Below are 57,671 nucleotides of genomic sequence, written 5' to 3' on the forward strand. Positions count from 1 at the left end.
CATACGGAGCGATTATTGGACCAGTTCCGACCTTTAGCGCGGGAGAAGCAAATCCGATTAACCTTTCAGGCGCAGGAGCTTGCCGGTCAGTGGTGGTACGATGCCGAAAAGTGGCAGAAAATTCTCTTTAATCTTTTATCCAATGCCCTGAAATTTACCCCCGCCGGTGGGGCCGTAAGCGTGGAGTTAGAACGGATTAGTAGTCAGGAACACACGCAGCAGGTGCAGCTGACCGTCCGCGACACCGGGGTTGGCATTAGCACGCAGCATCAGCCGCATATCTTTGACCGGTTCTACCAGGCTGACAACTCCTGGACCCGTCATCATGAAGGTTCCGGCATTGGATTGGCGCTGGTGAAGGAATTAACCGAGCTGATGAACGGGCAGATTGAGGTGAGTAGTCAACCGAGGGACACGACCTTTCGGCTGATCATTCCCCTGCAAGCGGTTGAAACGCCCGTTGATACCCTGCCAGTTAGCGCCGGAAACGGGCCGGAAAAAGCTCACCTCTCAGCATCTGTCGCAGATGCTGCCAACCAGGAATTAACGATTCAGGATGAGACCGTACCGCTGGTGTTAGTCGTTGAGGATAATGCTGAATTAAGGGATTTTTTAGCGACCGATCTATCGGCTACCTACCGGGTATTGACGGCTACCAATGGGCAGGAGGGATGGGAGACGGCTTGCCGGGAATTGCCGGACCTGGTGCTCTCTGACGTGATGATGCCCTTAATGGATGGCTACACCCTGACGGATCGTCTAAAAAGTGACCCTTCCACTGACCACATTGCCGTCGTACTCCTGACGGCCCGGTCGGCTTATCAGCATGTCGTGGAAGGATTGCAACGGGGGGCGGACGAATACCTGCCCAAGCCTTTTCATCTGGAAGAGCTTCGCTTACGGCTCCATAATTTGCTGACTCGTCAGAACCGGTTGAAAGAGCATTACCAGCAGCAGTTTGCCTCCTTACCAGAGCAAAAGACGGGTCAATCAGCCAATGGGGCCGAGGAGCCGGTTCCGCATCCCTTCCTGGAAAAGATAGATCGTGTGCTGGAGGAGCACCTGGACAATCCGCAACTGAGCGTTGACTGGCTGGCCGACCACCTGGCCATGAGCCGCAAAACGCTTTACCGCAAAGTGGTCAGCCTGACGCCCTGGACGCCCAATGAATTGATTCGGCGGTACCGGCTGCGACGGGGGGCCGACCTGCTGGTACAGGGACATTCGGTTGCCGAGGCCGCTTATCAGGTCGGGTTTGAAATTCCGGCTTATTTCGGACAGTGTTTCAAGGAAGTGTATAGGGCAACGCCCAGTGACTATGTAAAAATGATTCAGGCTGCCAGTTCCGGCAGTACTCAGTTGCCATCCTGAGCGGACGTGGCTCCGCTCAGGTAATCACTTGCCAACAGTTTATGCTCTTAAACCTTATCCTTTTACCCAGGCTATGACACCCGAACATCTGGATCAATTAGGACTTTACCTGCTCATTGGCTTACTGGCTCTTTGTTTCCTTCTGGAAACGTTTTTTCCCTTATTCCGGGAGCGAAAACGCCGAGGGTGGCATATTCTGAACAATCTGGGTATGCTGGTTGTGGCCATGTTCTCCAACTTTTTGCTGGCTTCCGGCGTCGTTTGGGCGATCACCTGGGCCGACCAGCATCAGTTTGGTTTGCTGCGCTGGCTGCCTTTTCCGGCTTCGATGAAACAACTCCCTCCGGTTTTGGACGCTTTTTTAGGCGTAGCCCTCTTCGACTTTCTGGAGTACTGGGCCCATCGTTTCCGCCACCGAAACGGCTTCTTCTGGCGTTTTCACCGCGTTCATCATGCCGATACTGATCTGGATGCCAGTTCGGCGCAACGGGTGCATCCGGGTGAGCTTCTGCTGACGGTTCCTTACCAGGTGGCAGCCGCCTTTCTTTTGGGGTATTCGCTGCTGGCTTTATCCGCTTATTTACTGGTATTTACAGGCTTCACCATTATCCAACACGCCAACATCAGGTTGCCTTACCGCCTGGATAAAGCGTTGAGTTATGTTTTCAGCACGCCCAATGTGCATAAGGTACACCACTCAGCCTATCAGCCCCAGACCGACTCGAATTACGCTGATATCTTTTCGGTTTGGGACCGGCTGTTTGGTACATTTCACTACCCGGACGACATTGAATCGATTCAGTATGGCCTGCACGAATATCCCCGCGAAGTCTCCACCTCACTTTGGCACCAGCTAACCATGCCGTTCCGAAACCATAAATAAGGTTTCAGTGAAAACTAGCGAAGACTGTTTTGCCAGCCATCAGACAGACAATAGTCTTGACCACCATCGAAGCGGTCAAGACTATTGATTCATCAATCCTCGTAGATTCACGGCCCGGATCGCGCCATCATAGTTTTAGCACCTTTACCGTTTTTCGCTGATTGAGCGTGCTAACCCGGAGTACATAAATTCCGGCCGATGAGCCTAACCGAACCCAGGTCTGTATGGCATCGCCAGGCCGATTCGGCGATGGTTCGATGGTTTGGCCGCTCAGGGTTGCTCCTGCCGCCGACGCTACCTGTACCGTAACCGGTTGTTGTCCTACACCCCGGATGGATACTTTTACCCGATCGGTGCTCACCGGATTATCCAATACCGTTACTTCCAGGCCCGCAAATTCATCAATCGCCAGCCGGGCGGCTCCTGTACAGTACTGTTTCATGTTAAAACTAAACGAACCGCTCATGACCCCGTTTTGGGAAACACGTAGGGTAAAGTTTCCTTTGTCCGAGCCGGGATTGGTCACATCGGCCAATAGACCCTGACTATCCAGGAACCGCAGGCAACTAGTCGGATTCTGATTGTTCAGGCCAATGATATTACTATAGTCGATTGGCCAGCCGTTTCCTCCTTCAGTTAGAATACGGAAGGAGCCGGTTGAACAGTTCACATCCGTCACGCCAATGATTCGCAAAGGTTGCCCAAGGGTATGGGCAGGGCTGCCGCAATGGGTCGTATCGGTGACGGGCTGCGTAGGGACGGTATCGGAGGTACAGGAAGCTGCAAAATTAAACGTGGTATGAATGGTGTATCCCCCTTGCGTAGCGGTTATCGTCAGCGGTTTGGGATCGGCTCGCAACTCGGCTTCCACCATGCCCGTAGGATTGCTGAGGGATGACCGCTGAACACCGGGCGCTACGAATGTAATTTCTCCGCCATTGCCGCCCGTGGTATTGAAGGTAATCTCACCGGTTGCGCAGTTATAGACCGGAGGCAGGAACGTCAGCGGAGTGCCGGTTGACCCCGTATTGACCGACAGGTTAAATGCCGTACTGGTCAGGCTCCCGCATGAACTGACTACGGTTACCCAATACCGGCCGGCATCACCGGGTTGGATGTTTCTCAGCAGCAGGGTGGGTTCGGTCTGACCGGCAACAATCTGCCCATCTTTATACCATTGATAACCATTAGCCGGGCCCGTAACACGGACGGTAATCGGCACCGCACTGCCCGGATTAACGGAATAGCCACCTGAAGGCTGCGTGGCAAACTTAATCCCCGTATTTAATAAAAGGGTAAGATTGTCACTGCCCGAGTTGGACACAATGATATCCGCTCTGCCGTCCTTGTTTACGTCCTGAATGACCACTGCTGTCGGAGACTCTCCGGTTGCAAAATCGACGGGGGGCGCAAAGGTACCGGCTCCCGTGTTCTGCAGTACTGAAACCGCATTGCCGAACTGGTTGGTTACGGCCAGATCCATCAGACCATCGCCGTTGAGATCGCCAGCGGCAAGGGCAAACGGGCGGCTGTTTACGTCGATATTGCGGGCGGGCGCAAAACTACCGTTTCCGGTATTGAGAAGAATCGAAACCGTACCCAATAGGTTCACAACAGCCAGATCGGGTTTGCCATCCCCATTCAGGTCGCTGCTGATTAAAGCGACAGAGGCAGGGCCGGTTTCGTACGAAACCGGTTTGGCAAATGTACCATTGCCTGTAGAAAGGATTACCGATACCTGGCCGCTGAAGCTAAAGCTGTTGGCATTGGCCACGGCTATATCCAGTAGCCCATCGCCGTTGAAATCGCCCAGATCGACTGACTGAGGCTGTTGTCCCACCGTTAGTGTCAGCGAAGTGCCAAACGTTCCGCTGCCCGTACCGGGATAAATTGTAAGCAGACTGTCGCTGAAACTGGTTACGGCTACATCCGCTTTTCCATCGCCCGTGATGTCGCCAATGGCCAGTGAGGACGGGATTACGCCAACGGCAAGCGTGGTGGCCGAAGGAAACGTACCCTGGCCGGAATTGAGGAGTATTGAAACGGCATTGGTCGTCTCACTGGTCAGGACCAGATCCGGTTTGCCGTCGCCATTCAGGTCGCCAGCAGCCACCGTGTTGGGTACACTGGCAACAGGGTAGGTCGTAGCCGGGCCAAAGTTGCCGTTATCGGTGCCGAACTGTACCGACACACTATTGGCTGTTATATTAGCCGTCGCCAGATCGGGTTTACCATCCCCGTTCAGGTCGGCACTAGCCAGCCAGAAAGGAGTATTTCCAGCCGGAGGGGATGAAAAAAGGCCATTCCCGGAATTAAGCAGGATCACTACCTTATTGCCATTATAATCCCCGGATGCCAGATCGGGTTTCCCATCATTATTAAAATCACCTGCCGTAATTCCGATCGGCGTTCTCCCTGCGGGGTAACTAACGGGGGCATTAAAACCACCCGCCCCATTGTTTAAGAGGACGGCAAGATCACCTTCGAACGGACTGGTGGATGTGGATGCCACCAGGTCAGGCCGGCCATCGGCGTTGAGGTCGGCAATAGTGGATCGCCAGGGCAGATTGCCGATCGTGAAAATCGCTGAGGTGCCCATGTTGCCGCTTCCGGTATTGAGAAACACCTCGACCTGCCCTTTCGGATTTTCACCTATTTGCCTATCCGTAACCGCAAGGTCTGGTTTACCGTCGCCATTAAAATCGGCTATTTCGATCGAGGCAGGCAGGCCGTTTAGGGCGTAACTGGCTGAGGGCGTAAAAGTTCCTGTGCCAGTACCCATCAGAACGACCACTTTCTGAGCCGCTTCAGTATAGGTAACCACCGCCAGATCCGACTTCCCGTCTCCATTCAGGTCGGCTACTTTGGGTATGATAGGACCATCACCCACTGATAGGGTTGAGGTAGTAAACGTGCCATTGCCCGTATTCTCCAGGACGGCGAGGCTTCCGGTACTGGTCTCATTGACGCCCACTGCCACCAGCAGTTCGGGTTTTCCGTCGCCGTTGAGGTCACCGGCAGCCATTCCTGCTAATCCGTACGCAGGGGCGTTGATTGGATAAGGCTGGGGAGTGCTTAAACTACCGTCACCCTGGTTAAGAAAGACCACAATTTTGGGGTTTACAGCATCTTTTGCCGCAATGTCGGGTTTGCCATCGGCGTTAAAATCACCAACTATCATCTCCATAACGCCTTCCCCTACCTTATAGAAAGTGGCGGGACTGAAACCACCGTTGCCTGTTCCCATACGAATCAGAATGGTACCACTGCCCGCACCGACTATAGCCAGATCGGTTAGGCCATCGCCGTTGAAATCGGCAGTGCCCAAATCATTGGGAAAGCCCCCTGCCGAAGGTGAGAAAGAAGGAGAAGGGGCATTGGAAACCCCGAAGCACTGACCATAGACAGGCACAGAATCACTAGTAATCAAGCCAATAAGCAGCAGACAGGCCATCAGCCAACGAAAACGGAATTGCACCGAACGGTTGTCCGGCTTCCTGCAAGAGCGCGATTTCTCCCAAATACGCGTAGAAGTAAATAAAGTCATCATAATAGAGTATATGGTAAGTGTAATTAATAATAGATGTAGCTGTAAAGCGCTCTTACTGAGCGACTCAGCAAGAGTAAATCTCGATAATCTCCTTTAGTTAGCCTTTCAGTTTTGGGGCAACCTTCTTTAATTTTGGGACATTTTGGCAATTAAACAGAGGCATACATTGAGCTGGAAACCCTGATTCAATGTTGATGAGCATTGTGCTAATCCTATAGGAAGCTTATGCGGGACCTGCTGCCTTTGACGGGAGATTATTTTTGAGTAGGTTGGAAGGCAAATCTGAATTTAGTTATGAAAAAAAGCCGGTGTTCGACGAAGCATTTAAGAAAATGGCCCGGCTCCAGCGCCCTGGCGACTCTATGTATAATGGGGTAGCCGTTGAGCGGACTGCTTTCAATGGTATACTCTTCTAAGTACCCACTGCTCAACCAAAGTCGTGCTACTGCAATGATAAAATTCTCATTTTGTAGGATTACCGTTTCCAGCCAGGTACTTCCCAGGTTAATAGGGGTTGTGGCGCTGCTTCTGAGTTGTGAACGCGACAACGTTACCCGAAAAGGGGCTTTTATCGGTGCTAAAGTGGAGGGTAAAGTCGCTAGTTATGATGCCAGCGCTACGGCGCACTCTTCTGGTGTTAATATAGTGAACCGGTATTTTGTTGCCTATAAAGTACTGCGATTATATGCCTTCGGAAACGGGAATGCTCAATGGATTATTTACATTCCGGCCGCTATTGATCATCTTCGCCTTCCCTATACCTTTGACTTTGCCCGCGATTCGATCGATTACAATGTGTCCTGGAAGGATGTCAAGATCCGGCCGATACCGGATTCTAGCTGCCCTAACATAAACCTCTGCTCGTTTATGGCACAGGCTCGGGATGCTTTTAGCTTAACCATCACCAAACTGACGCCCACCTCTATTGAAGGAAGCTTTTCGGGCCAAATGCAGCTGGTTAGCCATGGTTCTGGCCCTTTAAAGGAGCATACCGTTCGCGTTCGCAATGGCAAGTTTTCGGTAAACTATGACCGTGAAAACTAAACTACTTCTCTAGGGCAGCTCAGCGGCTGTCAAGTCTGTTAGGTTATTGAAAGGTTTTTGTAGTTATATCAACTTCCGACTGTCATTTGCATCCCCTCATTATTAATAAAAAGCCTACCGTATGGCCTAAAACGTTTTGAGTAACGGCAGCCAAAGTTGTACTTAAAACTGCTCATCGTAAAGTACTACTTGTCGGAATAGCCGATAGTCGATACGTATTGGTTAATGTCAAGCAAAGGAATCTTGGCCTGGTAGTGATCATTAATGGCTCGGCATACCTCATTGGCAATGATGGCTTGTCCCAGAACGGAGGGATAAATACCGTCGGAGGAAAAGAAATTGCCTTCCAGTCCACCGTGGATGACCATCCCCTGCGAGGTCTTATAGCCGCCCTGCTGAATCTGGTGATACAAGGCATTCAGATCTACTACGGCCAGATCGTAACTAGCTGCCCACTCTCGAACCCTTTTATTGGTGTAAGAGACAGCAGCGTCATAAACCCCGATCTCATCCGCACTGAGCGTTGGGTGAGGCCAACTGCCTATTCCCAAATCCTTATAGTAAGGTATGGTAAAGATTATCCCCTTTTGGCCCTTAGAAGCAAGCTTTTCAAGCGCACTTCGTGTATTGTCGGCTCCGCTTTGCAGGTCGCCGATCAAATCACTCATGCCGATCTTTCGACTGCCTTGACGCCGAATGGCGTTCAGGAAGACTTCGTTCCGATCCTCCAGGATGAAGAAGTTGTAGGCGTGATTGGTTTGGATGTAGTCGTATAACGTACCATTTTTAAACTCGTTCTCTGGAACGAAACGTCTCACATAAGGCAATGCCATCGGCCAGGAAACGCCGTTGCCATTATCAATTTTACCAATGAAAGAGGGGTCCCAGTTTAATCCAGTGTTGTCCGGGCTTAGCCACGGGAAGGCAAAGTTGTCTACCTTGCCCGTATAAGGTTGAAAGACTGGAGGTTGCCCGTCTTTTTCTTCCTGTATTGTCCCCAATGCATTATTTACCCGAAGCAAGGAAAGGACATCACCTTTTCCGCGCAGGTCAAAGCCTGTCCCGTTTTCGTGCTTTTGGTCAAAGGCCGGGGTTGTGAAGTCGGCCATGCCCAACTGGCGTGCCACTAGGTTGGGGTAAGCCGTTAGCTGCCCATCCCGGTAAAGACCTCCGTTCTGCGCCCCGGCGGTTATGCCACCGCCCATAGCAATCATCTTGATGGAGGTTCCCTTAGGCAATAGACGACCGTATTCGGGCGTTTGAACCGGCTGTGTCAGCCAATCTTCCGGGGTAAATTCAGAGATGTAGGTGGTCGAACCATTCAGGAAACGGTTGAAATAGGGCGTGACGCGCAGGAGCCGAACGTCGATCTCGGATTTTTGCACGGGTTCAAAAACGGAAGGCGGCTCAGGGGCAGGCGTCACAGGATCGACGATGGGGGTCTTCTTTCCACAGCTTAGGGTAAGGCCCACCAAGGCCGCTACTGACAGTGTTTTTAAGGGGGCAAAATGCATGGTTTATAGCCGTTTTATTGATCGAACAACTCACCTGAGAAGCATCCGGACGAAACAACATCGCCATGCCCCGCCTATTGGTAGAAACAAGGAGCCCTTTCGAGGACGTCCGAAAAGAAAGAATAAGTTCGGTATTTTGCCATTTCCGGGTTCAATCACCGGGCTTAATTTATTGTTTGGTAACAGTGTAGCTAACTGTTCTAGAAATCAGGGCTTGATTGGACAAACTGACGCAGGGAAAACGTTGTGATAAGCACACCATAATCAGAAATCATGGGTATGCCGTACTTTCTAGTCTATTCTCTTTATCTTACTGCCCAAATAAATAGTAAGGTATTCATTTTTCAAAGTAAATAAGAATGGCATCGGGTTTTTTCGCACTCTTGGATGATATAGCTGCGTTAATGGATGATATGGCCCTGGCCACGAAAGTAGCCACCCGCAAAACCGCCGGGATATTAGGGGATGATCTGGCGGTCAACGCCGAAAAGGCTACGGGATTTCTGGCTGAACGGGAATTGCCAATCCTGTGGGCAATCACCAAAGGGTCATTAATCAACAAACTGATCATTGTGCCCATTGCCCTGCTGCTGAATGGATTCTTTCCGGCCGCGATCACCTTCATTCTGCTACTGGGCGGGTGCTACCTGGCCTACGAAGGGGCCGAAAAAATCATCGAATACTTCCTGCATAAAGCCCACAAGAACAACCAACAGGTCAGCGTAGAAAGTAGAGAGCAGAAACCCGCTGTCGATGCTGAAAAGGCCAAGGTTAAATCCGCCATCACCACTGACTTTATCCTTTCGATAGAAATTGTCATCATTGCCCTGGGAACGGTGGCCGCCGAAGATACCCTAATCCAGATCGCAACGGTGTCGGCGGTGGCTTTTCTGGCCACAGTGGGCGTGTATGGTCTGGTGGCGCTGATTGTGAGAATGGATGATGCGGGCTATAAGCTGATCAAACGCTCGAATTCGAACGGGTGGCTGGCCAGCTTGGGCCGTGGGCTGGTGGGCGCCCTGCCGGTGGTTATCCGAATCTTAAACGTGGTAGGGACCTTAGCCCTGTTGCTGGTGGCAGGCGGCATCTTTGTGCATAACATCGAGTACCTGCACCACTTGTTTCCTGCCCTTCCGGATTGGGTCAAAGAACTGGGGGTTGGTTTAGTGGTGGGGTTGGTTCTTGCCGGCATGATGGCCCTCTTCAAAGCGTTTCGTGGTGGTGCCAAAACGTCGGTATCTTAATCCAGTACTGCTGGAGACAAGGCGCAACGCCAGGAAATCAACTGGTAACAATTCCTGTTTGGCAGTATTGGCCATAACCAACCAGACGCTAAAAGTCGAGACGGTATAAAATAGCTTTCTAAGACGGTTTTTCTAAAGCGTTTTGCACCAGCCACTGTAGTTATACCACTAGGCTGAGAAGAGTACAATTTAATCACGGGTTGATAAATGGTATCCTTCGTCAATTGTTTACCTGGGCCTTACTTATAAGAGCTTGTAACTTTCAGGAAAGTAAAGATATAGAGACCGTTTTTCGAGGATTGGCTACGTTTTCTGTTTCGATAGGAACCTAGGAAATCGGGATTGTAAAGGGTTTGGGTCAGCACACCAATCTGCTGGTTTTACGCTCTGCACGCGGTTAACGACAATGTTAGATAACTTGATTATGTACCAAGTTTCGACTACGAATGTATATCTTTACAGGCTTTTCCAGAGGTGAATAATCACTTCCGATCTGGTCGTACTTACCGTATCATTTGCTTAAACGCAGCTGGGTGTACACCTGATTTTTTTCTTAAACGGGTTTTCTCAGGGGAACCACGGATTACTTTCTAACAATGAAGCCTAAGTTCATTGCCATCAGCGACAGCATCATCGAAAAAATTAAAGCCGGCGAATTGTTGCCAGGGGACCAGATTCCTTCGGAGAATGAACTTATCAAGTCGTATTCGATCAGCAATACAACCGCCCGAAAAGCACTACTTGAAATTGAATCAAAAGGCTGGGCGCGTCGAATAAAGGGAAAGGGAACGTATGTTCTGAATCGGACGGATGACCACCATCTGCTGCGAACGTTAGGATCGATTTATGCCACCCGGCGGGGCTTCCACGACAGCCTGATTGCGGAAGGATTTACGCCTAAAAATATCGTGCTGGAAAAGATGATTCTGGATGACGGCATTTCGTCGGAAATAAACGGGCGGCATTTCATCATCGACGGCCCGGTCATGAAGCTGCACCAGCTCCGGTATGCCGATGATCTGCTGATTAAGGATGAAGTCAAATACATTTCATTGACCCTGTGCCCAAAAATCAACAAAATCCCGACCGAAGTTTCGTATTTTAAGGTGTACGAAGACATATATCATCTGAAAATCGAAGAGGTACAGCAAACGCTGAGTGTCACCATCATGGAGCCCAACACGAACAACTTCGAGATTGCGAAACCAACTCCGGCTTTCGTGCTGGATAGCGCCGTTGTTTGCACGGGCGAGAAAGTGGTCGAAATTGAGCGCTCGTATTACCACGGCGACAAATATAAATTTGCCGTCATTGCCAATCCTGCTCACGAATACCGTTCGACGAAGCCGATTACTTCCTGAACCATTTCAGCAGCTCACCCGCAATAAGCTGGTGCCCCGCCAGATTCGGGTGATTCACGTGCGACATATACTTGACCAGATCCCCTTTTGCAGTTACGGTTTTAAACTGCGCGTACGAATCCATCAGCCCGAGCTGGTGCGTTTCGGCCAGTTTGACAATCTGGCTGGTGTGCTGTTCCAGCGGATTGCCGGGGGCCAGAATATCCACCCGCTGGTCGGGCGACGGGGTTAGCAGAATGATTTTGATGTTTCTGGCAAGCGCCGACTGAATCATTTTCTCCCAGGCTTCTTTTGCTTTTTCCAGCCCGGCCCCCCGGTCGTTGAGGGCGTAGTCGATAAACAGCACATCCGGTTTGTGGACGAGCACATCGCGCTCAAACCGTTCCTGCCCTTTGATCGAGTTTTCTCCACCAATGGCCGTCACAATCACGTTGATAACCGCATACGGATACTGCTTTTTGAGTTCGGCCAGCACCAGGTTCGGGTACGATTCCAGCGTGTGGACCTCGTGGTTATGCCAATAGCCAGCGGGTACCGAATGCCCGTGGAAAACCAGATTGATCGTGCGGTTTTTGGGCCATTGAACATCCAGCTCTTTTTTCAGGTCGGACAGGTACGTATCCGGATTGGCAATGGCTGGTGGCTGGGCGTTGGCGGTTGCTGCAACGCCCAGCAGGAAAACAAAAAGACAGTTGAAAAACAGGCGCATTTTACTTCGTTTGTTTAATCGTTTGAATGGTTACGGGGCCGAGTAATCCCGACTCAATCAGCGACACCTGCTTCCAGGGTGTGCCTTTGTAACCGATAGCGATATTGGTCGAGGTGAACTGTTCGCCGGTAAGGGCATCGCCCGTCAGCCGGTTCGACCAGGTGTTGGCAATTTCCACTTTTAGCTTGTTTTCGCCGGTTTTGACAAAATCGGTAATGTCAATCCGGTACGGTTCAGCCCAGAGGATGCCCAGGTGCTGACCGTTCAGCCAGACATCGGCTACCTCCGACAATTTTCCTAAATCTAAGAAAATACGGTTAGTACGACGAGAATCAGAAGCCGCCGAAAACCGGAATGTTTTTTCGTACGTGCCAATGCCCGAAAAATACTTGATGCCGGGCTGGTCGGATTCGGTCCAGGAAATCAATTTGGGCAGCGTAACCGAAGCCGGTGCGCCCGCGTTTTTCGGGAAAGACAGTTGCCACGGCCCCGTCAGCTCCTGCGTTGTGACGTCGGTTTTCAGTTGTTCCGAAACGTTTTTTTTGGGGACCGACATACTAAAGGTTCCGGCCTGCAAAAACCGGATGCCTGCGGGCGTATACTCAAAGTTGGGTAATGATTGGTTCCGGGCAAAACCGCTGTAGCGGGGCGTTGCTTTGGCTTTGTTGAATACGACAAAACAGGAACCGTACGGCGGCAGCGTAAGCGGCAGGCTCAATTGTTGCCGGTCCTGACGGAACATCGAAACCGGCACGATCTCGCCCGTAACCGGGTTCCAGAGCTCCGGCGATTTACCCGTTTGCCGGAATGAACAATTCGTCGAAAACCACTGATTAGTGGTGTTCCTGATCAGGTAAAAATCGGTATCCTGCTGTTTGTAATGAACATAGTCCAGCGTGGAATCGCCCAACGTAGGGTAGCTGAAATCAGGGCCGATGTTGCGCTTTTTCAGGTGAGTCAATGGCGTTTCGGCTGAGAATTGCGGCCCGCTGATGACCGCTCCCTGCTTTGCCAGTGCGTTTAGTTTGGCCAGAACGGCGGGCGGCAGCGTCTCCCCGGCGGGCAAAGTCAGCACGCTGAACGTGGCCCCGTTCGACAGGGCGAGCCTGCCGTTTTTCACGGTGAGCTCATTTAGCAGAATTTCGGTATTAACAATCTCATAATCGTAGCCCGGCCCGACCGAAAACCGGGTGTTTTTGGGCGCTACAAAATTGGGTACCTTGTCGCCATAGTAATACAGCACATCGGCCACGAAATCCGTGTTTTGCAGCACATGGGAAATCCGGCCCAGATAATCGGTAAACGGTTTGGCCTTTGACCACCAGGTTTGCTGGGTGTTAAAATGCGTTCCCGCGCCGTATACAATGCCGGGGAATTTACGGCCGTCGGGGTTGTGGCTAAAACCGTGGATGACCACCCGGTTCATGCCCTCACAAAAGGCTCGGTCGGCAATGGGCTTGAGGTCGAATAGGCCTTCCTGCCAGTGATGAAAGCTCGTAAACGACTCTTCCTCAATCATTTTCCGTTTGTAGATGTGGGCGGCTGCGGCAATCTCCTTCACCAGCCACATAATGTCCACGCTGTCGGCATCGTAATAGTGGTAGCGGTGCCAGAACTCCCCGCGCGGCACGTCCAGCGCGCCCAGCGCCTTCAGCGTCTCGACTGGCACGTTATGCAGCGGAGGCCCCGGTCCGCCCGCTTCCGACGCCAGTTGCAGACCGTACTGGTTGGCAATTTCCCGGCCTTTCCGGTAATGGTTCTGAATCATCAGGTCGGATAAAACCCGGTTGTAATCCTGCCGAAACCGGGCCGTTAGTTCCGGCGTTACGAGCGTTTTATCAAATAAAACCGGTAAAAATTTGTCGATTGCGTATCCGGCCGTCTTGCGGAACTCGGCGGGGAGCGAGGGCGTCCAGACAAATCCCGTGGCTTCGTAGCTCGCCAGATACAGGGTTTTCAAAGCCGTTTTGGAAAAATCGCCGAAAATCGGTTTCAACCGGTCGATGAAATACATGAAATGCGCCCGCGTGGCTGTCGAATCGAAATGGTCGATAATCGGGCCTTTGGAATTGGGACTGGGCAGTTTTAAGGCTTCGCCCGAAATCGAGCAGACGTACCGGTGAATTTCCCATTTTCCGGCCGGAACCGTCCAGGTCACCGTTTCGGTTTTGGGGTCAAAGTAGTTCGTCAGCGATTGAATCCGGGTCGTGTCCAGCGGGCGGTTCGTTTCCTGAACGGGAACCGCCACCACGGCAATCTCCTGATAAAAGGACGGTTTGCCGTTGGGTCCAAGGTCGATAAAAAGCGGGCGACCGCGCGAATCTTTAGTGGCAATTTCCGGAAAGGGGAGCCGGATGGCTTGCTGCCCTGAACCGTCTACGGTGATTTTTGACCGGTAAATCGACTTGGCCGCGTGCTGCGGTTTAACCCAGCTTCCTCCGGCGTTCCAGCTACTGGCCAGATTCAGCCCCACTTCCAGCTGCAACCGCGTTGCTTCACGAATGGCGCATTCAATGGACTTCAGCGATTCCGGCCCCATGAAGGGCGGCCCGGCTTTTACCATGCCGTTCGGGTTGTTGGCGGGCGGAACGCCGATTTCGAAAATATCGACCCCACCGATGCCCGCCGTTTTCATCGCCCGCAGTTCCTCCTTCAGCCGCAACGTATCGACATGACCGTTCAGCCACCACCAGTACGTTTTCGGTCGGGCCTGTTGAGGTGGGTTTTTGAAACCGTTCCGAATGAGTTGATCGGTCGGATTTTGTGCTTTCAGGTTGAGTGTCAGCAGGCTCAGGAAGCAAAAGAGGACGGTACGTTTCATGGTATTGAACGGTTTGCAGGCTACCGAACGGTTTTTACGGTTTGGATGGTTACGGGGCCGAGTAAGCCTGATTCAATCAGCGGTAGCTTACCCCACGGAACCAGGTTTTTGTTGGCCTTCGTGATGTTGGTTTTGGTGAATTTTTCGCCGGTGATGCCGTCGCCCGTCAGTCGGTTCGACCAGGTGTTGGCGACTTCTATTTTTAGGGTATTGGTACCGGTTTTGACCCGATCGGTGATGTCGACGCGGTACGGCGGTGTCCAGACAATGCCCAGCGGCTGGTTGTTGAGCCAGACTTCACCGATTTCAGACAAGTTGCCCAGATCAAGGTAAACGCGCTGGTTTTCAGTGTTCCTAGTCGCTGATTTGTACTGGAATGTTTTTTGATATGTCGCCATGCCCGAAAAATACTTGATGCCCGGTTGTTCGGACTGGGTCCAGGAAATCAGCTTCGGAAACGTAGCGGTTTTAGGAGCGCCCCAGCCTTCCGGGAAATAGAGCTGCCACGGTCCGTCGAGCGTCATGGCTGGCTGCCCATTGTCGATTTGTTGGGAACCCGATCCTTTTTTAAGCGTAAAAGTACCGTTCTGTAAAACCGTCAGACCGTTGGGGGTAAACGCCAGATGCGGGGGATGAGGGCCGGAATGGACAATTTCGTCGTAATGAGCGGGTGCCTTTTCGTTCGAGAAAACCACAAAATAAGCTCCGTAAGGCGGCAGGGAAACCGGCAGCTGAATACGGCCATTCTGCTGTTTGTAAACCGTCACGGGGACGGTAGTTCCCGAAACCGGGTCCCAGATTTCGGGCGTTTTATTCACTTGCCGGAACAGGCCATTGCGCGTAACCCACTGACTGGTTGTGTTGCGAATCAGGTAAAAATCCACCGCGCCACTGCGGTAATGAATGTAGTCCAGCGGGGTATGTTGCGGGTTGGCTTTCTGGTCGGCGTAGCTGAAATCGGGTACTACATTCATGGACTGCAAGACCGGTAAAGCGGGTCTCCGATCCACAAGTTTAGCGCCCTGCGCGGCCAATTTTTCCAGTTTTTCCCGGACTTCCGGCGGGGTCCGACCTTCGGTTCCGATGCTCAGCACCTTGTAGCGCCCGACGCCCGGCAGTACCCATTCGCCCTTTTCAACGGTCAGGTCGCGCATCAGTACCTCCGTGTTCACTACTTCATAGTCGTAGCCCGGCCCGATGGCAAACCGTGTGTTTTTGGGCGGAATCAGGTTCGGGATGTTGTCGCCGTAATAATGCAGCACGTCGGCCACGAACTCGGTTTTTTGCAGAATAGCCGAAATCCGACTCAGGTAGTCGTTGAACGGCTTGACTTTCGGCCACCAGGCATTGCGGTCGTTGAAATGCGTACCGGCAAAGTAGGCAATGCCCGGATAGCCCATTTCGGCCGGGTTGTGCGTAAAACCGTGAATAACCAGCCGGTTCATGCCTTCGCAAAACGCCCGGTCGGCATAAGGCTTCAGGTCCAACGGCCCTTCCTGCCAGTCCTGATAACTGGTAAAAGCTTCTTCCTCCACGATGCCTCGTTTGTAAATACGCGACCCGGCCGCAATTTCCTTCACCAGCCAGACCATATCGACCAGACTATCCTTGTCGTTTTCCAGAAAATATGGGCGTTTATACCAGAACTCCCCGCGCGGAACATCCAGCGCCCCCAGCGCCTTCAGTGTCTCGACCGGAATATGGTGCATGTGGCCCGGCCCGCCCGATTCAGAAATGATTTGCAACCCGTGGGCGTTGCAGATTTCTCTGGCTTTTCGGTAGTGGTTATTGATCATCAATTCCGACAACGTTTTGTTGAAATCGAATTGAAACGTTTCGGCCACTTGCGGCTGGTACCAGTCTTTGTTAAAAACAGCGGGCAGAAATTTGTACAGATCATAGCCGTGCAGTTGCCGGAAAGCCGCCGGTAGGGTGGAGGTCCAGGTAAATTCCTTGGCTTCGTAACTGGCCAGATACAGATTTTTCAGGGGCGATTGACGGAAGTCGCCCAGCAACGGTTTCAGCCGGTCGATGAAATACATCACGTGCATCCGCGTGGCCGTCGAATCGAAATGGTCGATGATCGGACCCGCCGAATTGGGCGTTGGACGAATCAGTTGCTCGCCCGAATTGGAACAGATATACCGATAAATATCCCACTCGCCAGCGGGGGCTTTCCAGTTCAGTTGCTCGGTTTTGGGGTCAAAATAAGCCGAAACGTTCACGATTTTTGTGGTATCGAGCCCGTTTCGCTGACCAGCTGGAAGAGCAATGACGGCTATTTCTTCGTAGTAAGCCGGTTTACCATCGGCGCGGTAGGTAATGGGTCTGGGTTTGCCGCTTTTATCGGGGGTGATGGTCGGAAATGGCAGCCGGAGCGGTTGATTGCCAGTTCCTTTCAGGTTTATTTTCGAAAAATAAATGGTTTTGGCCGCGTGCTGCGGTTTGACCCAGCTTCCTCCGGCGTTCCAGCTACTGGCCAGATTTAGCCCCACTTCCAGCCCCAGCTTGCCCGCTTCCCGAACCGCCATGTTGATCAACCGTAAGGACGTATCGCCCATGAAGGCCGGGCCAGCCGGGATGATCCGGTTGGGGTCGCTGGCGGGCGGTAATCCAATCTCGAACAGATCGACCCCGCCCAGTCCGGCGTTTTTGATGGCCACCAGTTCCTGTTTTAACCGAACCGTATCCACGTAACCGTTCAGCCACCACCAGTAGACCTTGGGCCGGGCCGTGTTGGGCGGATTTCTGAAATTTTCTTTCAGGGTTGCATAGCTGACGGGCTGGGTTTCAAAAACCGGTTTGGTGAGGGAAACCAGCGACACGATCAGCCCAATTCCCAGCAGGCAGGAAGCAAATTTCATTGGAATAATGGGTTAAAGGGTTAGGAGGCACGCTGTTGGCCGAATCGCCGGACTCTACCAGAAGGCAGTCAGGGTGCCCGTAACGTTCTCAATAACGTAGTGCTTGCCCAGTTTCGGATCACCGGGTTTGAAGGCGGTTTTACCTTTTTTCCAGGGATAGTTCACGTTCGTGTAGACGTTTAGCCCTTCCGCCGTAACGCCCTCGTCCGGGTAAATGCGAACCGTCGCGTTTTTCAGGCCCGTCAGCCGGACGCAGCGCTTCATGTGTTGTACGCCCGAAGTCATTTCCTGACACGATACAATACCGTCGGCTTGCTCGACAAAAAAGCGGCTTTCGCGGTGCCAGGCTTTGGGCAGGTTGTAAACCGAGTACCCGTTGGCCAGTTCGGTTTCGTAACCTGTCAGCAGAGGGGCGCCCTGCGGCAGTTTAAAGCGGTGCGTCAGGGTTGTATTGGGGTAATAGCCGGAAAAGAAATACCCGTTGCTGCTTTTCGAAATGGTCAAAACCGGGTTTTTGACGGACGGATTCCGCTTGTCGATCCGGTATTCGATACCAAATTCATTCAGCACGTAGCGCAGCAGCAGGGGGCCAGTAAAAAGCTCTTCCGGATTGTCGGGCGTCAACAGTTTGCCGCCCGTGAATTTGCTGGAATTGGTGCCCCGGACGTAAGCCACCTTGCCGCCTTTCCAGTCGGATTGCGCCCGGACCCAAACCACATCGCGTTCGTTACCCGATTGCGTCATTTTTGCCAGCACTTTCGTTTCTTTCTCCGTTTTGTTTTTCACCTGCGTAGCCACACCACCTCCCGAAAACAGCGCCTGATGCACGATTTTGGTCGGGAACGGTTTATCTAGCTTGTCCAGCATCAGGCTGGAATTGACCTGAAATTCGCCCTCCAGTGCTTGGCCGTTCTGGAGATTGAGCAGGTTCAGGAAAGCCGGTCCGGCATGGTCGGCGGGACCGTACACGAGCAGCTTGCCGCCGTTCTGCACAAACGTAATCAGCGACTTTTCGAGCGACGAACCCGCTTCGGGCACGATGGAAACCAGCACGGATTCATTGAAAAACGCCGGTTTGCTGGCGATTACTTTCTGGAACGAACCGGTTGAGACGACGGTATTTAGCGGAAAACCGTTGTTGATGGCCTGCCGGATGAGCCAGTCGCCGTAGTAGATTTCGGGCAAACGCTGCGGCTGTTGGGTGGCCCAGTTGTGGTATTCATCGAACGGATAGACCCACACCAGCGGGCCGGGCGCGGTCGGTGAATCGTAGCGGGCTTTCAGAATATGGGGCGTCACTTCGTCGGGCACCTGCGCGGGCATTTCGCCGTAGGTGTTATCTGCCGTCAGAAAGCTCAGGTGCGTCGGCAGCCGGACTTCACCTTTGGCGTTGATGCGGGCCACGGCCATCGGCAGGTAAATGTCGTGCGGTTCCTGTCCGTAGCGGTCGAGCCACGGGCTGTTGACCCACCACGGATCGTGGGTGTAATACCGGAACAGATACCGTTCGTCGGGCAACTCGGCCATGCGCGACATATAACCGACCATTTCCAGACCAAAATCACCGTCCAGAGCTGCCCAGGGCGAGTTCGGCGGAGGCAGCATATTGTATTTTCCGCTGTAAATCTGCTTCAGATCAACCCCGTCGCGGGCCAGATCGGCGCCCGTCGACAGGTTAGTGCCCCGCGTCTGAATCTGAAAATCAGGGCATTCTTTCCGGAACAGCTTCCAGAACTCCGTAATCTTGCCTTTGATATCGGCCAGCCGTTCGGGCTGAAAGGCCTTGCCGGTAAACAGCGCCCCGGTTGATGACCACCCTTCGACACCGAAGCCAAAACCGTTGCTGAACCAGATGTAATCGTAGCCCAGATCTTTGAGGAAATGCTGGCTCTGCCGTCCGAAGAAGGTGCCGAAGGGCGTATTGGCCGGAATGCCTTTCGGGAAGCCGGCGTAGGCATCCTTGTCGGCGTTGAGGGTCGAATAACAACTTACGAACGTCTTGTGTCCCATGGCGTTTCCGCCGAGAATTTCTGGGTGTTTTTTATACTTGAACTCCGATTTGGCAAACTCCGGCCCCGGATCGAAGGTGGCGCCGATCACAACGGGTTTGCCAGTCACTTTCTTCCCGGTTTCTTTCAGCGTCTGGATAATGAATTTCAGGTCGCCGTAGGTGAAAGCGGGCGGGTTGTCGATGTACAGATACGCGCGTTCGTGCAGCGACAGTTCTTTCGGGCCGGAACCCACCTCATGCTGCGTATTCGGGTTGCCCATATACTTGGCCCATTCCAGCGGTTGCTTCAGATCGCCTTTGTAGTCCAGAATTTCCGAACCGTCGGAGGTCCAGAGCATCACCGAAACCGTATCGGTATGGCGTAGCAGAGAATGCCACTGGGTAAACAGTTCGGTGGCCACCTGCTGAATATAGGCTTTGTCGTTCTTCTTGAACGGCTTGAGCGACAGCTCCAGGCTGATGCTGTTGAACGGTTTGCCCTTTAAGGTCGAATTGTCCAGATTCGGCGTTTCCGAGGGGATAAAGCCGAACAGGAGAACGGTTAGTAGGGTGAGTATGCGCATAAGTAGTGAGAAAAGAGTTGTTACACAGAGTTAATCAGAGGCCATCCGAGCTAATCAGAGAAAACTCCGATAAACTCTGGTATTCTCTGATCAACTCTGTGTAACAACTGATTAAAATCAATATCCCGGATTTTGCTTCACCATCGCCGGGTTCAGGTCAATTTCGTTTTGCGGAATCGGGAAGATCAATTCGAAATCATCGACTTTGAACGAAAGGTTCTGGCTGGCGTAGTGCGCGTTCATGACGGTTTGCACCCGCCCCGTGCGTACCAGGTCGAACCAGCGCTGGCCTTCAAACAGGAACTCAACCCGCCGTTCTTTCTCGATGGCCAGCCGCAGGGCCGCCTGTGAAAGTCCGGCCAGGTCTGGCAAACCGGCCCGTTTCCGCACCTGATTAATAAAGGGAAGGGCCTCGGCGGTTTTACCCTGTTCGTTCAAGACTTCGGCGTACATCAGCAGCACATCGGCGTACCGGAACTGGGTGAACGTAACGGTTCCGTCAGAAAGGTCGATGGCTTTAAAATCCACGAACTTTAACCCGTGACGGGCGTACGATTTGGTGCCGTTGATGAGCCGCACCGAATCATTGACCGAAGCCGCCTTGCGGGCGTCGCCTGGTTCGTAGGTATTGATCATTTCCAGCGTCGGCACGATCCGGCCCGACCCTTGCAGGTTATTGTTGAAAATGGCCATGCTGGTGATGGCCGGCGTAAACAGGGCTGAATAGTTGTTACCCATACCCCTGCCAGCGACATACTGAATCTCAAAAACTGATTCGGCCAGGTTGTTATTCCCGTTGGTGAACAGCGTCTGGTAATTGGGGACCAGCGAATACTGCCGGGCGTCAATGACCTCTTTAAGCTTGGCGGCCGCCTGATCGTAATTCTTCTGTGTCAGGTACACCTTGCCCAACAACGCCTTGACCGTTGAACGCGATGCCCAGGTCTTGTCGGTGTTGAGATTGGCGGGTAATAAGGCTTCGGCTTCGGTCAGATCGCGCAGAACTTCTTCGTAAATCTGGGCGCTCGGTTTCAGCGACAGGTCGGCGGCTGCGACCTGGGCCGGGCTGCTGAACTCCTGATTGATGAGGGGTACATTACCAAACAGCCGGACGAGGTAAAAATAGCTGTACGCCCGCAAAAACTTGGCTTCGCCCTTGATGCGGTCTTTGGTAGCCTGGTCGAAACTGACATCATCGATGCGGTTGATGATGGCGTTGCTGCGCGAGATAGTATACAGGCAGGTATTCCAGACGCCCTGAACAAAACTGTTCGTGGAGATAACGCCGTTCTGGTCCATCTGCATCTCGTTGACAGAGGGCGACGACCACTGGATTTCGGTATTATCCGTCGTCAGTTCCGTCATGTACAGAACGGTACTGCTGCTGAACAGTCCCCGGAAGGTGCTGTAGACACCCGTGAGCGCGGTTTCAAAGTCGTTCTGGTTTTTGTAGAATGTCTGGTCGCTGATCTGGTATTCAGGCGCCAGGGCCAGGAAGTCCTTGCAGGAAGAAACCGTCGCGGCCAGTATCAGTAAGCAAAATAATTTCTTTTTCATGGCTCGTCAGTGATTAAAAGGTCGCTCTCAAACCGATCGTGTAAGTGCGCGGATTCGGGTAGGCGTAGAAGTCAATCCCGCTCCGGGCGATGTTGTCACCCGTGGTTGTTCCCTCTGGATCATAACCGGGATACTTCGTGAACGTAAACAGGTTGGTAGCGTCCAGGTAGACAGAAACGGCCTGTACCTTCAGCTTGCTGACCAGCGGTTGCGGGAAGGCATACGCCAGGTTGACGTTCCGGACGCGGATATAGGAGCCGTCGAACAGATTCTTGGTTGTTCCGGCGCCGAACCCAAAGGCGTAGTCGTTCCGGATGGCGCGTGATATTATACCATTGCCGGGGTCTGCTTCTGATTTCCAGCGGTCTGCCACGAGGCTCAACTGGTTTTGAACCCCGGCTCCGTTCTGTATAATTTCTCCACCCTGATAATAAATTTCGTTCCCCTGCGACCCGTTCAGGCTGATGTTCAGCGAGAAACCTTTGTAGGAAAACCGGTTACCCAATCCCCACGTAAAATCCGGCCAGGGTGTTCCCACAATCGTGCGGTCGTTCTGGGTAATGGTGCCGTTGCCGTCGGCATCTTCATACTTGTAGTCGCCGGGCTGTACGCGCGGGTGCTGTTTCGGGTTGGCATCCACCTCGGCCTGGTTCTGGAATACGCCCAGAATGTTGAGCAAGCGGAAGCTGGAAATCGGATACCCCACCTGCGCTACCTGGTAATCGGAGGTTTGAAGCCGGGCAGTTTCGGAGTTCAAGGCCAGCACTTTGTTGCGGTTCCAACTGATGTTGAAATCCGTATTCCATTGAAAACCGCCTTTGCGAATATTCTCCGAATTGATCGTCAGCTCAATTCCCTTGTTTTCGATTTCCCCGATGTTCTGAAGCGAGCTGCTGAAACCGGAGGCTGCGGGCAGAATGACGTTCAGCAGCAGGTCTTTTTTGTGGGTCCGGTACGCATCAAAGACGAACGACAGGCGGTTGTTGAACAGGGCCAGATCAAGGCCGAGGTTGGTTTGTACGGATTGCTCCCAGGTCAGCACGCTGTTGGCGAGACTGCTGGGCACGACGCCCGAAATCACGTTACCGCCGGTGACGTGGCGCGAGATGTTGAGCAAGCCCTGGCTGGCGTAGTTGGGAATCAGGTTGTTCCCGGAAATTCCGTAGCTGGCCCGGATTTTCAGGTCGCTGATGAACGAAACCGGTTTCAGGAACTCCTCGTCGGACATACGCCAGGCTGCCGAAAACGACGGGAAGGTACCCCAGCGGTTTTCGCGGCCAAACCGTGAACTGCCGTCCTGCCGGACTGTGGCGGTGAACAGGTATTTACCCGCCAGCGTATAGTTCACGCGGGCCAGCCACGACAGCATCGACCACTCGCTTTTGTAGTTGGTACCGGACGTAACGGCCCCCGCGGCCAGATAAGGCACGTAATCCGTCGGGAAGTCGATGGCACCAGCTTGCAGGATTTCGTCGGTATTTTTCTGGATGGTGTAGCCAATCAGGGCGTCCAGTTCGTGCTTTTCACCGTAGCGGTGCCGGTAATTCAAGGTGTTCTCATTCAGCCAGTTCAGGCTTTTGACTTCCGTTACCCCGGCAGTGGCCGCTCCGTTGCGACTGGTAGCCAGCCCGACTTTCGAGGATTTCCACAGGCGGGTGATGTTGTTGGAGTAGTTGACACCTACGGATGTCTTAAACACCAAGCCGTTGGCGATTTCGTATTGCAGGTAATTGTTGGTGAATACGTTGGTGTTGTTTCGTTTATCCGAAAACTCGGCGGCAATAATCAGCGGGTGTTCGACCGGAATCCCCGTGGGGTCAGAGAATTCTGAATAATAGTTGCCGTTGGCGTCGTAGATCGGAATGGTCGGGTCGCTGGCTAAAGCCGCCGAGATCAGGCCCCGGTGTTGCAGGTGGCCTTCCGCCCGCGCAAAATTGCCGTACGAATGGGCGCCGGAAAACGACGCGCCGAGTTTCAGCCGCTGGCTCAGTTGGGCGTCGATGTTGGTCCGGAGCGTGAATTTCTTGAAGTCCGAGCCGATGATAATACCCTTCTGGTCGTAGAAACCGCCTGAGACATAATAACCGACATCCCGGCTGGTGCCGCTGGCCGAGAGCTGGTAATTCTGTACCAGACCGGGCCGGAAGATTACGTCCTGCCAGTCAGTGCCGCCGGATATTTGGTCCGGATTGCGGAAGGATGGTTTGACCTGCGTGGCCGTGCTGCGGATGTTGTTTGGATCGGAGGCTTTTCCCCCCGAAAATACCCAGGCGTTGTCCCGGCCATCGGCCACGAATTCGGCGTATTCACGCGGAGAAAGGAGGTCCAGTTTTTTCGCCAGTTGTTGAACCCCGGTCGAATGCTCGAAGCTGATGGTCGGTTTGCTCTGCTTGCCGCGTTTGGTCGTAATGATCACGACCCCGTTGGCCCCGCGCGAACCGTAGATGGCCGTCGCTGAGGCATCTTTCAGAACCTGAATCGATTCAATATCGGAGGGGTTGATGGTACTCAGCGGGTTAATCCGGTTGGCCGAACTGCTGTTGGCAATACCGCTGGCCGAATAGGAGCTGGACGCAAACGTACTCAGGTCGGAGCCGCCCCCGCCCGTACCGATGGCATAACCGTCGACCACGTACAACGGGGAGTTACCGCCCGTAATCGAGCTGATCCCGCGGATGACGACGTTGACGTTACCACCCGGCGCGCCCGACGTCTGCGAAATCTGCACCCCGGCTACCTTGCCCTGCATCATCTGATCGACGCTCGTGGCTGAAGGTACTGGCACTAGATCCTTGCTGGAGAGGTTGACAATCGAGCCGGTCAGGTCCTTTTTGCGCTGGGTTCCGTACCCGACCACCACCACATCCTGCAACTGCTGTTGGTCGGTTTTCAGCGCCACGTTAATGGTAGAACGGTTTCCGATGGCTACTTCCTGCGGGGCATACCCGATGAAGCTGATAACGAGGGTCGCGTTCGGCGAAACCGTCAGACGGAAGCCGCCTTCCGCATCAGCCGCGGTGCCGTTGGTGGTGCCTTTTTCGGTAACGGTGGCACCCACGAGGGCCTGCCCGTCTTCTTCGGCCGTTACTTTTCCGCTAATGGTAACTTTGGCGGTCGATTGGGCAGCCGCCTGGTAGGCAATGGCTAAAACGCTCAGCATACTGCCAATCACCAGCAGACGCAGACGTTGGAATAGATAACACTTCATAGGAAAAGGGTTTAGATGGGTTTGTTTACTCGATGAATTATCGCACAATCACAGATTCAATTTTCAGATAATCCGCAATTTTCTGAATCGTTTCGGCGTGGTGACCGACTCCCAGGGCAAAATGATGCGTCGGTCCTTCCTTGATCCAGCGTTTCAGGAAAGTGCGCACATCCGGTTTAAAAAAACCACGGGTATTGGTGTTACCGGTCGGCGGAATAGGGCCTTCCAGCGATTCACCTTCGGCGATGACGAATTTCATTTTTCCGTCAAACGTGGAGCTGATACTGAGCATGGTAATCGGTCCCTGCTTGATTTTGAATTCGACACCCGCGCCGAAACCGGGTTTGCCGTGGTATTTTTTCAGACTACGCAGAACGGGCTGGCCGTCGGCAATAGCAATGTTATGTGGCCCGTCGTGGCCGACGAGGACGAAATCTTCCTTGAAATCAACGGGGTGGAATTCGGCGAAGCTGCCCCCGATGCCGAGCCGTTCCATGATGAGCATGGCAATACAGGTTTTCAGGTCCGATTCGCCACACATCGGAAAACCCGCGCCCTGCAACAGCGAATTGCCGATGATCAGGTTCGACATGACCACCCGCGTATCGCTGTCGTCGGGGCCATCGTAGTAATACGCCAGACCGTCCAGTTTTTTCACCTGAATGAATTTTTCCAGCGCCACAGCCGCCCGGGCCGCAATGTACAGGTCGGAATCCCGCAGTTTCTCGGAAATAGGGTCAGAAACCGGGTCGGGTGTATCGAAATAAGACAGAATGCGCTCCTTGACGGCGTCAATTTCCTGCTCGGTTGCTTTTTGATACTGGGAGACAATTTCGTGCGCTTCACACTGAACGATGTGCGGACCGAAGTGAGCTGTCAGCATGGTTGAGTCCGAATGCATGTCTAGCATGGCCTCGATGGGGTGACCAATGTGCCCGATGCGGGACGTTTTCAGATCGTGCAGTACGGCGGCAATCCGGCAATACGTTTCAATTTCAGCATCTGCGGCCGGGTCGTCGTGCAGTGTACCAATGATGGTGTCGGGTACTTTTTTACCCATCCGAACGGCAACCCCGGCAAACTCGGGCAGCGAACAGATGTCATCGTTGTACAACTGCATGTAGGTGGACGCCCGGCTGTAATCCATTGCCTTATCGGGCTGGAGGGCCACCAGAACAATCGGAACGTCGATGCTTTTGATGATGACTCCAAACGTGCTGGAAGTGGCGTAGGTGAGCATGTCGCAGAAAATCAGGTCGAGGTTGGCTGCCTGGAGTTTAGGCACCATCTCGTAGGCTTTGGTGGCATCGTCGACCAGACCAAAATCGACGATTTCGGCCGAATCAAGTGCTTCGATTTTCTGGATCAAAACCGCCTGCTTTTGCATCATATCGTCGAGCAGACCCTCAAACTGACTCCAGTATTTGAAGTAGCCCACCCCAAACACACCGATTCGCGGACGTGTTTTTTTTCGCTTTGCATACACCGCTCCGTTTTCGGACACTACTTCGTTCAGAAGTTCCTTTGCCATTTGATTTAAGTTATTTCTTTTTTTTAATTAGTTAACGCACTAAGTTGATGAGCGTATAATTTTCCCGCTTAGGGGAAGACTCTGGTTGATTACGGAATACGAGTTGAAATGTCTTCCTGAATTACATGGGCCTGTCCTTCTTCAAACAGCGGTTTAATACGCGGAATAAGCCAGATCAACAACGCAAAGGCTAGGGGATAGAGCAGCCCCGAAGCAATCCAGAGTGGCCGGTATGAATACTGCTCGATAACAACCCCCATCAGTGGATTGAGCAGCAAGCCGGAGACCGCACCCGCCGTACCGGACAAGCCAACGACCGTGGAAGTCGCTTTTTGCCCGAACATATCCGAAATGGCCGTGATGTAATTGGTAATCCAGAAACCGTGGGCAAACATGAAAACCGCCATCAGCCCCACCGCTACGCCAACGGAGGATACCCATTCAATGGCCGGTGCCGCTAACGTCAGCAGAGCTGCAATGCCCATAACGGTTTTCCGCGCTTTGTTGATGGAAAAGCCGCCCGCAATCAGTTTACCGGAGAACCAGCCGCCTATCACATTGGAAATACCCAGGGCCAGAAACGGTATCCAGAACAGATTACCGATTTCTTCAAAAGACACCCCCCGCACCGAACTGAGGTATTTGGGTATCCAGAACATCATAAAATAAAAGACCGGATCGAGCAGAAACCGAATCAGAATAAATACCCAGGTTGGCCGTTTTTGCAATAAGGTCAGAAAGGGTACGGTATCCTGTTTGGTTGTGCTAATCGGTTCCTCGACGGCCATGTCGGTTTTCTTCCAGGGAATCAGCAGCCAGATCACAACCCAGGCGATGCCAACCAAACCGGGAATCAGAAAGCCGCCCCGCCAGCCGTAATTTGCAGATAACCAGATGGTGAGGGGAGGGGCCACCACCGCGCCGATGGCCGATCCGCCGATGGCAATGCCGTTGGCCAGTGCCCGTTCTTTTTTGTCGAACCAGCGGTAAACCGTCCAGGCCGCCCCCGGAAAGCAGCCGCCTTCGCCCATGCCGAGGAAAAAGCGGTAGGTCAGCAGTTGCGTAAAGCTGGTCATGACCGCGTGCAGGCTGTTGGCCACCGACCACACACCTACCGAGAGCGCCAAACCGATTTTGCCGCCCACCCGGTCGATCAGCCAGCCACCCAGCGTAAACATGATGGCGTAGCTGATCAGAAAGCTGGTGTTGACCATGCCGTACTGCACATCCGTGATATGAAATTCCTCCTGAATTTTCAGAATGGCAATCGACAGCACCTGGCGATCCAGAAAACTCAGGCCCGTTGCAATGAATAGTAAAAAGACAATAGCCCAGCGTATGTTTTTTCTCATGCCCCTTAACGCACTAAGTTAGTGCTGGCAAAGATATACGCTTATTCATTCAAGAATCAAGAAAATGGTACTTTTTTTTAATTAAATAGTACGGTATTGCTTCCTAAAGCAAGGTAGTATAGGCTATTGAGGCTTTCTTTAATGAATTGCTCCCCTAAATAAGTTCCTGGCTGAATCTGAGCATGGAGCAGACACGCTGCGGCCCCATAGGACAGTCCGCCCTGTTCACTTGTCATAAGCGACCAGACGACGGACTGTCCCAGTTCTTGGTTTCTTACCCTGCTGTTGGAGAGAAACTTCACTTTTTCATACCATTGAATTGTTCGAGCAGACGCTTTACAATTTTTCTAGACCCTTCGGTCTCGACCCGATTGGTACCGAGCCAGGTTTCGTATCCGCCTAACTCATGCTGCTCGGGAGTTGGGAGGTAGCCGTAGCTTCCGTTGGCCAGCTCGATTACAAAGGTCGATTTGAAGGGGCTTTTGGCCTTGATTTCCAGTCCGGTTTCTGCAAATGTCTCGAACGGAATAGCGGCAATTCCCAGGTCGCCTATTTGCAGGGTCTGCATAACAACGTTGATCCTGTCGGGCCAGTTTTCCTGAATCTGCGTGATGCGTTTGGCGTACGTAGGCTCCTGTGGATGATGGAGTTTCAACTTTTCGGGATTAGCCAGCACCTCCTTCGCCCTTGCCAGCATCGCAGGCGTCGGCTTACGCACCCCAAGATTGAGTTCGCTATACGCTGCGCCCAGCTTCACGTCCGTCTTGTACTTCAATTCCTGGCTGCCCTTATACACGGCTTCGGCCACGTCTTTGGCGACCAGTTGCATTTTCTGATAATTACCCATTTTTTGGGCTGGCCCTCTGAAGTCAATGTTGTTGATATTTCCGGAAGTCCCGTTCGACAGCATCGCCACAAATCCGGGGCCGGTTTGGTCTTTGTCTACCAGTCTGGAGAGATACCCCGCGAAAGCCCCGAAATAATCGGACGTAATATGATCGGCCGGCACACCGCCTACATAATGCAGCGAATAATTGGCCAGCAGCCCGATAGGCCTTCCGTCCAGCGCCCGTATTGATACAAAATACAGCTCTGGATCCGTAGGGCCCGCAGGCCGGAGAAGGTCCGGATTTCCGACGCCGGGGTTCATCCTGACTTTATCCTGCCCACCGAATGGATTCGGAACTCCTTCCTTCATAACCCAACGTCTGTTAAAGACATGCTGCGGGACCTGCACGGAGCCCCAGCCGATTTCGGCAGGCTCTTTCTGATAAATGGCCCGCCTTACGCCATCGGCAATCCGTTTTGCTACAAAGGTCTGGTATTCATCCAGGGGTCTGTTGTAATTGAAATTCATACGCTCATCGTCCACACCGCTCGCGCTTACGCTGGAATGGGTATGCGTGGCCGCCATTAAGACGTTTTCCTTTTTCATGCCGGTTTTTTCCTGAATGAGCTGACGCGCATAGTCGAACACTTCCCTGCTAATGTGGAGGTTATCGACAATCACAATCGCGATCTGCTGATGACCGTCATCCAGCACCAGGGATTTGGCATAAAGTTCGTCGTGGATGTATTGGGCCTTGGGCGGAATACCGAAGTTGCCGACGATCCCTCCATCCAGAAACGGCGTGATATTACTCAGCGATGCCCCGGCCCGAAGCACGTATTGTCTGGATTGCGCCCCGGCCCCGGCCATTTGCAGGACCATAAAAAGCAATATCATTACGTACCGGAACTTCGGATTCGTACAAAGCCCTGCATTACAGTTAAGCGTTTTCATGGAGTTTAAGAAGAGTTGATTGGCGAATTATAAGCGGTTTTAGGAGCTAAATGGAAACATCGCTGGGGTTCTAGCCTTCGCCCGACGACTTCAAAAAAGCGATCAGATTGAGTAATTCCTGGCTACTCATGGTCTGCTCCAGACCGTCCGGCATCAGCGACAAGCCGGGATTGGTCAGTGTCTTTATGTTCTTTCTGAGAATCGTTTCCTCAGTCGAAAAAGCCGTGCGTATCGTCAGTGAATTGTCCGTTTCCGAAATGAGCCACCCGGTCAAGGTATTTCCTTCGACGGTTTCGATGTTCAGGGCCTGATAGGCGGGATACACTTCGTAATTGGGCACCAGGATATGGAGCAGAATCGCATCCGGTGGCTGATTGCGAATACCGGTAAGGTCCGGCCCCACGTTTCCTCCCTGCATCTCCGAATGGCTATGACAGGCCGAGCAGGTTCTCCGAAAGACCTCTTTCCCCTGCGCTGCTACGGCGGGTTCACCCAGTTTGGCCCGAAAAGCCTGGTACATCTTCATTCGGCCTCCCGATTCGAGTTCTGCAAAATAGGTCGTGGCTTGCCTGCTGACCGCTTGATCTTTGTGGTTCATCAGCCGCTGCCGGTCATTCGAACTAATCTCGGCTGCTCCGACGGCCTTCCCTTCTATGGCCTTGAACAAAACGGGGATAAACTCCGAATTGGATACTAATGCAGCCACGACGGCGCTTTTCACACGCGGTGTATAGCCCGACCAGGTAGTCCGCTGGGTCAACAGGGTAGCGCCCTCCGCCTTTGCCAGTCGGGTCAAAGCCGATACCGTTTCAATTTGAAGCTCCGGCGGGTTTTGGGCATTCAGGGTTTTGGCAAGCGTTGGCTTCACTTTTTGAAAGTCGTAGAACCCCAGCAACGCTACGGCGTCTTTCCGCACTGAAAGCGGAAGATCTTTTCTGAGCGCCACGGTATTCATCGTTGCCATAAAAGCTTCCATTTTCGTTACCGCAGACTTTTCGGAAGTGCCTGCCAGCAAGGCCAGTAACACGGTCTTTCCGGTGCCGCTGAATTCGTTTCTTTTGACCACGCCTTCCGCCAGCCCCAGGATTGTGGCCACCCGCCAGTCTTCTCCGGCGTTCTTGTCCAGCGTTTCGACCAGCAAGGTCTGGCAGGCCTGTACCGGTGCCGCGTTTCCAAACAAGCGTCCCATTTCCTGCATCACCAGCGCATAGGCACGGGCATCCTTTGCTTTTTGTTTCCTGAACGCAGCCAGAAACTCGGGCAATCGTTCGGAAATTCCGCTCAACACGGCATTGCGGGTCCATTTTTCCTCTCCGTCCATCGCTGCAATTTTCGCCAGAGCCTCCAGACAAACCTGCGTTTTGCAGTTGCCCAACACCAGCGCAGCCGTGAACCGTACCCGCTTATCGGTATCTTTCGCCACGGGAGCCAGCAAGCCGCTGATGACCGCTTCATCCGGACTGACGTGTCCGGCCAGCTTCACGGCTTGTTCACGAACGCCAGCCGAAGGGTCTTGCAGCAGCTTTTGAACCAGTTCCCGGTCGAGCGCCTGCAAATGGTGGAGCAGCCACAACGCAGCCGCCCTGGATTCGGCCCTCGACGAACCGGTTGCCAGCAGCTTCAGGCCAGGCACGTAGTCCGCGTTTTTATGTTGCAGGATGATTCTGAAGGCGGTTTGGCGCTGCCATTCATTATCCGAGTCCAGGGCAGAAAGCACCTGGCCTGAATTCCCGAAATCAGTACGTGACTGCCGCACGGGTTGGCCCTTTTTGAAAATCCGGTACAACCGCCCGTCGGCTTTTCCACTCTCAAAATCCAGCAGGTGACGGGCTTCTTCGGGAACATATGACGGATGGTCAATCACTTTCCGGTACATATCGGCCAGATACAGGGAGCCGTCGGGGCCGTGCGTCAGGAATACGGGCCGAAACCATTCGTCGGTCGAAGCCAGAAATTCTTTGTTAGGGTCTGCCACCTCCGATCGAAAGCCTGCCCCCGCCGGACTGATCAACTGGCGTTGCACCAGGTTTTGCGCCGGTTCACAGATAAAGACATTCCCCTTGTGCGCGTCGGTCAGCCGGTCGCCATTGTAGATGAGCAGTCCGCAGGCGGAAGTAAATGTGCCGGTATGCGAAAGCCCCATAAGTTTAGGGATAAATTCGGCGGTCGTCACCGCCTTGCTGATCGGCATTACCCTGGCATTGGCCTCCACATTCGATACATTCTGATACGTTTCGGTAAACGCCAGGGAAGGGTTTCTTTTCAGCTCCCAGGGGGCAATCATCATCTGCATCACAGGATGCCGGTTGGACGTACCAAACCGTCGGCCAAAAGGGTCGAAAGCCAACCCAAACTGACTGCGGCCACCTGCATTTTCGAAAACAAACGTCTCGGGATCAAACCGGCCGTCGGCGGATGTAAAGCTGACGGCCGCCCGTTGCGGGTGTTTCGGCGAGGTCACCGTTCCGCTGTTCAGACCGCTGGTAATATACACCCAGCCGTCGAGCCCCAGGATTGGGTGGCTGATCCTGATCTGAGCTGTTTTGTCCGAATTAAAACCCGTCAGAACAATGTCTTTGATATCCGCACGGCCATCCCCGTCTGTGTCTTTGAAATAGTAAATATGCGGGGCGCAGGTTACGAAAACTCCGCCTTTCCAGGGCAAAATACCGTTGGGATAGGTCAGCCCTTCGGCAAATTCGTGGCGTGTGTCATACGTTCCGTCCTGATTGGTGTCGCGCAGAAGCGCGATGCGGCCAATTGCGGGCGCTTTCGATCCGTCGATCGGATCCGGGTATCCTCGATCTTCAACAACATACAACTCGTTTCGCTCGTCGAAGGCAAACGCAACCGGGTCGATCACAAGCGGCTCGGAGGCCACCCGTTCAATGCTCAATCCTTCTTCCAGACGGAAACTTTCCATTGCCTTTTGCAGTCGAAGCGAGTCGGCCCGGGGGCCCGGACTGATACCGTGCTTCGGCTTCAAGGCGAAGGCAAAACAAAGGGCGGTAATTAAAAAAACACGTATCTTCATTTCAACTGACTAGGGGTGTTTACCTGTTTATTTAGAAACCTGATATCGAAAGCGGCAGATTAGGCCAGCTCGGGCGCTACACTTCCATATTCCCAGAGCTTGCCACCAAAGGCCGGGGCTTTTGGGCCGACGGGTGCTTCGCCGGGTTTTAGCTGCCGGGCCAGATCGATCCCGATGAAAGCCATGCGGTCGCCAGCCCCTACTTCGAGATTGCTGTATAAGGTCAGGCGGGTTTCATAGCCACCCCCGCCCGGCGCGAACGCTTCGCGGGTCGGTACATATCCGACACATCCGTTGGCCAGCATCGAGATAAAGGTGTATTCGAATGGGCTGTTGACTTTGATATCCAGACCAAACTGGCAAAAATATTCCGACGGGTTAGCAATAATGGCGACCGGCCCGATTTGAATTACCTGAATCTCCACGGGAACCGTGGGGGCCTTTTTAGCCTTTGCGTCCAGCATGACCGTCTCCTTTGCAAAAATCCACTTGGTTGCTCCGATTTCCTCCGGACTCTTCCTGACCAGCGCGAGGCTCTCTTTTACTTTCTGCGGGGCAGGAAGACGGCGTTTCATATTTTCCCGGTGAACCTTGTAGGCCAGGGGTGTAAGCGTACCGCGCGGCATGTCCAGCAGCACCTTCACGGCTTCGGCGCCGACCCGCGCACCGACAAAGCGCGCCCATCGCTCCCCCTGACGCTGGGCAAATTTATTCCGGTTGTCAACCTGGGTAACATCCCCTGCCGCGCCCTGAATAAACACGACCACGCATTCCGGCCCAAAAGCACCACGAATGGTTTGTTCAAGGTAGTAAACCCAATTGGCCGATATGCCCCCTGGGTTTGTCGTAGTGTGGCAGGTATAATTGACCAAACACCCGATACACGTATCGTTTTTGTCCCAAACGCCGATCACACCCACTTCGGGGTCTATCGGCCCGGCGGCCCGGACGATATCCGGGTTGAGCTGGCCGGGATGGGTGAATGTCAGGCCGTTCTTCATGAAAAACCTGCGGTTAAAGGCCACCTGGTCTTCCACCCCGCGTCCGACACCTATTTCTACCCCGGCCAATTTGCCATGAGCCTCCGACACGGCAGCCACAATCTGGTTCTCGATGGTTTCGAGGTAGCCCACATGGGCACAGGATGATTTATCATAGGCCAACCCCTTGATCAGGCTGTCGGCCCAGTCAAATTCTCCCGGCTGGATCATTCCGGTCGGACCGGATGAATGGGAATGCGTGGCACAGATCAGGATCGCATCGGCCGGAATCCCGGTCTGGGCTTGTATTCTTTTCCGGGCCGAGGCCACCAGGGATGCAGATACCATCAAGGCATCGACGGAAACGACCGAAATAGTGTCTGTGCCATTCTGGAATACCGAAGCACGTACTTTACAGGGGTCGTGGACGTGCGTATGGAACACTTTTCCATAGCCTCCGGGCTGCTCCATACCGATGGCAGGCGTAATGTCTTTTTCCGCGAAAGCAGCCCGGGTTGGATTTTGTTCTTTCTGATTTTCCTTAAAAGGCAAAGGCTCCGCTGCCGTATTCCTGCCCGTTCCTGCTGCCTGCCCCAGCCCGGTAACGGATGCTGCAACCAGCGATTTCTTGATAAAGCTCCTTCGACTGTCCATATTTTTCTTTGTTTCAACTACGTTATATCTGGAAGAATGATAAGCGCCCTTCAGTAACCCGTTACACTTCCCGGAATATTCTCGCGTTGCCGCCCGGGAGCTGTTCCGAAGGGTCGAAGTCTGGTCACCCCGTTGAACTACCAGCCAGGATTCTGCGTCAGGTTGGGGTTGAGCGCTGTCTCCTGCAAAGGAATCGGGTAGAGATACAGCTTGTCGGTCCACTTCCGGGCGTCAACACCCGGATAAATAACCCGGTTGGCTTTTGTAGCCGGATCTTTGGCACCCTGAATTACTTTGGGATTTTCCAGCAACTTGCCTGCTTTCCATCTGACCAAATCGTCCCAGCGAATTCCCTCAGCACACGTTTCCAGACGGCGCTCCCTTCGGATTTCATTCAGAAGAGGTGATATCGCCATCCCCCAGTTGGGCCAGTTGGGATCGATAAAGCCTACTTCTGTTTTCAGATGCGGCATTCTGACCCGGTCCCTCAGGGCATTGACGGTTTTGTCCAGCACCGCCTGTGTACATTCGCCGAGTTCTGCTTTCACTTCCGCATAGGAAACCAGGAGCTTCCCGTAGCGGAAGATAAAATCATCGGTTGTCGATGTGCTGGGCAGCCGGTCCCTTTCATACGGGCTGTAGCCTTTTAAAATGAAATAGCCGGTGGGACAATAATTATTCTGGAATTCGGGCATCGGCTTGTAGGTGATCGACCCGTCATCAAAAATCCGGTAGGGCCGCTTGGTCTGGTAAATGGATTGCTGCATTCGCGGGTCGCGGTTAACGAATTCGTCGGCAAAATTGGCGTCGCCTTTGTAGAGCGGGCTCAATGCAATAGGCCATCCGTCGGTACATAAGTAGGATTCCACAAAATCTTTACTGTAACCCGTATACGGTTCTCCCAACTGACGGACATTATTGTGCATCCGTTTATCGGTGATGTAGCGCTGCACCAGAATCCCCTCCGGGTTTCCTTTCAGTTCATACTGGACAAACAGATCGAAATAATCCTTTTCCGGGTTCCCGGTCGACCAGACCTGAAAACGCCCCGAGTTGATGACCTTCTCGTATGCGTCCGCGGCTTTCTTTAAAAGGTCCTGATGGTTGCCCTCTACTTTGTGGTACTTCCGGAAAGTGCCTTCATAAAGTGCAATGTCGCCCTTCAAGGTCAGCGCGGCAAACTGAGTCACCCTATCCTCGCCGGAGGTTTCGGGAAGATTTTGTATCGCAAAATCCAGATCAGCCAACATATTATTTACTACCGTCTCACGCGAATCCCGGGGGGCTGTCAGGGCTTCTGATTCGGTATCCAGGCTTTTTTCAATCCAGGGAACTTCCCCAAATTTTTTCAATTTATCGAAGTAGAAAAAAGCGCGAAAAAACCGTAACTCTCCATGAGCCAGCTTTAAGTTGGCATCTTCGGGAACACCAGCGATCCGGCCCAGTGCATAATTGACCTTCCGGATCGGAAGCCAGTCTGCTTTGTCCCAGCCTCCTCCCGACGAAGGAATTGGATATTCGCCCCAGGTATAGGGATTCCGGCTGCTTGGCACCTGATTATCACTGAAATTGTCCAGTGAATACCAGGCTAATCTTGCATCAAATAAATTGGGATAAAACTGGGCGGCATACATCTTGAAATCCGCGCCGGTCTTCCAGAAATTCCCATCGCTGATCTTGTCCTCGGGAAAGCGTTCAAGAAAATCGTCGTTGCACCCGGTCAAAAGAAAAGCAGAAAGCAGTCCTGTAAAAAGAATCTTTTTCATTGCTAGGCTCATTAATGGGTTTAGAAATTGATGTTAGCTCCCAGAGAAAGGGATTTATAAAGCGGATAGGAGCTCGGCCCGGGCAATTCGGGGTCGGAGATGTTGATCATTCTGGTGGCGGTCCACAGGTTGCTCCCTGTGAAAAATACCCTGACCCGCTCCATGCCGACTTTTTTGCTGATACTGACCGGGATCGTATAGCCAAGCGACAATTGTTTCAATCGCAGATACGCTCCATTCTGTATAAACCGTGTCTGGGTTGCCGTGACATCCGCAGCCCCCGAAATGATCGGCCTTGGGAAAAACGCGTCCGGGTTTTCGGGCGACCAGTAATCCATGGCGGTTTTGGAGATTCCTACCCACTCGTTCGAATACTGGGTGAGGTAGAATAGCTGAGTCAAATTAACGTCCCTTTTGGCGACGCCCTGAAAAAATACATCGAGGTCGATACCCTTCCATTTCCAGTTTGTACGAAAGCCGTAACTATACCTGGGCGTACTATTTCCGATCACGCTCATATCGCCCGGATTACCGAGCGTCTGGGCACCGCGCGTGATTTTTCCGTCGCCATTCAGATCCACCATCCAAAGATCACCCGCCTGCCGTTTTCGTCCGTTGATGTTGGACTGGTCGAGGGCAATGGCCTGCTCGTCGGTCTGGAACAAGCCACCCGTGGTCAACCCCCATATTTCGCCAAGTTTGTGTCCTACATAATAATCGGAGATCAGCCCGGAAGGATTGCTGTATTTCGTGATCCTGGCCGAATAGTCGGACAGAATGAGGGTTGCTTCGTAACGTACTTCCCCAATCCTGTCGCGCCATTCAATATTTAGGTCAAAACCGGACGTTTTCATGTCCGCAGCGTTGGATTGGGGTTCTGTCACCGCCAGCACGGCCGGAAGCGTTTGCGATTTGGTCAGCATATCCCGGGTATCCCTGCGGTAGATGTCAAAGGAAGCGTTCAGCTGGTTTCTGAACAGGGCAACATCCACCCCGAGATTCGCCTGCGTAACGGTTTCCCAGGTAAGTTGGGGGCTTACCAGGCCGGGCGCAATCACCGACATCGGGCGTTCTCCATTGATCAGGTAAGGAACTTCCGACGCGCTCAATGTGGCGATATAGGGATAATACCCCGTTACATTCTGGTTACCAAGCGCTCCGTACGAAGCGCGAAACTTCAACAGGTCCACCTTTTTTTTCAAGCCCGAAAAGAAGGGTTCGCCATCCAGTCGCCACCCGATAGAAACCGAAGGGAAAAAGGCGAAACGATCGCTCTTGACAAACTTGGAGGTACCGTCGTAGCGACCGTTAAATTCAAACAGATACCGGTCATCGTAGCTGTAATTCAGACGGGCAAAAGCGCCCCGGATTGCATACTCATCGAGCCCGTCCGTTGCAAACCGTTCACCGGAAGCCAGACTCATATAGGGCACGTCGTTGATGATCAGATTCCGGCGCTCGGCTTTCATCCAGGCGTAGGAAGCATTTTCCTGATTGAAGCCTCCCAGCAGCTTCACGTAATGTTTCCCCAGCGTTCTGGTGTAGTCGCCGTACGCATTGACAACGTAGTACGTATCGTCGTAACTTGTCCTGCTAACCCGGTTGGGGTTGGAGCCGCCGTAGTAACCCGATGCTTCGCCCGCAGCGTTATAGAACGGAACAAGGGCCAGGTGCGACGCTTCACTGGTACTCTTTGTGTTAAAAGAATAATCAATATTGAATGTGGTATTCCGGACGGCGGTGATGGTTGCTTTTCCGGTAAGCCAGACATCATTGACTTTCCGGGTTTGCTGGCCGCCTTCCTTGATAAACTGCGCAGGGTTGGCGATTGATCCCTCGTGCGTCCATTTACCATTGGGATCGTACAAGGGCTGGGTCGAATAAACATTGGTCTGGTAAATGGTACCGTTCTCGGGGTAAGAGTTCCTGAAATGGGCGTCGTTGGGAGGATACTGCTTTTTGCTGTTATTGACCGATATCTTTACCCCCAGTTTCAGCCAGTTGGTCACCTCGTAATTCAGGTTAGTCATCAGGTTGTAACGATTGAACCGCTCTTTGAACAACTCCTTGTTTGTCAACCCGGTCTGGTAGATGTACGACAAGGAGCTGTAGTAATCAAACTTTTCTGAACCTCCCGAAATACTGGCCGAGTGCTGCTGCATCGGATAGTTTTTATTCATCAGGATTTCCTCCCAGTTGGTATTGGCTACGCCTGTCCATTCGTTTGGATTGGAAGGGTGAATGATGGCCTGCGGTTTGGTCGGGTCATTGTAATGCGCCATCATCGCTGCAACGGTAATATCGTCATAGTAATTACGGCCATTCACCCTCATGTAGGCTTCGTTCATATAGGCGATCCGGTCGCGGGTGTCGATGAAGTCGATCCGGGTGGTGGGAGCGTTGGAGGTGATAATGGATGAAATGGCAACACTGGGCCGGTCTTTTTTCTTACCGCTTTTGGTCGTGACCAATATCACCCCGTAAGCAGCACGGGCCCCGTAAATCGCAGCGGAGGCCGCGTCTTTCAGCACGGTTACACTTTCAATGTCATTAGGACTCAACAGGTTAATGTCCATTGGGATTCCATTGACCAAAACCAACGGCGAGCCTCCATTGATTGACGTATTGCCGCGAATGTTGAACGTTGTTCCCTGTCCCGGTGAGCCGCTTGCCTGGTTGATATTCAGGTTAGAGATTGTCCCCTGTAACCCTTGACCCAGGTTGGTAATGGGCCTGCTTTCGAGCACTTCGGACGTAACGGTCGACACGGCGCCGGTCAGATTGACCTTCTTCTGGGCTCCGTAGCCTACCACAACCAGTTCGTCCAGCAAGGTGGGAGCGACGCTCAAAGCTACATCCATCTGCGACTGGTTGCCGACGGTTACTTCGCGCGTCAGATACCCTACGAAAGAAAAAACCAGGACAGATGTTTCGTCGACTGCATCAATAGAAAAATTCCCGTTTCCATCGGTCGTCGTACCCGTCATGCTGCCCTTTAAGATGACGCTGACCCCCGGAAGTCCCGCCCCTTTTTCATCCCGAACCATTCCACGCACGAGCTGCCTGCCCGCTTGCGGAATAGGCTCCATAATTTCCATTGCACCGGTATTCTTCCGCTCGCCTTTTGCTAACGGTGCTGCTATACGATTTGACAGTAGTTGCTTGCCGGATACCTCATAGGCACTGACCAGACAGACCATACACATAGCCTGTAAGAAGATAGCCCGCACGATTTTAGCCACCAGCGTACTGGCGTGTAATGCTTTTCCCATAATGTTGGAGGTTTTGTTAGATGGAGTCTGTTAACAAATCACTCTCTCGGTGGGTATGAATGCACCGATTTCAAATCCGCTGGCTGTGTGCGGTAAGCTACATGGGATAAACCCGTGTAAGCCTGGCTCATCAGCGGAACGCGAAGGCTTTTTCTGATTAGACATGGTAGTAAGGACTTGGGAAGCGTGAAAATGGATAGCACTGCAAAACCTATTTCAAGGCACTTAATGTTACTTTTCTGACAAATCGCTTCCATCATTGACCCGCTGATGCGGCCTATTCCTCACCCGAGATAGGAATCAATTCTTGTTTCTTCGGAGAAAACCGTCGTAAGAGCCAGACCCTTTCTCCGGTGCTGGACGAAGTTGTATCAGCCGCTCAGGTCTTTTGCGCTAAAACGCCTGACGGTTTTAGTTGGCGAAGGATCGGGTGAGACGGCCCACGCCCTACAAAAGAACGGCATTGAGGCCCAAAGCATCTGTAATGATTTCTCCTCCATTCTACGGTTGCGGTTTAGTTTATAGTATGTCAAAAACAGGCTGCGGGACAGGTAGTATTTCGTTGAGAAGGAAATACTACCCCTGGGCAGCATAGGGGTAAAAAACCGCCCATCCGCCTGAAAATATGCCACTAAATGTCACTTCAAAACGCCATGTCCGCCGAAAAACGCAGATCAATTACAACGCTTTTGCCACTTCCGGAAGCCAGTGGTCCAACAGGTCGCGGCAGTTGATTACTTTCTCGGCCAGATCATTGCAGACGTAGAAATAATGGTTGGACGCTTCAAAGCCCAGCCGGCTGTCGTCGCCCTGCAACTGCGCCATCCGCTTGGCCAGGGTTATTTCCCGACGAAGGATTCCTTCGAGCAACGCAACGAGTTCGGCCCTTTTTCGCTTATCTTTTTCACCGCCCAGCTTGTCCCGCGCCACGACAAACGAGGTCTGGTTAGCCACACTGCTGTAATGAATTGCCAGCGTTTCGGCCACCCCGGTTTCGTCGGTCAGCGCTTTTCGAACCGGTGCCGGCAAATTCAAACCGTCGGTTTCCTGTCGTAGCCGGGCCAGTGCATCCTGAAAGGTGTCTGCCACTTTCTGCATCTGGGAAATAAACGTTTCGACCGGGTAATTGGCGCGCCAGCTGTCCACATCATCATACGCCAAACCGACCATACTCGCTTTATAGCCGGTAGGGTTCGACCACAGCAAATTCGACGGTCCTGCCTGCAAAGGCGCCGAATACACGACCCCGACATGATACGGGAATTCGCTGAACCCCTTGCTGAATTGCCGCCACGCCTTCGTTACCGCTTCACCGGCAGCACCATACCGGCGTTTTGCCACTTTATGCATCGCTTCCTGACCGGTGATGGTGCTACTGCTGCCCATTTCGGCCACGACTTCAAGGTTGGGAGACGGATAACCGCCCAGCGTCCAGCCCAGCATAAGGCCATCGACCTGAGCAGTGCGCAGGTTTTCGGCATGACGCGCCACGTTTTCCAGCGCGGGGATGTAGGGGACGGCCGCAATTTCCCAGGTACAGCCTGCCTGGATTTTCGCGATGGTTTTCAGTCCGTTTTTTCGGGCAATTGCCCAATGCCGCAGCGCACGCGGCCCCGGGCCGACGGATGAGATCGAATACTCTCCTACTTTGTTTTTCACTCCGCCCCGATTGATTTCAAGGTCCCATTCACTAACGCTCATGAGCGCGGCACGTTTAGGTAACGCAGGAATGATCTCCTCTGCCCAGCCGTTTTGCCAGCCCCAATCCCAGGCGATTAGGGCGGGGCTTTTTTGCTGTGTATGGGCGGCCATCCCCTGATTGATACCCTCTAGATAAAGCTGGTTCAATTCGGCAATAACCGCTGAAGGGCTTCTTTTGGAGCAGCGCGGACATTCGGCACCTTTTCCGTGCGACCAGCAGTGCGTATGGTTCTCCGATGCGGTAATGGAAAAGAAACCGGCCAGACCGGGCACGCGGGAAGTGATCGTAGCCATGGAATCGACGAGGTATTTCTGAACCGCAGGGTGGCTTGTACAAAGCGCTGCCTGATTACCGATCTGCACACCTTTGAGTTCAGGATGTTTCTCAAAAAATGCGAGCGGCATAAAGCGGGGCTCGTTGAGGTACAGGTAAATTCCAATTCCATGCTTTCCGGCCTTGCTGACCAGTTTTCCCAGATTTTCCAGCCGCTGTTCCCAATGCTCGCTCAATGCCGGGTCCCAGGGGAAGGGGGTCAGTTTGGAGAGTACAATATGCAACCAGGTTCCGTCCATGCCCGAGGCCGCCATTTGAGCCAGATAACCCTCGGGGTACGGGTCGATGTCGGGTTGTAAAAGGGGATCTCCGAAGAGAGCAAAATAGGCATAGCCGAACCTGGGCGAAAAACCCGACGGGCGTTGTTTTACGGTATTTTCCGGCGCTTTCGACAATTCTTTTACAAACTGAAAAAGCGGCTCGCGGTGTTGGGGCAACCCCGTCCTGAACTCTTCGCGAATCACATCCAACAGCCACTTTTCCTTTTTCTGGATCTCCACCGATGAAGCCCTAAACCGGATGGGTTCACAGTCAGGTTTGAGGCTCCCCAGTTTGATATAGAAAAAATCGTCTTCCTGCAAAGTAAACGTCAGCTCCTCGTCTGTCCATCCCAGCAATTCGAGCATTTGCTCCCGGGGCAACAGGTGCCAGTTACGTCTGATTACCGTCAGGTAACTGCGCTGCATCTGATCGGGAGAAACCGGCTTTGCCTCGGGCAGCCCGATTGTGGCAGCCAGTTTGAGAATATCTGCGGGTTTCGCTCCGGTCACGGCTGCAAGCCGGTCAACAGGCACCAGACCCCAGTTTCTCCATAAAAACGCGTGAAGCCTGTCGGGAAAGTGGGAGAGGGCAAGGGCCTGCTTTTTAACGGAACGAGACGCTACGGCAAAGGACGACGGTATGGCCAGCAAACCGGCCGTAGCGAGTGTCGCTGATCTCAAAAATTCTTTTCGTGTCAAGGTCATTGATCTCACGGATTCGTATTTTTGAGTGTATCGAAAAGCTCAAATAAAGACGCTGTGATCTGCCTGGACGCATCCACCTCCAGGTAACTCGATTTGGCCCGCCACGTTTCATACCCTCCTAATTTGTGGTGTTCAGGGGTAGGCAGATACCCATTGTAGCCGTTCGCCAGTGAAATACTGAACGTGGGTTTGAACGGGCTTCTTTTCTTAATGTCCAGCCCTATTTCTACGAATACCTCACAGGGAATGGCAGAAATGGCCAGATCTCCTATCCGGAAGGCCTGTAAAATCAGTTTCACCTGATCCGGGTAGTCCTTCATATCCAGCGTTTCCCGGGCATAGACTTCTTCCGGCGAAGTCATGACCGGCTTTTGGGCTTTCGAAATAATATCTCTGGCCCGGGCCACCTCGTCAGCTGTTGGTTTGCGGACTTTCAGCGCAATCTCCTTTTGCAAACTCGACAGGGATACCCAGTCCTGATACCGGATGTTTTGATACACTTTAAATGCCTCTGCCGCAACGACATTCGCAACCGTCCGCATCCGTTCATACGGTTTTGCCGGGTCCGGCGCTTTCCCTCCGAAGTTGATATTATTAATATTCCCGCTTGTCCCGTTGGACATGATGGCTACAAACGCGGGGTCCTGGTCTTCGCTGGCAAGCAGTTGCTTCATGCGTCTGGCGAACATTCCGTAGTAATCCGCCGATACTTCTCCGGGGCCGTTGCCTCCTACATAATGCAGGGAATAGTTAGCCAGCAAAGCCAGCGGCCGGCCGTCAGCCGTCTGGATAGAAATAATGGGAAGCTCCGGATCGGTTGGCCCCGCAGGTTCCAGCAGGTTCGGGTTACCAATACCGGGGTTCATTTTCACCTGATCTTCTTTGCCAAATGGATTGATGATGCGGGTTCCCGGTTTCATTCGCCAGCGCCGGTTGAAAACCTGCGACGGCTCACTGCCTACTCCCCATCCGATTCTTGCCGGTGCCAGATTGTAGTGGGCCCGGATCACGGCATCCGCTATGCGCTCGCTGAGAAACCGGACATACTCCTGATCCGGCTTACTCTGGAAAACGGCACAGGCCGTGCCCGCCGAATGCGTGTGGGTGGCCGACATCATCATGTTGGCCACCGGGATTTTTGTAACTTCACTGGCCCGGCGTTTGGCTTCATCGACAATCTCCCGGGATACCATGCACAGGTCCGAAACCACAATGGCGAGCTTAGTCTGACCGTCGTCGAGCACAATACTGCGCGCATGGGTTTCGTCATGAATGCTCCTGATGGTAACATCCTGAAAATTACCGTTATTGGACGTTCCTATTTTGGGTGAAATGTTACTGGTGGCGGCCCCGGCCCGAAAGACTTTCCCGGACGAAGACGGCTGGGCGTGTAACGTTACCCCGCAAAACAGGAGGACCAGACTTAGATACACATTTTTCATAGTTTAAGAGGTTCAGGAGTATGTTCGGCGGTTGATCTCAGGATGGGTTTCGTTATGATCCTGTACTGACCCCGGTTTTTTGTTCTTATCTGCAAATATTGCTGTCCGGTTATCCTTTCTGATGGCTTGAAATCAACAGGATTAGCCTTTCTCCATCAGTTTTTGCTGTACATAATCCGCCGGGTATTGCAAGGCCACTTTACGTATTTCGTAGCTGAATTTCGTAAACGTTTCCTCCCAAAGTCGGGCTTCTTCCGGGGTATAGTTATAAAAACCCTTTGCGTTCGCAATTCCTTTACCCCCGCTTTTGACGATGTCATCGATCAGTTTAGGAACCTCCGTACTGTTGTTGAGCGTCGGCAACAGATTCTTCATAACCGTATGATAGGCGGGAACCCCCGTTAGATCCATCCACCGGAAAATCCCAACCAGGGTCATGAAATACCCGGCGTTGTTTCGGCATGAGCGGTCCACATCTTCAACCGTAGCGTAGCCATTTTCGACCAGGCTAATGGCCTCGCGGTACATCGCATACATCAGGCGATTGGTAATAAATCCGGGAATGTCTTTTCGAACCAGAATCGGCTCCTTGGCCCAGTGATGAGCCAGGGCGTACAGGTATTCACCCTGGGCAAGATCGCTTTCATCTCCGCAGATGATTTCAAGAAACCGGGTGGTATGCGCCGGTTCGGCCCAATGCAGCCCCAGAAACCGCTTGGGGTGCTGGGTGAGTTTCTGGAGGGTGCTGATGGGAATTGCCGACGTGTTGCTGGTCAACAGCGCATCGGGCGCAATCACCCGCTCTACTTTTTGATAAACCGACTCCTTGATTCCCTGGTCTTCGATCGTGCACTCAATGACCAACCGGCAGGGGCTAAGCTCCTCGTAACGTTCGGTTATCATCAGGTTTTGAAGGTAATGTGCCGGTGAATTGGCGATCAGGCCATTTTGGTAGGATTGTTCGAGATGCTCTGTAATACGCCTTGTCGCGTGCACGAGATCGTCGGGAATCGGAGCTACCGCAACGACCGGATGACCGGCGATTAATAAACAGGTTGTAATGCTGCATCCCATCAGGCCAAGACCTACAAGGCCGACGGTGATTTCTTGAGGATTTAGGTTCATTCGCTGAAAGTGCTTGACTGGTCTGGCTGGTTACGCAACGTAAAAGCAGGGTTCAAAAATCGTAAGCGATAGGTCACAGGAGTACCACTTGCCCGGTTCGCACGGATTCATCACAGGCAAAGGCAATCTGTAGACTATTAATGGCATCCTGCATATGATCCGCCAGGTCGATATCTTCGCGAATGGCCTGGAGGAAATACCGCTGCTCCCGGTTACAAAGCTCCTGGTGATCCGGCTCATCTTCCAGATTTATCCACTGATCCGATTTGGCAAACCGTTCGCTGGCATCCAGGTCCGCATGATGGAACCGGATGGCTTCGGTTTTGGTGTGGGCTTCGATGGAGGACGATTTGCCTTCACCCCCGGCTTCTTTGGCAACGATGGAAACACTCCCTTTAGGCCCGAACACATCTTTGATGAAAAAAGCGGTTTCGCTGATCATAGGCCCCCAACCGGCTTCGTACCAGCCAACCGACCCATCTTCAAACCGGATCTGAAGCTGCCCGTAATTATAATTATCCGCCGGAATCTCGTCCGTCAGCCGCGCGCCGATTGCATATACCTGAACGGGCCGGGAACGCACCATCTGGCACATCACATCGATGTAGTGAACCCCGCAGTCCACGATTGGGCTGAGGCTTTTCATCAGGTTCCGGTGCAGGGTCCACATGCTGGTTTCGCTTTGCTGGTTGAGGTTCATCCGCATGACCAGGGGTTTGCCCAGCTCTTGAGAAAGGGCCACAAATTTCTCCCAGGATGGGTGGTGACGTAAAATATAGCCCACGACCAGTTTCTTGCCCGTTTTTACCGCAGCTTCCCGAACCCGCTCCGCCCCCGCGACCGAATCGGCCACCGGTTTTTCGATAAAGACGTGACAGCCAGCCTCAAACGCTCTGATGGCAAATGACTCGTGCGTATCGGGGTAGGTAGAGATACATACGGCGTCCGGTTTGGTCTGTTCAAGAGCTTCTTCATAATCACTGAAAAGCGCGTAATTGCCTCCCAACTTTTCGTTTAAAACCTCTTTGCTTTTGCCGGTAGAAACAAGGCCACAAATTTCAAAACCGTCAAGAAGGTGGTAGGCCGTGGCATGGGAACTTCCCATGTTTCCGCATCCAACCACCAGGACACGTACTGGATTCGTCTGATCTGGCATAACAAGCGTAGTTTTAGTAAGGGTTATTTTTTGGGTAATGGCGTTAATTCTACTTTTCTAACAAACATCTCGGCCCCCTCGGATTGAATCTGGATGCGTCCCTTCGCTGGTTTAACCTGAAACGCCTGATTGACCAACACACCGTTCAGGAAAATAGAAATCTGATCGCCCTCGGCCACGCAAACCATTGTATTCCACTCGCCCACCGGTTTTTCAATGTCTTTGGCGCCCCGGAAGCCTTTTACATCTTTCCAGGCCGGGTCGCGGTCAAACCAGTCGATCCGGCCTTTGTGAATGGTCAGCGGACTGCCCGTTGGTGAAAATACATTTCCCCGGCCTTCCTGTTTTGGCGCTACAGGTGCCGTAAGCGCGTAGTTTTCACTGCCATCGCCGACCACCAGAAAGTCGCCCGTTCCGCCCTCAATAATCTGGCATTCGATTGAACGCATCCAGATGCCGTGGTAGCCGCCATCCGGCCCGGTCGAGTGCAGCAACACCCCGTTATCGCGGGCCTGATTCGCCCGGGGTGCGAAGGTTTTATCACCCCATTTGAATTCGACGGTCAGCTGATAATTTTCATACTCTTTTTTAGTCACGATACTGCCATATTCTTCCCCCGAGATGTGGATGAGCCCGTCTTCCACGGTAAACACTTTTTTTACATCCTTATTCCGACCCCGGTTTTCAATGAATACATACCATTTAGACAAGTTTTTCCCATTGAAAAGCTTGACGGGTTTTTTTAGCAGGCTTTGGGCAGTTGCATCGCCTGCCGTGATGAGCAGGCCCATTGTGGCAGCCAGCCCTAAAAATAGGAATTTTCTCATGGTGAACGCTAACACACGGTTGGAACCGGTTTCAAGTTTATTTTTTCTGACTGGCCTGGATCATCCGGTCCAGACGATATGGGAGGGCTTCGAGAAACGCAACCAGATGGGCCATTTCGGCCGGGTTTAGTTGCTGATCCAGCCCCGGAGGCATCATTGACAACGTCTGGGGTTCAATCGCCGTGATCTCCGAACGGGCAATGCGCACGCCCGGTGCTGGCCCAATTTCAATGACAACGGATTCCGGAAGCTGCTCTTTAATGATGCCGGTATAGGAGGCCGTTTTGGTGACGATCCGGAAGGTCTCATATTCCCGGGCAAAGCTGGCGCTCGGATACACAATGGCTTCCAGAATGTCGTGCTGCGAACGAATCTCACCAATGTTGGTCAGGTCGGGGCCAAACCGTCCGCCCTCGGCCCCGACGGCATGACAGGTATAGCACGATGCTTTTCCATAAAACAGCTTCCTTCCCTCGCCTACATCGCCGTCTTTGAGTTTGGTTTTCAGGGTGTTCAGATGAGCCAGCCGCTCGGCATGAAGCGTCTGTAATTTAGCCAGTAACGGAACCGCCATGGCTTGTACGGAAGCCGGAAAGGTTTTTAGCAGGTTCTGAAAATCCTGCTCCGGTACATTGTCGAGGTGGCCGGAAACCGCCTGTAAAGCCGTCATGAGTTCCCGACCAACCTGTTCGTCCTGATTTCCCTCAAAAGCGCCCAGCAGAGCAGGTAACAGGAAAGCGTCGGTCTGACCGATTTGTGTATGGGCAATGACTAGGAGCTGGTCGTTTGTCAGGGCGGCCCGGTTTAAGAGCCGAACGGCCTGCTGACGCACGGGTGAATCAAACGTCCGGCCACTGTATTTCAACAGGAACTGAAACTCCTGGTCTGAAAGAATCGGGGACGACATAATCCGGGCACTCAGGGCTTTCAGCCGGAAGTCAAAGGGTTTCTTTTCATCCCGCACGATCTGATCCAGATCCCGATTCAGGGACTGGATGCCCCGCGACTCGATCAGCCCCAACAGATGGGCGAAGACAGTGCCTTCGCTGCGCTGGATTTGCTGGCCCACGGCGGTTACCCAGGCGTCTGGAAGTTTCTTTAATGAACAGTTGGCCATAACGTCGAGCAGTAAAATCTTCCGGGCGTCGGTCGTTTCCGGATTGGCGAGCTGGGCCGCTACAAAGTTCTGGAGACTCGGTTCATGGATACTAGCGAGCATCAGCTCCCGGACTAACCCGGCGTCAGTATCCGAAAGCGTTCGGTCGTTCAGGCTTTTTTCAAGAAAGCGAATCACCATATCTGACCATTCCGGATGGCGGGAAGCAATCCAGATGCCCGTTGATTTAAGCTCCGTATCGGTTGCCGTCAACGCAGCCGCTAAATAAGGTTTCTGGAGGGGCGATCCATCAGTCTGATCCAGGGCAATCAGAGCCGCGATTTTTGTTTTCGCTGAGGGGCTGTCCAGGGCTTTAACCAGCGCATCCGTATCCCGGAGCAGGATTAGGGAGTGGATAATGGCATGGTTTACAAACCGGTCACGCTGACTGGCAGCCGCGCTCAGCAAAGCCGGCACGGCTTTCAGATCGCCAATCTGCCCTAAGGCCGTAGCGGCCTGACGACGGACGGGCGGGGCATCGGTCTGGACCAGATGGATCAACTTTTCAACGGACGGTTGATCTTTGTGGAGCCCCAGAACCCGGACGGCAGCGGTACGGACGGTAGGGCTTTTGTCGTTGAGCGCCTTACGAACCCCATTCCAGGCGGTTGGGGTATTGATCCGGGACAGGGCAAATACAACCGCAGCCCGGACTTCGTCGTCTTTCAGGACAGGCAGCGCATGAAGGAGCGGGTTCACTGCCGAATTACCGCGCAGGATTAATTGCTCCAGGGCATTGTCGCGAACGACGGGCCGGGGGTCGGTGAGGTATTTAATCAAATCCGGAGGAGTCTGCTGGGCCAGCGCCAGTTTTTTCCCCCAGGCATCCTTCGGTCGGGCAGCGCCGGTTTTCCGGATGCGGTAAATACCGCCCTGAACCTCCGGTTTGGCCACTCTCGATAAAGGACATCCTTCGATAAACCATCCCCCAGTAATCACCACCAGCAAGCTTCCGTCGGCATCCTGAAGCACATCCGTCGGGTGGGAGTCTCCGCTGAATGACTTCATAAAGATTTCGTCCACGGTTTTGTACGAGGCCCCATCCGGCAAAACCCGGTGGCGCATAATCCGGCCGGTGTTAAACTCGGCATTGAACAGGTTGTCCTGAAATTCGCGTCCGAATCCGGCAGCCCGATAGCGCATCAGGCCCGAAGGAGCCACCCGGGGCATTTTGGTCATAACGGGCATCAGGTCGCCGGTTAGTTTCAAACCGTCTTCGGCAATCACCGCGTTGGGTTTGGGATAGGTGCCCCCTTCGACCCAATGCATCAGAGCATCCCGCTGGCCATCCTGTGGATCCACAAAATAGGTCATCGTACCGATGGTTTCCCCCGACGGCATAAAGGCGATTTCGATAGAATTATCAAACCCGCCCCCCGACATGGATTCCAGTCCGGACCCGTCGGGGCGGCAGCGCCAGATTCGAGCACTTTTTCCTTTCAGAGGCTGGCCTTCTTTGGTAGTAATATTAAATCCCCGGCGGGCATCGGTCAGGTACAGCCAGCCGTCGGGGCCAAAAAAAGGACCGCCCAGCGTTGCCCCATTGGCATTCAGCGTCCAGCCCGTCAGGATGACCTGCTTCTGATCAGCAGCCCCATCGTTGTCTGTATCGGTGTATTTAACCAGATTCGGTGATTCCGCTACGTATAAGCTGCCCCGGTAATACACCCCGCCTTTGGGAAACGGGATGTTTTTGGCAAAAATGCGGCTTTTTTCAAATTGGCCGTCTTCATCGAGATCTTCCAGCAACCGGATCTGGTACGACGGTTCGGAAAGCATTTTTTCGGTACCCATTACGTTGGGGCCGGTTGATTCAAAGACAAACAGGCGGCCAATGCCATCGAAGCTGGCGAACATCGGATAGGAAAGCCGTTCGGATGCGACGGCCCGCTCGATGGTAAAGCCCTCCGGCACCTGAAAGCCAAGCGTCTCGTTAGACGGCTTCTCTGTTGATCCGAGCAGGCATACTCCGGCCAGCAGAATGCTTCCTTTCTGGATACATCTTCGTGCCCGAAGGGAGGTTTTGGATAAAATAGACATAAGCATACGGGTTTACTTCCCGGATAGAGCGGCCGTAAAAACCACTGCTTTTCCGGTAGGCTAAGGGTTCTGAACGAGATTCTTATTGATGTTAACTTCCCGTTCCGGTATGTAAAAAATAACCCGGGGGTGCGTAGGCTCCACCCGGAAATGAAAATTATCGGTACCATGCAGACCGGGATAAGCCCGAACCAGCGGAAGGTTGTTCCGGTAGAGATCTCCGGGCCGATGGCCTTCAAAGGCCAGCTCAAGCCGTCGCTCTTCCAGCACAACATTCAGGACACTGCCCCTGCCTTTGAGGTCATTCAGGGTATAGAGCGCCTTCCCGGCCAGCCCGGCCCGTGTTCTGATGGTATTCACATCATTGATGGCCAACTGGTTCTGACCGGTTTTGGCGTAAGCTTCCGCCCGGTTGAGATACATCTCGGCCAGACGCAGGTAAACGGGTGAACTCAGGTTGGCAATTCCTTCCTGCCAGTTGAATTTATTGATAAAATAGATTGGTGAGGTGCCCCGGTACTGAATTTTCCCGTTAATGTAATGCGGGGTGATAAAGGACAGCCGGGCATCTTCCGGATGCTCATTGAGCAAATCCATAAAAGTTTGCGAAGCGTAGTATTCTCCCCATCCGGTAGAGAGGGTTACCGGATCGTTGTAGTAGAGGGAGCCGACGGCATTTTTGTCCTTATTATCGGCCAGTGTGTGCCGGAAGTTAAAAATAGTTTCCGGATTGGTTTCCGGAACCAGCGTCGGGGCTTTTTTATAGGTGTCAATCGAGGCCAGTTGATACCGTTTGGAATCGATCACTTTGTTGGCATACAAAATCGCATTCGCATTGTCTTCCAGGTAGAGGTACACTCTCGACAACAGGGCCTCGGCCACTTCTTTCGACGCGAAGTTGGCGTTTTTGGCTTCCTTCATCAGCACGGCGGCCTGTAAGAGATCCTTGATGACCTGATCGTAAACCTCTTTAACCGTATGTCGTGTGGGGAATTCTTCGGCCTTTACACGTGTAATAACCGGTATTCCGGGGTTCTGGCCCTTATTCTGCGCGTAAGGCCGTCCAAACAGACGAACCAGATTGAAATGGGCCAGTGCTCGTAAAAACAGATTTTCTCCTTTCAACTGGTCCAGAGCCGCCGATTCGCCATCCGTAATTTTGTCGATGATGAGATTCGTGGCATAAATCAGCTTGTAGGATTGTGCCCAGAAATCCTGGGTTGGATACATGGCCGGGATATGTAAATAAGAAGCGGCCAGCGATGCCTGATCGCCGTCGGCACCGCTCTGGACAACATTATCACCGGGCCATTCATTGAGCGTCAGAAAATGCCGGGTATAGGGTTCGGCTACCAGCATGGCGTAATTGCCGAAGGTAGCAATTTGAATATCGGCCGGGGTTGCCAGAGCCACATCGTTCGACTTGCTGTCGTAGGGTTGCAGCTCGTTTTTACAGGCAGACAACGCGATCAGCAGGGCTAACAGGGTATTTCTGAGAAGTATTTTTGTTTCCATGATCCGATTAGAAGCCAATATTGATGCCGAATAACAGTTTTTTGCTAATGGGGTACTTGATGCTGGAAAGCCCGCCGGAAGGCCCTAAGACCACCTCCGGATCCATGCCGGAAAATTTGCTGAATGTCAGAAGGTTATCGCCACTTACGAAAATTTTTAAATGCTCGGATTTGATTTTTTTCGCCAACAGATTGGGGACCTGATAGGACAGGCTAATGTTTCGAAGCCGGATGTAACTGCCATCTTCCAGGTAGCGTGACGAAGCCTGGTTGGAATTCTTATTGCCTCCAAAAACCGGTTTAGGATGGGTTGCGACATCCCCCGGCTTTTCCCAGCGGTTCCATCCGTCGGCCAGAATCATGCTGTTGTAGGAATAATAGGCCCCGTCGGAATCGAACAACTGCCGGGAGACATGATAAATCTGGTTGCCGCTGACAAAATTGAAAAAAGCAAATAAGGTAACCCCTTTATAACTGAGCGTGTTGCTGAGCCCTCCCGTAAAATCAGGGGACGCCGATCCCAGGTTTTGCTGTGTAGCCGTGCTGTAGGCATTGGTGGTCGTGCGTATTTCCTCTCCGTTTGGTCCGGCCGTGATCTTTTCCCAGAGCGGATCGCCCGTTGCCGGGTCGGCCCCCATCCATTTGCGCATGTTCCAGGTGTATAATTCCTGTCCCTCGCTGATGAGCAGATTTCCCTGCCGGATATCCTTGCCCTGATCAAGAACCAGGACTTTGCTGCGGTTGAAGGCAATATTAAAATTGGTTTCCCACCGGAACGCCCCCGCCAGATTGACGCTGTTCAGATTCAATTCCAGACCCCGGTTCCGAATCGAACCAACGTTCCGGATCACCGATCCAAAGCCGCTGGTATACGGTAATTCAACATTCAGCAATAAGCCGTCGGTCGTTTTGCTGTACACGTCCAGATTGAGTGTCAGCCGCTTGTACAGGCCAACGTCCAGGCCAAGATTCAGGCTTTTGGCCTTTTCCCAGGTCAGCCCTTTATTGTCCATTTGGAAGGGATAAGCTGCGGAATTTCCGGCATACTGGGTTGCAAAACTATAGAGCCCCAGTGATTGGTAATTTCCGATCTCGGCGTTTCCCGTCACACCATAGCTGGCTCTGACTTTAAGCAGATCAAGGAATGCGGGTGTGTTCAGAAAACGTTCATTACTCAGAATCCAGGATGCTCCCAGGGTATAGAAGTTGCCCGAACGGTTATCCGCTCCGAAGCGGGAGGAGGATTCATTGATGTAGGAGCCTACCGCAAAATATTTGTTGTCGAAATTGTAATCGAGTTGAACCAGCCCCTTGCTGAATGAATTCTCATTGATACTTCCAGTGGCCGAAAGAATGCGGGAAGCCGTATTCATGACGTGCAAACCGGGTGCGAAGCCTTCGCCGGTAACCGAATTGTTTTGCAGTTTATTTTTTTCGGCTTCGGCAACCGCCAGCGCGCTCAGGGCATGCTTGCCGAAATTCTTATCATAGCGCAGCCGGTTGGACGTAATGAGGGAAAGATTGTCAATAAACCCGTTTGTTAAGCGTCCCAAACCCTTCCCGGCTTTTGAGCGGATGTCATAATAGAGTTCACTCCGGGTGGTGGAATAACCGACCCGGTTATAGGAAGAAAACGTCAGATTCGGCAGAATGGTGTAGTCAAGATTGATGTCACCATCCAGCCCTGAACCGTTGGCTTCATTCCGATTGAATTGCCAGCCGTGCAGAAAATTTTCCTGTTCGCGCCCAAACCAGCCTCCTTCGGTTCCTCGTTTTGGGGTCCCGTCCGCCAGATACGGATTGTCCCAGGGCATGTTATTATAAGCTCCGTATAAAGCGCCATCCAGCCCGGCCGGATCGGCTTGCTGACGGTTTAGTCGTCCGTTCAGCTTAATGTTCAATTTTAGCTTATCATTAATGTCGTGCGTAATGTTTGCCCGCAGGTTGTATCTGCGGGCCTCATTGTGGCGCAGCGTCCCCTGTTCATTATAGTAGTTCCCAGCTACATAAAACCGGGTTTTCTCGGAGCCCCCGGAAATTGATAAGACGTAGTTGTGTGTAAGACCTGTTCGAAACGCCAGGTTCTGCCAGTTCGTGTTTTGCCGGGCGACGCTGGCCGGCACTTCCTGGTCAAAACGATCGGGTGGATAGAAGCTTTTTTCGTAATCGTATAGCTGCTGCGAATTCATTACCTTGAATTTCCCGGTCGTCGCGTAGTTAAAACCGGTTACGGCATTGAAATCAATGCGGGTCTTGCCGCTCTTCCCCGACTTGGTGGTGATGATAATGACCCCGTTTGCCGCCCGGGAGCCATACAAACCGGTGGCCGCAGCATCTTTCAGAATAGTGATGGATTCCACATCGTTGGGATTGGCGTTGCCGCCGATGATCCCGTCAACGACATACAACGGCCCCGAACCGGCACTGATGGAACTCGACCCCCGTACAACGATAGTGGGGGTTGCATTCGGATCACCGGACGAATTGGAGACAATGATCCCCGGAGCCTTGCCCTGCAAGAGGCTTGTGGTATTATTCGAGGTTACATCGTTAAGCTGCTTACCGGTTACGACGGCGACCGAACTGGACAATTGAGAAAGCTGCTTCGTAGAATAGCCTACCACCACGACTTCGCTCAGGGCTTTCGCTTCTTCGACAAGCCGGACATCAATCTGACTCCGGTTCTGCACCGGGATTTCCTGCATGGTAAAACCAATGTATGAGAACACCAGTGTTCCATTGCCGTCGGGCAGCGAAAGGGTATACTGCCCATCCTTATTGGTTGTCGTACCGATGGAAGTGCCCTTCAGGATGATGTTGACCCCGGGTAGCCCATCGCCCTGTTTGGCATCCGTAACGGTTCCTGTGACGGTCGAGACGGAACGCGCCAGAATTTGCAACGTAGGAAAAGGCGTGTTACGGCCTGGTGCAGAAGAGGCTTCCTTGTTTTGGCTGGAAATAACGTAAAAATTGTCCCTAAGCTTTTTATAAGTAAGGCCGAATGGCGTTAAAAGATTGTCGAGCGTCCGCTCCAGGGAGTTAAACTTCCGGTTTTTTTTGATTATTTTTTTATTCAGTAACTCCGCATCGAAAAGAAAGGAAACCTTGTATTCTTTCTCAAGTTCAAGGATTCTGCTCTCGAGCGTCTGAACCGAAGCGGCTTGATTGCGGTAGCTGATGTCATACTCTTTCAAGTGATCTCCGGAACGATTGTAAGCCACAGATTGAGCCTGAATGACGGTCGGTAGCAAAAGCAGAAGCCCGATTATGCTAAGGTGCGTATTGATTCGTTTCATAGACATTCAGATAAGGGGTTGGATTGAGTGGACATAGCTATCGCTATAGCGCTGATCAGAGCCGGTATTCAGAATTTCACAAATTGTATTATGATCGCTTGTTTTACAGAGGTTTATCCGTTAGATAAATGTGGCGGTCTTTCTTGTTCACATGAAGCCGACAAGCTTCAGCAATCCCTTCCAATAGCATATCCACATTGTCCGTCGGAAGCGAACCGGAAATACGGCGGTTCAGCAAGTCAGGTTTTTCTACACCGATCGTAAACCCGTAGGTTTCATTGAGCATGGTAGCAACTTCCTGTAAGGATGTATTCTTAAAGATCATTTTATGCTGCGTCCAGGCCGAATAAAGCATTGGATCGACCTGTTTTCGGGTATACCGTGTCGGATCATTGCCCAACTCCACCAACTCCCCGGGTTTGAGCAGCAGGGTGTCCGTGCCGGTTTTGTTTTTCAGGTTGCACTGAACCCGTCCAGTGGTAAGCACTACCCGGGTGCTCTGGCGCCGTTTGGAAACCGTAAATTCCGTTCCCAGAACTTCTACGCTGAAATTATCGGCGGTCCGGACTTTAAAACGGCGGTGATCACTGGTATGAACGACTTTAAAAAAGGCTTCACCCCGCAGCTCCACTTCCCGGCTTTGGCCTTCTGCCCAGGATTTCGGGTATGATAGGGCGGAGTTTCCGTTGAGTATAACCGTTGACCCATCCGGCAATTTGATGGTCCGTGTGACACCATAATTGGTTGACAAGGTAACCGTTTGGTAATCAGGGTTTTTATTAAAAGGTAACCAGCTATACCGATAAAGTATGGCGGTGACGATCAGCAGGCCTGTGAAAACAGCCGCAATCTGGTACATTCGTGTGTGACCGGAATGGAATACAGGATGGGGAACCGAAACCCGGAACGGCTTTTCCGATGACCGGGAAAGGCGGGATTCGATTCCAGCCAGTAAGCGATCTTCCAGAAATTGCTGGGCGTGATGGCTCAACCCTTTCGTGAAATCAGGTTGGTGTTCTAACTCCTGATACCATTGCTTCAATTCCGCCATTTCAGAGGCCGTGCAGATGCTGGTATTATATCGCTCCAGAAGGTATTGTAGCCTCTGCTTATCGATCGCCATCCGTCAAGTCAAAAATTGGTTTCGCTTTTGACTCTATAGTCGCGTTATGCTGGGTTTACCGCCAAAAAAAAGCAGTTATTTTTTAAATAAAATATAATGTCTTGTATTTCAGTGGCTTGTAGATAGGCTGTCAGCTGGGCAAAAAGGAGCAAGGACGAAGAGAGCGGTTAAATGAGGTTGTTAAGGCTCAGGACTACTGCAATCACATAATCCTTTAAGTACATTCGTAATAACTGTAGGGCTTTGCTCATCTGCTTTTCGACCGTATCAATGGGTAGATTAAGGTGTTTGGCGATTTCCCGGTAGGTGAGGTTCTGATGGCGACTCAATTGGTAGACGGTCCTGTATTTTTCGGGTAGCTTTTCTACGCTGTTCTGAAAAGTCGCAGCAAGCTCTTCGTAATAAATCTGATCTTCAACGGGGTTGAAGGGCTGATGCTCCCGCTGAACCAATAAAGTGGCGTACTTACGTTGGACAATTCGCGTCCGGAGATGGCTGAAAATCTGGTTTCGAAGGGCTGTAAATAAATACGCTTCCAGCGAAGACGTAATCACGAGGGAGTCGCGACGGGCCCAGAGTTGTGTAAATAGTTCCTGAACCAACTCTTCCGTTTCCTCCCGCGACTGTAATCGTTTGTAAGCCCGGTCGAATAAGCTACGCCAGTATTTCCGATAGAGCCGTTCAAAAGCCTGTCGGTCTCCTTGCTTAAGCTGGATAATTAACGGCTCTTCCATAAAGGTGTGATCAGGTCAAAAGTAAAAAAAGCTAATCGTCTAGTAGTAAGCCTTAATTTGTCGATGCTTTTTGCAATTAATAGGTAAATAAGCATAAAGGCGAAATAAATTACTGTAAACTATTATTAATAAAGAATTTCCGGAAAAATTTTCATCGATCAGCGAAACGCTACAGCTTTTAAACCAAAGAGTTATTTACTTAGCTTGAAGAGAGAATATGCAATGATTGGGTGCTATTTATTAGACTTGTAACTGCTGAACTTGCAACAAAATATGGGGCAAATCTTTAATGACGTCCCACGGAAAAACTGAGCCGATTTAAAGTAGAGAAATCGGGCGATTTTGATAACTTAAACAATCAAACATTGCTATGAAAAAGACGGCAGCGGCCAACCTCCAAGTTCACGGAAGACCAAATTGTCTTTGCCCTCCGTCAGGCTGAAACCGGAACCGTCGTCTCCGAGGTGTGCCGTAAGATGGGCATTAGTGAAGCCACTTTTTATAACTGGAAGAAAAATATGGTGGTTTAGGGGTGCCTGAATTGCGTCGACTTCGTCAGTTGGAACGGGGCCGCCCGGCGGTTCAGCAAAGAAAACTGCCTCAAGTTTAATGGAAAGCTATGGCACGGGCCACCCCGCGCGTTTCGGCCCGTTGTGCATGCTCTGTTATCCAGTTCCGCCGATCCTCCTTGCAGTATAAGTCTCGTCGTCGAGATGATTTCGTGATTCGGAAACGAATCAAAGAGATTGCTCAAATACGTATTCGTTATGGATATCAGCGAATCTACATCTTATTACGGCGTGTTGGCGATTCAAACCGCCCCGGCCTTTAGGTTTGTTGGGTGAGAATATTCCAAGATTTGGGATAGCTTGCTGGTAAGCAAAACGGACCGCTCCAGCGGCCTGAACAAACTTATTATTTCCTCGGGAAAGACTCTTACTATATCACACTGGATAATAACTAGATAAATTTGTAGGTTAGCTTGTCTTATCCTCATGCTCTTTGTATGACAAGTCTACTCCATAAAACTATTCAGCTTGGCACCCATTTGCTACTATGCGGTTGGTTTTGTTCAACGGGTCTCTCGCAGGTTGTCGCCCCTCAATCTTTCTCCTTGCAGGGGCACTTGTCTACGCTCAAGAAAGGCAACGTGTATTTGCTTCGTCAAGACAAAGTGCCCCTCGAT

At 52.4% G+C, this 57,671-nt stretch carries 31 protein-coding genes and 1 pseudogene (2 of these 32 cut by a window edge); 7 read left to right on the forward strand and 25 right to left on the reverse strand.

All coding sequences use genetic code 11. From position 1 onward, the window contains the following. Positions 1-1,371, forward strand: the 3' portion of a protein-coding gene (locus LX87_RS26375) for a hybrid sensor histidine kinase/response regulator transcription factor (RefSeq protein ID WP_111631313.1). It extends 1,662 nt beyond the left edge of the window; only the last 1,371 of its 3,033 coding nucleotides appear in the window; its start codon lies off the left edge, out of view; it ends in the stop codon at positions 1,369-1,371. 73 nt (positions 1,372-1,444) lie between these two features. Further along, positions 1,445-2,254: a sterol desaturase family protein gene (locus LX87_RS26380; RefSeq protein WP_111631314.1), complete on the forward strand. Its 810-nt coding sequence runs from the start codon at positions 1,445-1,447 to the stop codon at positions 2,252-2,254. A gap of 127 nt (positions 2,255-2,381) precedes the next feature. Here the strand turns inward: LX87_RS26380 and LX87_RS26385 are convergent, their stop codons facing one another. Beyond that, complete coding sequence (locus tag LX87_RS26385) at positions 2,382-5,732, reverse strand: FG-GAP-like repeat-containing protein (protein WP_170139472.1); 3,351 nt, start codon at positions 5,730-5,732, stop codon at positions 2,382-2,384. A 588-nt stretch (positions 5,733-6,320) separates the two neighbouring features. Here LX87_RS26385 and LX87_RS26390 point away from each other — a divergent pair. Continuing rightward, on the forward strand, positions 6,321-6,848 hold the full coding sequence (locus LX87_RS26390) for a hypothetical protein (RefSeq protein WP_111631316.1): 528 nt from the start codon (positions 6,321-6,323) through the stop codon (positions 6,846-6,848). A 185-nt stretch (positions 6,849-7,033) separates the two neighbouring features. Here LX87_RS26390 and LX87_RS26395 read toward each other — a convergent pair whose 3' ends face one another. Then, a complete protein-coding gene (locus LX87_RS26395) occupies positions 7,034-8,362 on the reverse strand; it encodes an SGNH/GDSL hydrolase family protein (protein WP_111631317.1) in 1,329 nt (442 codons plus the stop codon). 359 nt (positions 8,363-8,721) lie between these two features. On the opposite strand from LX87_RS26395, the gene LX87_RS26400 reads away from it, so the two are divergent. Further along, positions 8,722-9,606: a DUF808 domain-containing protein gene (locus tag LX87_RS26400; protein WP_111631318.1), complete on the forward strand. Its 885-nt coding sequence runs from the start codon at positions 8,722-8,724 to the stop codon at positions 9,604-9,606. 596 nt (positions 9,607-10,202) lie between these two features. Continuing rightward, a complete protein-coding gene (locus tag LX87_RS26405) occupies positions 10,203-10,967 on the forward strand; it encodes a GntR family transcriptional regulator (protein WP_111631319.1) in 765 nt (254 codons plus the stop codon). Here LX87_RS26405 and LX87_RS26410 read toward each other — a convergent pair. The 23 genes from LX87_RS26410 to LX87_RS26525 form a co-directional block, all read right to left on the reverse strand. Then, entirely contained in the window at positions 10,957-11,676 is a 720-nt protein-coding gene (locus tag LX87_RS26410) for an SGNH/GDSL hydrolase family protein (protein ID WP_111631320.1), read from the reverse strand. The genes LX87_RS26405 and LX87_RS26410 overlap by 11 nt on opposite strands. Position 11,677: 1 nt before the next feature. After that, positions 11,678-14,497: a glycosyl hydrolase gene (locus LX87_RS26415; protein ID WP_111631321.1), complete on the reverse strand. Its 2,820-nt coding sequence runs from the start codon at positions 14,495-14,497 to the stop codon at positions 11,678-11,680. 20 nt (positions 14,498-14,517) lie between these two features. Beyond that, positions 14,518-17,361, reverse strand: coding sequence for a glycosyl hydrolase (locus tag LX87_RS26420; protein WP_111631322.1), 2,844 nt, complete (start codon positions 17,359-17,361; stop codon positions 14,518-14,520). Positions 17,362-17,415: 54 nt separating this feature from the next. Continuing rightward, positions 17,416-19,935, reverse strand: coding sequence for a hypothetical protein (locus LX87_RS26425; protein WP_111631323.1), 2,520 nt, complete (start codon positions 19,933-19,935; stop codon positions 17,416-17,418). A 117-nt stretch (positions 19,936-20,052) separates the two neighbouring features. Continuing rightward, positions 20,053-21,492 carry a RagB/SusD family nutrient uptake outer membrane protein gene (locus tag LX87_RS26430; RefSeq protein ID WP_111631324.1) on the reverse strand — a complete coding sequence of 480 codons (1,440 nt, stop codon included), beginning with the start codon at positions 21,490-21,492 and terminating at the stop codon, positions 20,053-20,055. A 13-nt stretch (positions 21,493-21,505) separates the two neighbouring features. Continuing rightward, positions 21,506-24,700 (reverse strand): SusC/RagA family TonB-linked outer membrane protein, encoded by a 3,195-nt coding sequence (locus tag LX87_RS26435; protein ID WP_111631325.1) that lies wholly within the window; start codon positions 24,698-24,700, stop codon positions 21,506-21,508. A 37-nt stretch (positions 24,701-24,737) separates the two neighbouring features. Next, entirely contained in the window at positions 24,738-26,231 is a 1,494-nt protein-coding gene (locus LX87_RS26440) for an L-fucose/L-arabinose isomerase family protein (protein WP_111631326.1), read from the reverse strand. Between the two features lie 89 nt (positions 26,232-26,320). After that, positions 26,321-27,583, reverse strand: coding sequence for an MFS transporter (locus LX87_RS26445; protein WP_111631327.1), 1,263 nt, complete (start codon positions 27,581-27,583; stop codon positions 26,321-26,323). 298 nt (positions 27,584-27,881) lie between these two features. Then, positions 27,882-29,309, reverse strand: coding sequence for a neutral/alkaline non-lysosomal ceramidase N-terminal domain-containing protein (locus tag LX87_RS26455; protein ID WP_211325377.1), 1,428 nt, complete (start codon positions 29,307-29,309; stop codon positions 27,882-27,884). Between the two features lie 127 nt (positions 29,310-29,436). Beyond that, a complete protein-coding gene (locus tag LX87_RS26460; protein ID WP_111631329.1) occupies positions 29,437-32,400 on the reverse strand; it encodes a PVC-type heme-binding CxxCH protein in 2,964 nt (987 codons plus the stop codon). A gap of 59 nt (positions 32,401-32,459) precedes the next feature. After that, positions 32,460-34,034: a hypothetical protein gene (locus tag LX87_RS26465; protein WP_111631330.1), complete on the reverse strand. Its 1,575-nt coding sequence runs from the start codon at positions 34,032-34,034 to the stop codon at positions 32,460-32,462. A gap of 137 nt (positions 34,035-34,171) precedes the next feature. Then, positions 34,172-35,800, reverse strand: a complete 1,629-nt coding sequence (locus LX87_RS26470; protein ID WP_111631331.1) for a RagB/SusD family nutrient uptake outer membrane protein — start codon at positions 35,798-35,800, stop codon at positions 34,172-34,174. A 20-nt stretch (positions 35,801-35,820) separates the two neighbouring features. Beyond that, positions 35,821-39,072 carry a SusC/RagA family TonB-linked outer membrane protein gene (locus LX87_RS26475; protein ID WP_111631332.1) on the reverse strand — a complete coding sequence of 1,084 codons (3,252 nt, stop codon included), beginning with the start codon at positions 39,070-39,072 and terminating at the stop codon, positions 35,821-35,823. A gap of 678 nt (positions 39,073-39,750) precedes the next feature. Then, a complete protein-coding gene (locus LX87_RS26480) occupies positions 39,751-42,072 on the reverse strand; it encodes a hypothetical protein (RefSeq protein WP_229310828.1) in 2,322 nt (773 codons plus the stop codon). Positions 42,073-42,077: 5 nt separating this feature from the next. After that, positions 42,078-43,514, reverse strand: coding sequence for a neutral/alkaline non-lysosomal ceramidase N-terminal domain-containing protein (locus tag LX87_RS26485; RefSeq protein WP_111631333.1), 1,437 nt, complete (start codon positions 43,512-43,514; stop codon positions 42,078-42,080). Between the two features lie 141 nt (positions 43,515-43,655). Then, positions 43,656-44,639 carry a 3-hydroxyacyl-CoA dehydrogenase family protein gene (locus tag LX87_RS26490; protein WP_111631334.1) on the reverse strand — a complete coding sequence of 328 codons (984 nt, stop codon included), beginning with the start codon at positions 44,637-44,639 and terminating at the stop codon, positions 43,656-43,658. Between the two features lie 73 nt (positions 44,640-44,712). Next, positions 44,713-45,795, reverse strand: a complete 1,083-nt coding sequence (locus LX87_RS26495; protein WP_111631335.1) for a Gfo/Idh/MocA family protein — start codon at positions 45,793-45,795, stop codon at positions 44,713-44,715. Between the two features lie 23 nt (positions 45,796-45,818). Continuing rightward, on the reverse strand, positions 45,819-46,622 hold the full coding sequence (locus LX87_RS26500; RefSeq protein ID WP_111631336.1) for a 3-keto-disaccharide hydrolase: 804 nt from the start codon (positions 46,620-46,622) through the stop codon (positions 45,819-45,821). 37 nt (positions 46,623-46,659) lie between these two features. Next, the gene (locus tag LX87_RS26505; protein ID WP_170139473.1) at positions 46,660-49,818 is read right to left on the reverse strand and encodes a PVC-type heme-binding CxxCH protein; all 3,159 of its coding nucleotides are present in this window, start codon (positions 49,816-49,818) and stop codon (positions 46,660-46,662) included. A gap of 60 nt (positions 49,819-49,878) precedes the next feature. After that, the gene (locus tag LX87_RS26510) at positions 49,879-51,333 is read right to left on the reverse strand and encodes a RagB/SusD family nutrient uptake outer membrane protein (protein WP_111631338.1); all 1,455 of its coding nucleotides are present in this window, start codon (positions 51,331-51,333) and stop codon (positions 49,879-49,881) included. Positions 51,334-51,340: 7 nt separating this feature from the next. After that, entirely contained in the window at positions 51,341-54,628 is a 3,288-nt protein-coding gene (locus LX87_RS26515) for a SusC/RagA family TonB-linked outer membrane protein (protein WP_170139474.1), read from the reverse strand. A 103-nt stretch (positions 54,629-54,731) separates the two neighbouring features. Further along, entirely contained in the window at positions 54,732-55,679 is a 948-nt protein-coding gene (locus tag LX87_RS26520) for a FecR family protein (protein WP_170139475.1), read from the reverse strand. A 239-nt stretch (positions 55,680-55,918) separates the two neighbouring features. Further along, complete coding sequence (locus LX87_RS26525) at positions 55,919-56,485, reverse strand: RNA polymerase sigma factor (RefSeq protein WP_111631341.1); 567 nt, start codon at positions 56,483-56,485, stop codon at positions 55,919-55,921. Between the two features lie 416 nt (positions 56,486-56,901). Between LX87_RS26525 and LX87_RS26530 the strand changes: the two are divergent. Together LX87_RS26530 and LX87_RS26535 are read left to right on the forward strand one after the other, a co-directional pair. Continuing rightward, positions 56,902-57,050: pseudogene (locus tag LX87_RS26530) on the forward strand (transposase); the annotation flags it as partial. 441 nt (positions 57,051-57,491) lie between these two features. Beyond that, on the forward strand, positions 57,492-57,671 hold the 5' end (the start) of the coding sequence (locus LX87_RS26535) for a TlpA disulfide reductase family protein (protein WP_111631342.1). 945 nt of this gene lie beyond the right edge of the window; only the first 180 of its 1,125 coding nucleotides appear in the window; it begins with the start codon at positions 57,492-57,494; its stop codon lies off the right edge, out of view.

This window comes from Larkinella arboricola (genome assembly GCF_003259745.1).
Taxonomy (GTDB): Bacteria; Bacteroidota; Bacteroidia; order Cytophagales; family Spirosomataceae; genus Larkinella; species Larkinella arboricola.

Excerpts from the sequence above, each read along its gene's own strand:
- LX87_RS26420 (WP_111631322.1), bottom strand. The coding sequence starts at position 17,361 with ATGAAATTTGCTTCCTGCCTGCTGGGAATTGGGCTGATCGTGTCGCTG.
- LX87_RS26485 (WP_111631333.1), bottom strand. The coding sequence starts at position 43,514 with ATGAAAAATGTGTATCTAAGTCTGGTCCTCCTGTTTTGCGGGGTAACG.
- LX87_RS26395 (WP_111631317.1), bottom strand. The coding sequence starts at position 8,362 with ATGCATTTTGCCCCCTTAAAAACACTGTCAGTAGCGGCCTTGGTGGGC.
- LX87_RS26400 (WP_111631318.1), top strand. The coding sequence starts at position 8,722 with ATGGCATCGGGTTTTTTCGCACTCTTGGATGATATAGCTGCGTTAATG.
- LX87_RS26410 (WP_111631320.1), bottom strand. The coding sequence starts at position 11,676 with ATGCGCCTGTTTTTCAACTGTCTTTTTGTTTTCCTGCTGGGCGTTGCA.
- LX87_RS26470 (WP_111631331.1), bottom strand. The coding sequence starts at position 35,800 with ATGAAAAAGATTCTTTTTACAGGACTGCTTTCTGCTTTTCTTTTGACC.
- LX87_RS26500 (WP_111631336.1), bottom strand. The coding sequence starts at position 46,622 with ATGAGAAAATTCCTATTTTTAGGGCTGGCTGCCACAATGGGCCTGCTC.
- LX87_RS26480 (WP_229310828.1), bottom strand. The coding sequence starts at position 42,072 with ATGACCTTGACACGAAAAGAATTTTTGAGATCAGCGACACTCGCTACG.
- LX87_RS26475 (WP_111631332.1), bottom strand. The coding sequence starts at position 39,072 with ATGGGAAAAGCATTACACGCCAGTACGCTGGTGGCTAAAATCGTGCGG.
- LX87_RS26465 (WP_111631330.1), bottom strand. The coding sequence starts at position 34,034 with ATGGACAGTCGAAGGAGCTTTATCAAGAAATCGCTGGTTGCAGCATCC.
- LX87_RS26460 (WP_111631329.1), bottom strand. The coding sequence starts at position 32,400 with ATGAAGATACGTGTTTTTTTAATTACCGCCCTTTGTTTTGCCTTCGCC.
- LX87_RS26380 (WP_111631314.1), top strand. The coding sequence starts at position 1,445 with ATGACACCCGAACATCTGGATCAATTAGGACTTTACCTGCTCATTGGC.
- LX87_RS26495 (WP_111631335.1), bottom strand. The coding sequence starts at position 45,795 with ATGCCAGATCAGACGAATCCAGTACGTGTCCTGGTGGTTGGATGCGGA.
- LX87_RS26415 (WP_111631321.1), bottom strand. The coding sequence starts at position 14,497 with ATGAAACGTACCGTCCTCTTTTGCTTCCTGAGCCTGCTGACACTCAAC.
- LX87_RS26435 (WP_111631325.1), bottom strand. The coding sequence starts at position 24,700 with ATGAAGTGTTATCTATTCCAACGTCTGCGTCTGCTGGTGATTGGCAGT.
- LX87_RS26510 (WP_111631338.1), bottom strand. The coding sequence starts at position 51,333 with ATGGAAACAAAAATACTTCTCAGAAATACCCTGTTAGCCCTGCTGATC.
- LX87_RS26520 (WP_170139475.1), bottom strand. The coding sequence starts at position 55,679 with ATGGCGGAATTGAAGCAATGGTATCAGGAGTTAGAACACCAACCTGAT.
- LX87_RS26455 (WP_211325377.1), bottom strand. The coding sequence starts at position 29,309 with ATGATATTGCTTTTTATGGTCCTGCAAATGGCCGGGGCCGGGGCGCAA.
- LX87_RS26440 (WP_111631326.1), bottom strand. The coding sequence starts at position 26,231 with ATGGCAAAGGAACTTCTGAACGAAGTAGTGTCCGAAAACGGAGCGGTG.
- LX87_RS26445 (WP_111631327.1), bottom strand. The coding sequence starts at position 27,583 with ATGAGAAAAAACATACGCTGGGCTATTGTCTTTTTACTATTCATTGCA.
- LX87_RS26405 (WP_111631319.1), top strand. The coding sequence starts at position 10,203 with ATGAAGCCTAAGTTCATTGCCATCAGCGACAGCATCATCGAAAAAATT.
- LX87_RS26525 (WP_111631341.1), bottom strand. The coding sequence starts at position 56,485 with ATGGAAGAGCCGTTAATTATCCAGCTTAAGCAAGGAGACCGACAGGCT.
- LX87_RS26515 (WP_170139474.1), bottom strand. The coding sequence starts at position 54,628 with ATGAAACGAATCAATACGCACCTTAGCATAATCGGGCTTCTGCTTTTG.
- LX87_RS26490 (WP_111631334.1), bottom strand. The coding sequence starts at position 44,639 with ATGAACCTAAATCCTCAAGAAATCACCGTCGGCCTTGTAGGTCTTGGC.
- LX87_RS26505 (WP_170139473.1), bottom strand. The coding sequence starts at position 49,818 with ATGTCTATTTTATCCAAAACCTCCCTTCGGGCACGAAGATGTATCCAG.
- LX87_RS26430 (WP_111631324.1), bottom strand. The coding sequence starts at position 21,492 with ATGAAAAAGAAATTATTTTGCTTACTGATACTGGCCGCGACGGTTTCT.
- LX87_RS26425 (WP_111631323.1), bottom strand. The coding sequence starts at position 19,935 with ATGCGCATACTCACCCTACTAACCGTTCTCCTGTTCGGCTTTATCCCC.